This window comes from Phaeodactylibacter sp., from assembly GCF_040219495.1.
Classification (GTDB): Bacteria; Bacteroidota; Bacteroidia; order Chitinophagales; family Saprospiraceae; genus Phaeodactylibacter.
Map to the genome: position 1 here is coordinate 1 of NZ_JAVJSK010000131.1, position 57,671 is coordinate 57,671.

Consider the following 57,671-nt stretch of genomic DNA (forward strand, 5'->3'; position numbering starts at 1 on the left):
TATGGTTCTGGCGAAGTCACTAAATTTGAGTTTAGCGGGCTAAATGAAAATTTAGTGAGGAAGTCAGAGCTTGCCCCGCATTTCTGCGGGGTTCATAAAGCGTTGATTTGCAATAGGAACGAGCTCCAAACATGCTCTTAGAGCGTGTTGGGGCTTTAGTAATCGGTCTGTCCCGGTGCACTGGGACACTCTTTTACTTATACTTCGTCCCGAAAATCCTTCCCGCAAACTGCGGGACAGGCTATTTAGCTAAGGCAGGCTCCAAGCGTGAAAAAATCATCAGGTAATTTGAATTAGTCCGGCATGCGCCGGAAGAAGACAAACCCATTCTTTTCCTCAATAAGTTCCAGGTTGGGGTTATTTCGGTGTTCCGCTGCTTTATGCACCTTGGTTGCGAGGTAAACGGGTTTGCTGATGGGCCCGTTTAGCAGCTCATTCCGGCAAGCGTCATCTTTAAAGCAGGCTTCCCCTGCCTTTTGTGGGCGAGTGTAAAAAAGGTGAACGTACGATTTGTAGCCCGTGACCAGGTAATGAGCATCTTCTACCGCCCTTTCCTTGAAAAACTCCACCGCAGCGCGTTGAGAATATCCCTCAATCCGCTTAATGAAGAAAACAAGGGTTAGCATGATAAACAAACCCGTGCCGCCAAAAAGTACGGCAAAAGCCTGTTGCCGTTTTGACTTCATGAGCCGGCCGAACAGGATCAGCAACCCGAGCAAAAACAACCCCGGAATCACTTCCCATCCTGACCAGTACACATCGGCTTGCAGGTTGCCCCGCGCAAACGGGTCCTTGAACAGCGGAGCGAGCACCTCGGCCTGCATGCCAACAAAAGGCAGCGCCAGGGTGACCAGGATGTAAAGCCCCCCAATGCTGTACAGAAAGCCTTTCAGCCAGGGCTTAAACTCGATCTCTCCCCGTATCATGCCATCAATTGTCAATGCCGCCAGATAGGTCAGCGGGAAGTAGCCCATAGAGGAGTAATGGACGATCTTCGATTTAACAATCGTGAACAGGATGAGCACCGTCCAGAACAAGAACTTCATCCAGCGGCGGAAGTCAGCCTGAAACGCCTGTTCTTCCTGTGGTAGCTTAAAGAAAGCCCGCAGCGCAAAGACCGAAGCCGGAAAACAGCCGATCAGCAGTACCACAAAGTGATAGCCCGGGAAGCCCCGGTGCCCGGCATCAGGCGTACTGAAAAGCCGGTATTGGTACTCGGTGAACTCGATCATGAATTCAGGGCCGTTTTTCAGGGTTTCCAGCCCAAACCAGATCAGGCTGACGAGGGATGCCGCAAAGGTGAAATAGAGGAACTGAGGCACATTTACATAAAAGCGGAACCGCTGATAGGCCCAATAGACGCTCATCGTCAGCACGGCAATGAGATAGGCCACCGGACCTTTGGTCAGCATACCCATCCCAATCCAGAAGCCTGCCAGGAAAAGGTACCACCAGGGGCTTTTCCCCAGCGTGATGCCGGTATAGCCATCGCGTTTCCAGTAAGCCAGGATGAAATAGTAGACACCCAGGAAGATGAATAAATTGAACCAGGGGTCGATGATGCCTGATTTGAAGTACAAAAAAGGCAAAACGGAACCGAAGTAGGCTCCTGCCCATATCAGCCCGAAGCGGGTACCCTTCAGCCGCTGTCCGATCTTAAACAGGAGCGGCAGTGTGATGATGCCGCAAACGGCATTAGGGAACCGGGCGGCAAATTCTCCCACTCCAAAAACAGCCATCGACAAGGCCTGCAGCCAAAGATAGAAAGGCGGCTTTTGGAAAAACGGCTCAAAATTCACATAGACGCGGGTGTATTCCCGGGTGATGAGCATTTCCCGGCTGATCTCGGCAAAATTGACCTCGTCCCAGTCGAACAGGTGCACCCCGCCCAGAAAGGGAAGGAAAAACAGCGCCCCCAGCAGGGCGTACCCTAAAGTATAATTCCGGTCAGATGATTGCTCCACGAATTATTTTTTTCGGTTGAAAAGTTGAGCCTTCGTTGAGGCCCGGCGATAGCATACAGGCGAATCAGTGCGTTGTCCGGAAAACCGGTCCGGCAAATATAAACCATAGACCGGGCTTGACAGGCTGTAGTTGTCGTAAAATAGATAAATGTCAGCCCGCTTCAGCAGAATAGGAGGCTAAAGCCGCTACTTTTGGGGCACGGCAACCACAGAAATGATCCCATTTTGGGCGATTTAAAATATGCCTGACAAAAAAACATTACAAAAGACCAGATCACAGATGATTTGAAGTTCTTAACTTGCGGTACTGAACTCAGCTAAAAAAAACTGTTAGAAGTGCGTCAACTGCTGCTCTATTTTATGCTTTCGGGCTGTACCCTTTTGATGGGGCAGGAGCAGCCGCCCGTGAATGCCTACGAGCCCGACGTGTATGATGCCGGCAACCAAAACTGGATGCTCGGTCAGAGCGAACAACAATTTATCTATGCGGCCAACAACAAAGGGCTGCTGGAATACAATGGCATGCAGTGGACGTTGTTCCCTTCTCCAAATGAGACCATCATGCGCGCAGTGAAGGTGGTGGACGGAAAAATCTATACCGGCTGCTATCAGGAGTTCGGGGTTTGGTCGCCCAATGCCTACGGTGGTCTGGAGTACAGGTCTTTATCTGACCCTGTGGCAGATCAAATGGTGGCCGACGAGCATTTCTGGAATATCCTGCTCCACGATGAAAAGTTGATTTTCCAGTCTCTGGATCAGCTTTTTATTTACCACCCGGATTTGGAGGAGATCAAAGTGTTCTCCCCTGGCAACGGTGTAGACAAGCTGTTTGAAATCCGTCAGGACCTGATCTTTTCCGACCCTACCGGCATGCTCTACCGTTTGGAAGGAGGTGAAGCGATGCCCTTGCTTCAATCGGCTATGCCCTCGCGCATCATCTACCTCTGGGATGCAGAAGAAGGTATAGGTGTGGTGACGGACCGCCACGGCAGGTGGGTGATCTTACCGGACGGGGGCGCCCGGAAGCTGGAGGATGACCCCAAATTGCGCAATACCCGTATTTACAGTGCACTGCACCTCGAGAACGGAGGATTAGCGCTGGGGACCATCTCCAACGGCATCTTTATAGTGGACGCCTACGGCCAGCTGGAATACCAGATTATTCAAACAGATGGCCTGACCAACAACACGGTACTTTCCCTATACGAAGACACGTCCAATAACCTTTGGGCAGGAACAGACAACGGGATCAGCTGCGTGAATTTAGGCTCGCCTTTTCGGAAGTACACGGATCAGAAAGGAGTGCTGGGCACAGTATATGCTGCCGTGGAGCATAATGGGCAGCGCTACTTCGGTACCAATCAGGGGCTCTTTGCTCAGTTCCCGGGAGAAACTGACTTTACGCTGGTTGAAGGCACCACCGGGCAAGTGTGGTCCTTGTTTCAGTATCAGGGCGCGCTTTTCTGCGGGCATGATCAGGGTACTTTTATCGTAGAAGGCCTTCAGGCAAAACGGGTCTTCAGCGAAAGCGGTACCTGGAAGTTTGTGCAGGTGCCGGGGCATGCAGACTTGCTCCTGCAGGGCAATTACTATGGCTTGTCTGTACTGCAAAAAGAAGCCGGGCAGTGGTCTTTTCGGAATAAAGTGGAAGGGTTCAACTTATCTAGCCGGTTTGTTGAGCTAAGGCCCGGTCCTGAAGCCTACATCAGTCATGAGTATAAAGGCGTTTTCGGGCTTAAGCTGGATGGGGCTTGCCGGCAGGTACTGGACCGCCGGGACTATCTGGAGCCGGTTAAGGGCAAAAACGCCGGGCTCGCTGCATTAGAAGGCAAAGTCTTCTATTACGCCCGGGAGGGGCTCCATGAATTGCAGGATTTTAAAACAGGATTTAAACGGAATGAATCTTTGAGTAAGGTCCTTTCCGGCGCTTCCTTTGAATCCGGGAAGATGTCTGTCGATCCGGAAGGCCTGCTATGGTTCTTCACGAGCGACGCGCTCATCTATTACGCCAAAGGCACCCTGTCGGAGGATTGGGAATTGCGTTCTGTGCCTGTGCAGTCAGAGGTGATCAATGCGATGTCAGGGTACGAGAACACTACAAGGCTTAAACAGGGGCATTATCTCATCGGTACGGCCGATGGCTACCTGGTTTTTAACTTTGAAGACTTGCCGGTGCTGGACCACAAGATATACCTTACCCACGTCCGGAGCTTGCAGCTCAATCACCTTGAGCAGCCCCTGGCAGTTGATGGAGTACCTGCTGTCCCGTTTTCTTTCAACAGTCTGTCCTTCGAATTTGCTGTGCCTGCCTACAGCCGCTATTTTGTGCCTGAGTTTCAATACCGCCTGCTTGGGCTGTATGACACCTGGAGTGACTGGTCACACGACGCCCGGCTATCCTTCCGTAACCTCCCGTTCGGCACCTACACCCTGGAAATCAAATCGCGTATCGGAGAGCAGCACAGCAGTAATGTCCTGGCGTACAAATTTGTCATTAAACGCCCCTGGTACTGGTCTTACTTAGCCATTGGCATTTATATTGTACTTGGGCTGCTAATGGGGTACTTCACCCACCGGGCCTACACCCGCTACTATCAGCGCCAAAAGGAAGAGCTGCGGGCTGAAAACCAGCTGCACCTGGAAGCCCAGCAAAGAGAGGCGGAGCTGGAACTCATTCGCGTCCGGAACGAGCAGCTGCAACAAGATATTGACAGCAAAAACCGGGAGCTGGCTATTTCTACCATGAGCCTGGTCAAAAAGAATGAGCTGTTGCATCAGATCAAAAACGCATTGGAGCATGAAGGCGCTCCGGCCGACAACATCCAAAGGGTCATCCGCACAATTGATAAAAATACAGATGAAGCTGAGACCTGGAATTTCTTCAAGGAAGCCTTCGAGAATGCCGATCAGGAATTCTTTAAGAAGGTACAGGAAAAACACCCCAAGTTGACGCACAACGATCTCAAGCTGTGTGCTTACCTCCGCCTCAATTTGTCCTCCAAAGAAATAGCCCCCCTCCTCAATATCTCCATCCGTAGTGTGGAAGTGAAGCGCTATCGCCTGCGCAAGAAAATGGAGCTGGAGCACGATGAAGGCCTGGTGGAATACATTTTGAGTATCTGAAACCGACCACAACAAGTCCGGATTTTACCACAACATTACCTATACAAGAGCCTTTTTTTGCAAATAGCCGGTCATGAAAAGGGATATCCACTTCAAGGCTGAAGTGCAGTAAACCCCATGGTAATCCAACTTTTTAGAGCTTCAAACCCGTAATTGGGAAAAATAATTTGGTGTTGTATGCTTTTTGTTGTGGTCTCTTTTTTCTGCATCACCTATACATCCGCTAGTTTTGATGAGTAATAATAGAGTCCTGCGCAAATTTTGTGCGGCATGAAAAAACTAGTGATATGAAACAAAAATGCCTAACCTTATTCCTACTCCTATTTGGTGGATTCCTGTATGGGCAGGATGTAACCGTCAAGGGTACTGTGCAGGATGCTGAAACGGGGGAGCCCCTAATTGGTGTGAATGTATTGGTGGTTGGCGGGGACAATACCACCCGTGGTACAATAACCGATTTCAACGGAGATTTTGAACTGCAAAATGTGGCAATTGGTGCCAAATTACAGTTTTCCTACACCGGCTTCCAGTCGCTGACAAAAACGGTCGAGGACGACTCGCCCATCCTGATTAAGATGGGCACCGACGCCCAGGTCCTGGAAGAGGTGGTAGTCATCGGCTACGGTACACAGAAGAAAAGAGACGTTACCGGTGCAGTCGCTATTGTCGATTCTAAAACCATCGATGAACTGAAGCCTATCAAAATTGAGCAGGCGCTACAGGGCACTACACCTGGTGTCAACGTCACACAGCAGTCCGGTGCGCCGGGCGCCGGACTGGATATCCGCATCCGCGGGGTGGCAACCAACGGCCAAAACGCACCCCTGGTCATTATTGATGGCTATCAGGGGGATTTGAATACCCTTAACCCCAGTGATATTGAGTCCATCACCGTACTTAAAGATGCGCAGGCCGCCGTGTACGGTACCATTGGTGCCAACGGTGTTATTTTGATTACAACTAAAACGGGCCGCAAAAACCGCCCGCCTCAGCTGAGCTACAATACATACTTTGGGCAGCAGGAGACTTCCCGCACCTTACCTTTGCTCAATGCTACGGAATACGCACTCTTGCTCAATGAAGCCTACGCTGCAGGTGGCCAGGCACTGCCGTACCCTAATGCAAGCGGACTAGGCTCAGGTACCAACTGGCAAGAGGAAGTTTTTGACCGTGCACCGATGATGAGCCACGACATCACCGTGTCGGGCGGTTCAGACCGGGTCACGTATTCTTTAAGTGGTTCTCACCTGGAGCAACAGGGTGTTGTCGGGGGCAATAAATCCAGCTTCCGCCGGAGTACAGCACGGCTTTCACTGGGCATCGACCTGGCTGATAACCTCAAACTGACCACCAACGCTATCTACTCCAATGTAGACCGGGATGCCTTGAATGAGAATGGGCTGGGCGCGGTGCTCTTCAATGCCCTCAATGCGCCGCCTACGCAAGCCGTTCTTGACGATGCCGGCGAATTCACCCTGGTGCCTAATACACCGGGTCTGGGTATTGAGGTCATTAACCCGCTGGCGCAGATCGCCAATACCTTTAATGACTATGACCTTAGCAAACTCAATGGGCAGACTACCCTGGACTGGACGGTGCTGGAAGGCTTGAAGCTGACGGGCCGTGTTGGGTTCAACACGAGCAATAGCGAGTCGCGTAATTTCAACAAGCTCATTAACTACGGCGGGAAAGTCTTTGACATTACCCGCAGCAGTGTTAACCAAAATGCCATTAATGATAACAACTATTCCCTTGACCTCTTCGCAACTTACGAGCGGTCATTTGGCAGTGCGCACAATCTAACCCTGACGGGCGGTTCCACGGTATTCCGTGAAATTGGCAATGGCCTCTTTGCTACTGGTTTTGATGTGCCAAACAACGAGTGGAACTTCGCCGATATCGCACTGGCACTGGGCACAAGCCCGGACGGTGGCCGCGATGTGGGCTCTTACGCCTACGACGAGCGCCGCCTGTCTTACTTTGGCCGGGCACAGTATGATTTTGACGGGAAGTACCTGCTGAGCGCTATGCTCCGCCGGGATGCTTCCACTAAGTTTGGGCCCGATAACCGTGTGGGAGTCTTCCCTTCGTTCACCGCAGGCTGGATCCTGTCTGATGAAGAATTCTTCAATACAGACGGTAAAGTTGACCTGGCAAAGCTCCGGGTCAGCTATGGTATCCTGGGCAACGATCAGATTGTCAACAACGGCTATATCGGTACCCTGAGTGGAGAAGCGACCTACGTATTTGGCGGGGCATTGGTAAATGGTACCGCCATTGGAGCTCTTCCCAACCCGGCACTGCAGTGGGAGGAAGCCGAAAAGTTCAACCTAGGTGTCGACCTGGCGCTCTTAGACTATAAGATCAATATCACTGCCGATTATTTTATCAACACACGTGATAACCTGTTGATTTCCAATATCCCGGTTTCCGGTATTACCGGCACCTTTGCTCCCGGTGCAGCTTCGCCAACGGTTAATGCCGGTGCGGTCCGCAACCAGGGGCTGGAATTCTCTATCGGCTATCAGGAGCGGTATGATAATGGCCTGAAGGTGAACTTCAACTACAACTTTACCACCTTGCGCAACGAAGTGCTGGAGGTGAACAACGGTACCGGCTTCATTGAAGGTGGTGCATTTGGTGTAGGGCAGTTGGCGCCATCACGGATGGAAGTTGGACAGCCTATTGGCTATTTCTATGGTTACGAGACCGACGGAATCTTCCAAAATGCCGCTGAAGTAGAAGCCCACCCTTCTCAGATTGCGCTGGGTGCCGAAGCACAGCCGGGTGACTTGCGCTTCAAAGATTTGAACGGTGACGGTATTATTGATGCAGGAGACCGCACCTACCTTGGAGACCCGATTCCAAATATCACGATGGGCCTGAACCTGAGCTTCGATTACAAGAAGTTTGACTTCCGGGCCTACATCTTCTCTTCCATTGGTAATGATATGGTCCGTAACTACGAGCGTGCCCTGTCGGATGTCAACCGCCTGGATTACTATCTCGACCGGTGGACGGGCGAAGGGACTAGCACCGAAGTGCCACGCGTAACCACTGCCGCTACTTCCAATCTGGTCTTCTCGGACTTTTATGTGGAAGATGCGTCTTTTATACGCTTGCAGAACTTGCAGTTGGGCTACACTATGCCCCTGTCTTTTCTCCGCAACGACTTATCCACCCTGCGCCTTTACATCAGTGCCAACAACCTGCTAACCCTTACGGGATACCGCGGCTTTGACCCCGCAGCTTCCTCTGGTGCACCGATTGGTGGCGGCATTGATTACGGATTTTACCCCATTCCCCGCATCTTCATGGTTGGGGCAAACCTTAACCTGTAAAATCGATAAACATGAAATTATTCCTTCAAAAAATAGGGGTTGTCCTGATGGTGCTGATGCTCAGTACCGCCTGTGAAAAAGAATTCATAGACCGGGCGCCCGTTTACTCTATCGATTCGGAAAACTATTTTAATTCCGAAGATGATTATTATAATGGCCTGATTGCCGCTTATGACATGCTGCAATCCACCTACGTCAATGTGCTGTTGGGCGAAATCGCTTCTGACAATTCCCTTTGCGGGGGTGAAAGTGCCATCGATGTGGTCGGCTTTCAGCAGATTGACGACATGATCCACACGCCAGTGAACAGCAACCTGCGGGATGTTTGGAATTGGATGTTTGCCGGGGTCAGCCGGGCAAGCTATATCCTTGAATTCCAGGATAAGACGGATTTTCCGGGTAAGGAGCAGATCCTGGCGGAAGCCCGTTTTCTTCGGGCCTATTATCATTTCGAGCTCGTAAAATGGTTCGGTCCGATTCCACTGAAGGGGGACGAGCGCTTTGCTATCGGTGATGAAACCCGCATTCCACGGTCTCCGGTACCTGATGTTTATGCTTCTATTGAGGCGGACCTGCAGTACGCAGTGGAAAACCTCGCAGAGGTTGCTCCGCAAACGGGCCGTGTTTCCAAAGGAGCGGCTCAGGCTCTGTTGGGCAAAGCTTACCTGTACCAGGACAAGTTTGCTGAAGCAGCGACCGTGCTGCAGGAGGTGATCAACTCCGGGCTATATGAACTGGAATCTGACTACAGTTTGATTTTTGAGCCGGAAGGCCAGAATGGAGTAGGTGCGGTATTTGAAGTGCAGTATTCAGATGCAGAAGGTGCCGGCTTCGGTTGCCTGCAGTGCAGCGAGGGTAATGTTGCTGTTGGGTTCAATGGCATCCGCAACTACGCAGGCCCTGAGTTCGATAGCGGGTTCAGCTTCAATATTCCGGTTCGCGCTGCCTACGATGCCTTCGAGCCCGGCGACAGCCGCCGTGATAATGCGATTTTGAATATTGACGCATGGGCAGAAGAGACCGGGGCCACTTTTGGAACGGGCTTCGAACACACTGGTTTCTATAACCGGAAGTACCTGCCACGCAAGGGCGACTCTAATATTGGCGATCAGAACCTGACCAACCCCAACAATTATCGCGCCATTCGCTACGCTGATGTGCTGTTGATGGCGGCAGAGGCGCTCAACCGTGGCAGCATCGACGATGAGATGGCACGAGAGTACCTCAACCAAGTCCGCCGCCGTGCATTTGGTGATATGGACCACGAAATCAGTGCAAGCGGTGGTGCACTGACGGATTTTATCCTGGCAGAGCGCCGCCTGGAGCTGGTAGGAGAGGGGCACCGTTTCTTTGATCTTGTCCGCACCGGCCGTGCAGCCGCGGCAATCGACGGATTCCAGGAAGGCAAGCACGAGCTCTTCCCGGTACCCTTTGAGGAAATCCAATTTTCGAATGGAAACTGGGTGCAGAACCCAGGCTACTAAAAATGACCACTATGCGTATTTTAAAATATCAGTTATTCTTTTTCCTCCTCCTCGGCTTGTTTAGCTGCACGGAGGAAGACACCGTGCCAGAACTTGAAGGCATACCGGCACCTTCCAATCTTTCAGCACTCTTCACGATTGCTTCTGATAATTCAGGGGAGGTGACGATTTTGCCGGGTGGGCAGGGGGTGACCCAATATACTGTTTTCTTTGGAGATGGCAGTGAGGAGAGCGCAGAAACCCGCCCGGGCGAAAGCGTGACCCATACCTACACCGAAGGCGAATATACCGTCAATATCGAGGCTATGGGTATCAATGGCAAAGTGACGTCTTTTGCTCAGAGCCTGACTGTAGCCTTTGTGGCACCGCAGAACCTGGAGTTATCTATCCTGCCGGTCCCCGGCGACCCTTTCTCCATTGATGTGGCGGCAACAGCCGAACTGGAAACTTTCTTCGAAGTATACTTCGGAGAGACGACGGATGAAGAACCAGTTGCCTTTATGGAAGGGGAAACCGTTCGCCATACCTACGGTGCTACGGGCGATTACGAAGTAAGAGTGGTCGCACGTAGTGGAGGCACCTTAAGTGCGGAAGCTGTGGATACCGTGACGATTGCCAACCCCTTATTGATGCCTGTTGATTTTGAGGACCTGACACAGGAATACGTCTTCAACAACTTCGGTGGAGCGACTTCCGTGGTGATCGATAACCCGGATATGTCTGACGCCAACCCAAGCAACCGCGTCGCTCAGCTCAATAAAATGGAGGGTTCCGAAGGCTGGGCAGGCTCCTTCCTGGAGTTTGGCGAGCCGATTGATTTGGCTACTTTACAAAAAATTGCCATTAAAACCTGGGCACCCGAGGCCGGCATCGATATTTTGCTGAAGGTGGAGAATGCCGCCAACCCGGATTTGTTCCACGAGGTGACTTTGCAGAATACGGTTGCCAATGAATGGGAAAAACTAGTCTTTGACTTTAGCGAAGCCGACTTTTCTGTTGATTACAATCGGGTAGTTGTCTTTTTCAACTTCGGTACTGCCGGCGCTGGCGAGGATTACTACTTCGATGATATCGAAGTGACCGATGGCAGTGACCCGGTGACTTTCCCGGTTGACTTCGAAAACGCAAATATCAATTACACTTTTGAAGGGTTTGGAAATGCCGGCGCATCGGTCATTGCTAACCCGGATATGACCGCACCCAATGCAAGTGCTAATGTAGCCGAGTTCATCAAGGACGAAGGCTCGGAGACCTGGGGTGGCGTATTCTTTGACATGAGCAATACGATTGACTTTACCAATAACAAGAAGGTGCGCATGAAAGTATGGGCCCCTGCGGCTGATGTGACGGTAGTGGTCAAGTTGGAGAACCTGGACGATAGTGATGTTTTCATCGAGTTGATGGTGCAAAATACGGTCGCTAATCAATGGGAGGAAATGGAGTTTGACTTCACGGGCGCGGATTTCTCTAATGACTATCAGCGGGTAGTGCTCTTCTTTGACTTTGGCAATGCCGGTACCGGTGAGGCCTATTATTTCGATGACATTCAACTTGTTGAGTAAAAAATATAATGACCATGAAATTTATTCCCTTTTCTGTAATACTGCTCAGTGCACTGGTCTTCTGGGGGTGTGAGAAAGATGACCATGAGTTCGGCGAGATCATTGCACCCAGCGGCCTGGAAGTGGCAGTGAATATCGCCGGAGTTAACGATGACAACCCTTTCGGCGATGGTAGTGGCCTGGTGACGTTCACCACAACGGCCAACGAAGCGATCACCTACAAATATGTTTTCAGCGACGGTACCGAAAATATTGCGCCTTCGGGCAAGTTAGCGAAGCGTTTTACACAGGTGGGCGTTAATACCTACACGGTGACGGCTATCGCTTCTGGCAAGGCAGGGGTATCTACTTCATCCACCTTAGAAGTAACCGTGCTGAGCAGTTTCAACGATGACGAAGCCATGCAGCTGCTTACTGGTGGAGGTTCTAAAACCTGGTACTGGGCAGCCGACGAGCAAGGCCACCTTGGCGTAGGCCAGAATGATGACAATGCCGATCTGAATTACTTTGCCAATTACTATCAGGCGGTCCCATTCGAAAAAGACGGAGCTGCTGAGAGTACCTGTCTGTACCAGGATGAACTGATCTTCACGATGGATGGTAATCAGCTGTTGTACCAGCTGGATAATAAAGGCCAGACGTACTTCAATTTTAACTTTGAAGGGGTAGCCGGCGGTTCTAACGGTTATGACTACTGCTACGATTTCGAGGTGAATAATGAACCCCAGGTGGTGGCACTTGGCCCATCCGAGTCGGTGGTGGCTATGAACGATATTCCGGGCCTGACCCGGGGTACGGTTATGAATTTTTCCGATGGTGGCTTTATGAGTTACTACGCAGGTTCATCAACCTATGAGATTTTGAGCATCACAGAAAACCGGCTGGTGGTCAGGGTAGTGCAGGGCAACGATCCCGGCCTGGCCTGGTACCATATTTTTACGTCAAGTCAACCTGGTATAGATGAGCCGACCTTTGAGAACCTGGTTTGGTCGGACGAGTTTGACAACGACGGAGCGCCTGACAACGCGAACTGGAGTTATAATACCGGTACGGGTAACAACGGCTGGGGCAATAATGAAGAACAGTTCTACACGCAAAACCCTAATAACGTTATCGTTGAAGATGGCGTGCTGAAAATCACGGCAAGGCGCGAAGAATTTGGCGGAGCTCAGTACACTTCTGCCCGTATTCTTTCAGAAGATAAGTTTGAATTCACCTACGGCCGTGTGGATGCCCGTGCCAAGTTGCCAACCGGAGGCGGTACCTGGCCTGCGATCTGGCTTCTGGGGGAAGATTACCAAACCAATACCTGGCCGGCCTGCGGTGAAATTGACATCATGGAGCACGTTGGCAATGAGCAGGACCGGATCTTCTCGTCTCTGCATTTCCCCGGGAATTTTGCCGGAGAAGCGATTACGCAGAGTACCAACCTGCCGGGCGCTTCTGATGAATTTCATGTCTATTCCGTTACCTGGACCCAAGACTTCATTCGTTTCCTGATCGATGACGAAGTGTACCACACTTTTGCCAATAACCCGGATTTACCATTTAACAGTGACTTCTTCCTGATCCTGAATGTGGCTATGGGTGGCAATTTCGGGGGCACGATTGATCCGGCATTCATGGAATCGACTATGGAGATTGACTGGGTGCGGGTTTATCAATAGACTTAAAAATTTGATTTTTACTACTTTGTATTTTTTTGAGCTACAATGAAATGAAGCCCTGTCTCTCCGGAGGCGGGGTTTCTTTTTTGAGGGCATTGGCCTTAGCGAAGAGCTCTAAGCGACTTCTGTACCGGTAGAAGCTTCCCACAGCTCAAACCACTCCTCCTGACTCATCATGATGTGCACCGCGTCAGCCGCTGCTTTCAGGCGTTCGATGCGGGCGGTGCCGACTACCGGTAAAATACCGGACGGATGCCGCATCAACCAGGCTAGCAGCAATTGGTCTATACCTATATTTTGCTCCCGCCTTGCGATAATCGTTTCGGCAGTAGCCAGAATCCGTTGTGCCCGGGCATCAGGCTGCTCGCTGAAAATCGTCCCGCCACCCAGTGGGGACCAGGCCATCGGCTTGATGCGGTACTCTTGGCATTGGTCAAGGGTGCCATCGGTAAAAGGCGGCAGGTGCAGCAAGGAGGCTTCCACCTGATTGGTGACGAGTGGGAAACGGCTGTTGAGTAAATCAAACTGCCTGGGGGTGAAGTTGGACACCCCAAAGTGACGGACCTTGCCTGCCTTTTGAAGGTGTTCAAACGCTCCGGCAATCAGGTCGGCATCCATCAGCGGGCTCGGCCGGTGGAGGAGCAAGAGGTCGATGTAGTCGGTCTGCAGATTACGCAGGGACCGGTCAACCGAAGCCCGAATATGCTCCGGGCTGGTATCGTAGGATTTGATGCGGTGGTGTGGGCGCTGCGCTACCTTCATCTTGATCCCACACTTGGTGACCAGCTGAATGTTGTCCCGAAGGCCCGGCTTCAGCTTGAGGGCTTCCCCAAATTCAGCCTCAGTGGTGTAATTGCCGTAGATGTCGGCATGGTCAAAGGTCGTTATCCCATAGTCTGCACTCTCTTCAATCAGGCGGAGCATACCCTGTGGGCCGAGCTGATGCCCCCAAACGCCCCATTTCATTACTCCAAATACAATACGGGAGAACTCAGGGCCATGCTCAGAAATAGAAGTGGTCATAAATTGTGGTTTTATAGGAGCTTGTCGGAGATGTACTGACAGGCTCAAAGGTAGTAAGTTCAACCTGATTCGGATATTTTCAATAGCTCAACTGAAGAATGCTTTTACTCATCCAGAAATTTCCTCGCTTTTAAATTGTGCAAATAATAAAAATTAGTGGCTTGCCTCAGGGAGTGCAGGTTGCCGCCCCAGCAATAAATCGACAAAATAATCGGGCAGCATTACATGCACCGGGTGGTCTTGTCCGGGCAGCGGGATCAACTCGGTTTCCACCGGGATCAATTCCTGCAGGTACGTGGAGTTCCCATAGGGGACGAGCGCGTCTGAGGTCCCGTGGAACAGCGTGATGGGCCTTTTTACCGATTGGAATAAGGGCACTGCTTCACGAAGTGCCTGTGGATGCCCGAGTTTTTCCTTATTTGATACCCAGAGCGGACAGGGGAGGATGTAGCGGAATAACGGAAAGTCAATCCAGTACGAAATACCGAAAGTGACTTCTTCATCGGGGGCGTAAGCACCAGAGAGCCCGTAGATTTTTTTGATATGTCCCGGTGCCAGTGCACCCAGCGTCACCGCAATGGGTGCCCCATAACTATGCCCCATGACGACTACGGAGCGGTCTTGCCCTTGTAGCAAAGGCAGCAAAGCCTGGGCTTGACTGGCCACAGAAGGCTCAGCGGTTTTGGGCTTTGTGCCACCGTAGCCCGGCCGCTCGGGGATCAGCAGGTAGTATTCATCGTAGAGGCGGTCTCTTTTGGCCATAGCGAGCCAGTCGAACAGCCCGCCCGGAGCGCCGTGAATGAGGAGTAGAGGGGTTTGGGCCGTATCCCCGATTTGCAGGTAGCGCACCTGGTTGTCAGTGAAGCGGATATGCACGGGTTGTTGCACCTCACTGTACAGCCAGCGCGCGCCCCTTTCTGTACTCAGGTAGCGGTCAGCACCGGCTACCAGTAATGACAGGAGTACCATCAGCCCGACAGCGCCAGAAAGTACCCATTTCAAAACGCGTTTTACTCTGCTCATCTCATGATGAGTAACCGCTCCTGCCATTGGAAGGTTGGGGCTTCAAGCCTCAGGAGGTAGGTCCCGACCGGATATTGGTGCAGTGGGATCAGCAGTTGTTGATCCAATAGCTCCCAACGGCCGATGGGCTGCCCTTGCATATTGTACAGGGTGACTTGCCCCTGAATGCCTGCGGTAGCAGATAGCCAGGCTATATTTCCGGCAGGGTTGGGAAAAAGCTGTATGGCATCACCGGTAGGCTCTTTTACGTCTACGACTACAATATCCAGAGTGTCACAGTAGGTGTTGGTCCCGCAAAGGTCCATAGCGGTCAGACAGACCGGATAAACCCCGGACTGTTCGTACACATGGATAGGGTTAGGCTCTTCAGAGGTGTTGCCGTCCCCGAAGTCCCAGTTCCATTCCGTGACGGTATTGTCAGCCAGCTGGAACAAACTGACGGTACCGCCTTCAGCTATCCAGTTGAAGTTGACCCAGGGTGGCGTGCAGCTTACAGTTAGGGAGTCACAATACTGTGTGCTTCCGCAAATACTGTTTGCGGTGAGGCAAACCTCGTAGGTGCCAGGCGTTGCATAGGTATGGACCGGAGATTGAAGGGTACTGCTTTGACCATTCCCGAAGGTCCAGAGCCAGGCAACAGCGTCCGCAGTGGAGCTATCCTGAAAGGCCACTTGCAATTCCGTTGCGCTGAAACCAAAATCTGCCTGAGGGGCTGCGCAGGTTACCGTGATCAGCTCGCAGCGCTGAGTGGAGCCGCAAACGCTGGAGGCTTGCAGGCAGACCAGATAGTTGCCCGGGCTGCTGTAGGTATGGGCAGGGTTCTGTGCCACGCTGCTATTGCCGTCTCCAAAGGTCCAGAACCAGGCGTCCGGGTTGTTGGTGGAAATATCCGTGAACCCCATCTCCAGCTCAGTATCCATAAAGGAGAAGTTGGCCTGGGGCGCATTACAAGTGACCCCGAGGGTTTTGCAAATCTCGGTAGTACCGCAAATGCTGCTTGTGGTCAGGCAAATCGTGTACACACCGGGTTCAGCGAAGGTGTGGGTGGGGTTTTCCAGATCGCTGGTGTTGCCGTCCCCGAAGTCCCAGGACCAGGAGGTAGGGGTGTTGGTACTGGCATCGGCAAAAATTAGGGTGAGCTGACTGGGCGTGAATTCGAACTCGGCCTGAGGGGCAGCGCAGTCCACAACAACCGACTGGCAAAACTCTGTACTGCCGCATACGCTGCTTACTGTGAGGCAAACGGTGTAGGTGCCGGGGGTGCTGTAACTGTGCACCGGACTGGGGAGAGTAGAGGAGCTGCCGTCCCCAAAGTCCCATGACCAGGATGCCGGGCCAGACGTTGAGGCATCAAAAAAGGCAACACTAAGTTCATCTTGCTGCAGGGCAAATTGCGCTTGCGGAGCAGTACAGGCTATTTGTACCGTTTCGCAATGGGTTTCGCTTCCGCAAATGCTGCTGGCTTGCAGGCAAACGGTATAAGTACCCGGCTGATTGTAGATGTGAACGGGGTTGGGGATATTGGCAGAACCGCCGTCCCCAAAGGTCCAGAACCAACTGCTGGGGTTGTTGGTGCTGGCATCCGTAAAGGATACGGTGAGCTCGTCTTCCTGGGTCTCAAATACCGGGTCTGGGGCATTGCAGGCCACAGTCACCTGGGAGCAAGCGGTATTGGCACCACAGAGGCTTTCTGCTGTCAGGCAAACTTCGTAAGTGCCAGGCGTGGCGTAAGTATGTAATGGGTTTTGCTGCGTGGAAGTGTTGCCGTCCCCAAAGGTCCACGACCAGTTGGTGGGTGCGTTTGTGGATTGGTCTGCGAAAGCCACCGCCAGTTCGTCAGCGGTATTGGAAAAACCAGGGTCCGGTGCGGCACAACTAACGGCAATTTGCTGGCAGGCCTGATTGCTGCCACAGGTGTTGCTGCTGATCAGGCAAATGGTATAGTTGCCTGGTGCACCGAAGGTGTAGCTGGGGTTTTGGAGGCTGCTCCCGCTGCCGTCCCCGAAATCCCAGTCCCACTCATTGGGAGCATTAGGGCTCAGATCGGTAAGGTTGATGGTGAGCTCATCGGTCTGCACTTCGAAGCCCGCCAGGGGCTCGGGGCATTCAATGATTACCGGCGCACAAAACTCATCCGAACCGCAAATACTGCTGGTTTTCAGGCAAACCTCAAAGGTGCCGGCAGTACTGTAGGTGTGGGAGGGGTTCTGTTGGGTGGAAGTATTGCCATCGCCAAAGGTCCATTCCCACTGTGCGGGGTTGTTGGAGGAGGCATCAAAAAAGGAGGCATTCAGCAGATTGGTAACCTGCTCAAAAGCCGCATTGGGCGCCGGGCAGCCAACAGACTCCGTTTGGCAGAAGGTATCACTAACACCGCAGGCACTAGTGGCCGTAAGGCAGATATCATAGGTGCCGGGAGCGGAGTAGGTGTGCATGGCATTCGGCATATTCGCACTGTTGCCATCCCCAAATTCCCACAACCAGCTGATCGCGCTGCCAGGAGCGTTAGCGGTGAAGGTGTAAGCGAGGCCATTCGCAGTTTGGGCAAAAGCCGCATCCGGTGGCAGGCAGTCAATATCAACGGTGGTACAGGTACTCAGCATGCCACAGGGGCCACTGGTCTGTAGGCAAACTTCAAAAATACCATTGGAAGGGAAGGTGAAGGCAAAACTGCTTCCACCGCCTACACCTTGCCCATTGACTTGCCAGAACCAACTGTCCGCCTGTACAAAGGAGGTGTCTGTAAAGGTGGCCTGGACCCCATCAATGTCAACAGAAAAGCCGAGGGGCGCATTGCTGCAGTCCAGTTCTATTGTCTCGCAAACGGTGCTGCTGCCACAAACGCTGGCCGCCGTAAGACATACTTCGTAAGTGTTCGAGCCGGGGAAAAGGTACTCGGGGCTCGGCCCGGTAATGGTATCCTGCCCGTCAATAACCCACGTCCAGGAATTGACGCCCCCTCCGGAGTCATCCTGGAAGCTGACCAGAAGATTATCTGCCTGATAGCTAAAGCTGGCCTGTGGGGGCGGGCAACTGACAGACACCGTATCACAAACCGCTGAATTGCCGCAGATATTCTCGATGCTCAGACAGATTTCGTAAGTCCCGGGGGCATCGTAATTGTGAAATAGCGTAGCCCCATTGGCTGTAGCGCCATCCCCAAAGTCCCAGGACCAGGTGTCCGGAAAGTTGGCGCTCTCGTCTTCCACGAAAACCGTCAGGTCAGTGATTTCGGTGGTAAAGGCGGCGGCGGGCGGTGGACAGGTAACCCCTACATTTCTGCAAAGGGTAGCGCTGCCACAGGCACCATCGGTGGTAAGGCAGACTTCGTAAAGCCCAGGGGCAGCATAGGTATGCAGTGGGTTTTGACTGCTGGACTGGTTCCCGTCCCCGAAGTCCCAGGACCAGACATTCGTGCCCGCACTGGAGGAGTCGGTGAATGATACGTTCAGGTCATTGTCTGCAAAGGCGAAGTCGGCTTCCGCTTCGCCACAGGTGACCTGCACGAGCTCACAGGTAGAGGCATTGCCACAACCATTGAGGACTACCAGGCAAACAAAGTAATTACCGGGCTGATCATAAGCGTGCGTTGGGTTTTGTTCTCCGGAGGAACTGCCGTCCCCGAAGTCCCAGATCCACTCATTAGGCTGCCCGAAGGAGAAGTCCTGGAAGGTGACTTCGAGGCCGTTGTTGTTCTGGGCAAAAAAGACTTCGGGAGGGGTACAGGAGGTTTGTACCTGCTGGCAAACGGTAGCGGAGCCACAGTCGCCCACGGTAGTCAGGCAGGCGGTAAAAGTGCCGCTAATGGGAAAGGTGTGCACCACAGCTGCGCCTGTATCCTGTGCCCCGTCGCTGAAGTCCCAAAAGTATTGATTGGTACCGGTATCGCCCATCCCTGTAAAACTAAGGGTTAGCCCGTTGCCCTGGGCAGAAAAACTGGCCTGTGCCTGGCAGAATTCCCCCTCAGTGATCTGGTAGAGGGTGTCCACATCCGGGTCGTTCAGATGGTCGATATTGCCATTGGGCCAACGTACGATGATGCTGTCCAGCGTAGTGCTCGGCCCCAGCCCGAAGTGCGCGCGCAACCCACAGTGGATGCCGTAGCTCTCCCCACTCCGGATTTCGCGGACTTGCTGCCCCCAGGGACCGTAGATTTCCACCCTTGCGCCTACGCCGTTGGGGTTGGCATCGGTGCCGCTGAGGGTGACATCAACGTAGCGGTTGTTGTTCCCGGTGTTCAGCAAAAGCTGGTCTGCCTGCGATCCTATCTGATTGAAGCCCAGCCCGAAGCCTGCATAAATATCTACGAAGCCGTCGTTGTTGAAGTCGCCAACCACCGCACTGTGTATCCTTCCACTTGAAGGGACCGCATCGTTTACGCGGACAAAAGTGCTGTTGCCTTGATTGCGCAGTATGGCATGGTCTGCTCCGAGAGAAGTATAAAGCAGGTCCAATCGGCCATCGTTGTCAAAATCTGTAAAAATAGCCTGTACGCCCAGCCCTGTACTGCTGAGTGCTGTTGGAATACCGCTGTTGTTGGTAATATTGGTGAAGGTGCCGTTGCCATTGTTGCGGTAAAGCGCGTTGGGGATATCGTGGTTGATGATAAATGCATCAAAATCGCCATCGTTGTCAATGTCTCCAAAGGCGGTGGCGATACTTTGGCCTAGGGGCAGCAGACCTGAAAAGGCAGCTACTTCCGTGAAGTCGTCATCATCATCATTACGGAACAGCAAGTTGAGGCGCCGGCCGTCGCTCGCATCCGTTACGCCCAGCCGGTATTTCGAAATATACAAGTCAGCCGCTCCGTCGTTGTTATAGTCGGTCCATACCGTACCATAGTTGCCGGAGTTGTCAGAAGGGGCGCTTGAAACCGGATTAATGAGGTTGTAGTCCAGGGAGAAGTTGTTATTGCCCAGGTTCCGGAAAGGCGCACTCAGCCCATCCTGATGCGCGGCAAATAAATCGAGGTCGCCATCATTGTCAATATCTACCATGTTGACGCCCTGCAGGAAATAGTTGCCGGGGTCAATCAGCAGGGCGGTGTAGTCCGTACCGTCATCATTAGCCAGAAACAACCGAAGTGCATTGTAGGTCCCGCCGGTGAGGATGTCGTTGTAACCATTGCCGTCCACGTCTCCTATGGCGATGCCGTTGGAAGGGTTGTTGAGGGATTGCACATAGAAACTGTTGTAAAACGGTGTATTGGCCTGTTGGTACTCAATGTACAGCTCCTGACGGTTGTCGAGGATGATGAGGTCTTCGAGCCCGTCGCCATTCATGTCTGCTGCTGCCATAGGCGAGCCGGACAGTAAGCCAACGTTGTCGAGGTACTGGGTAGAGTCAAGGAAGCTGATCTGCCCCCAGCTGGGCAGTGCCATTCCAAGGCAGGCGAGGAGTAAAATTTTTCTCATAGGATTACATTACATTGCAGCAAACCTGAACAGGTCTGCTATCGTTTGGGATTATCCGCCTTCAGTTAGAGTGTGCTGGGGTTTCGGTTTGCTGGTTTGCAGACCGATTCCCAAATTCTCAACACCCTCTTAATATCGTAATAAGAGCGTATAAAGTTACGTAAGTTTGGGGAAAGTTGGGAAAAAAGAGCCGGACTGTTTGAATAAGCCCGCAATAAGGTGTTTGCCCTAATATATTGAAAGGGCGAACGATTATGGTTTAATGAAAATTAAATATGAAGGTCGTTTGGTGACAAAGCTGAGACCTGACAACACTTGGTAGATGGTCCCGGAAGCATTGGGTTGCTCGTCGCTTAACGCCTTTCAGCGCTCAGCCCAGGGTCTGGACAATACTCACCTCACCTCTTTGCCCCGCTGGGAGCAACAGGTAGGTAACTCCAAAATCCAGAGACTCTCCCCGCGCCGTCAGGTGCGGAATGTGAAGCTGTCCTTCATGCAAGATAAAAGTCAGGCGCACGCTCCTTGACCCGGAACACGCGAAGCTTTTTACAAGAACAAAGACCGCATGAAGTCTAGTATTGCGCCGTATAACCGGAATATGAACAACGGGTAAGCCAGTAAGCCCAAGGAAGGTTGAGCGCCTGCGCGATGGCCAAGCTATTCTTCCCTCCGGCAGACCCAGCGTGGGCTCAACCTCTACCTCTTTGAACCTCAATACTTTAATGCCACCTGACCGGGCTAGATGTTGCCGTGCGCCCAGTCAAAGCGGGGTACAAAAGAGGGCGCAAGCTCGCGCAATCGGCTGATGCGGTCCTCGATCTCCGGGTGGGAGCTGAATATCGTGGGCACCTTCAGCCTGCGCGGAGCGTTGAAACGTGCGAACCATCCGCCCTGATTGAAATAATCCAGCTTTTCCAGTGCATCCGCGAGGGCGTTGGGGTCGCCCGTCAGGCGTGCCGCTTCCAGGTCAGCTTCGTATTCCCGGTTGCGCGAAAAGGCTTGTACCATCAGGGCTACCACTATAGGCGCGAAAAGCAGCAGGGCTATAGCGGTCCAGGAGACCGTAGCTTCCCCCATCAGGAATAGGGGCAAATTGATGAACAGCAGCAGCTGCCCAAAGAGCGAGAAAAAACGGGTATAGCGGCTGAAGAGGTTGACCATAGACTTCAACTGCAAGTCATTATTCCGGATATGGCTGATCTCATGGGCCAGAATACCGGAGAGCTCCCTAAGGTCCATACGGTACAACAGGCCTTGTGTCACTGCAATGGCGGGATCTTTTTTGCTGCCTGTCGCAAAGGCATTCAAACTGTTGCTCGGTACGTAGTAAAGCTTAGGCGCGGCGGGTAGTTTGGCACGGCGGGCTAGTTTCTTGACCAGTTGGTGCAAGGCAGGGGCCTGTTGCTCCGGCAGTGCCCGCCCGCCTTGAAACCGCATAATCATCTGGCTCGATACCCTTGTGCTCATCCTCAGGGTGATGAGGCCCAAAGCCCCTGCCCACAGCATGCCGGTAAACCCAAAAAGGATGTAACCCAGAGCTAGTACCAATGCCAGCATACCTGTAAAGAGTCCGGCAGCCCGGAGTACATTCCGGTATTTCTGATTTTTATATTGCGCTTCACTCATTGTTCATGGTCATGGTTCTCTTGCAGAACCGCAAAACCAGTACCATGTGAGAAAAGCTGCCAGAATGACTGCTTGCTCGGTGGCTCGCTGTCATTCTGGCGGTTATTGGCTCAGATGTATTGATTAATGATGTTCTCGAAGTATTCCTGCCGGCCACTGTGTGGTACGTGTTTGATGTTGTGCCGTGCAATGCGGTCCAGGTCTTCAAGGCTGAGCTCACCGGCTTCAAAAGCTTTGCCCTCACTGTGGTCAAAGGAGGAGTAGCGGTCCTTTCGCAACTGACGGTAGTGGGACTCCCGCAGGATTCGGTCCGCAGCAATGAGGGCACGGGCAAATACGTCCATTCCTCCGATATGGGCATGGAAAAGGTCAGCTAAATCCGTACTGTTGCGGCGCGTCTTGGCGTCGAAATTGATACCGCCGCCCTGTAAGCCCCCGGCTTCCAGAATGACGAGCAGGGCTTCGGTGACTTCGTAGATATTGACCGGGAACTGATCGGTATCCCAGCCATTCTGATAATCGCCCCGATTGGCATCAATACTGCCGAGCAGCCCGGCATCGGCGGCCACCTGCAGTTCGTGTTGGAAAGTGTGCAGGGCGAGGGTGGCGTGGTTGACCTCCACGTTGATTTTGAAGTCGTCTGCCAACCCGTTAGCCCGCAGGAAGCCGGTGACGGTGGCGGCATCGAAATCATATTGGTGTTTGGTGGGCTCCATCGGTTTGGGCTCTATGAAGAAGTTGCCTTCGAAGCCTTGCTTTCGGGCATAGTCTTTGGCCGTGTGCAGGAAGGCGGCCATGTGCTCCAGTTCCCGCTTCATATTGGTGTTCAGCAGGGAGAAGTAACCTTCCCGGCCACCCCAGAAGACGTAGTTCTCGCCCCCCAGTTTGATGGTGGCATCCAGGGCCATTTTGACTTGTGCGCCGGCGTGAGCTACTACGGCGAAGTCAGGGTTGGTCGCTGCACCGTTCATGTACCGGGGGTGAGAAAATAAATTGGCGCTACCCCAAAGCAAACCTACCCCGCAGGCGTCCATTTTTGCTTTCGCGTAATCGGTAATGGCATCCAGCCGCTTTTCGAATTCCACGAGGCTGTCCCCTTCGTCAATCAGGTCTACATCGTGGAAACAAAAGAAAGGGATGTTCATTTTGGTGATAAACTCGAAAGCAGCATCCATTTTATCTTTGGCGCGCAGCAGGGGGTCGGCCGCTTCATCCCAGGGGAACTGTTTAGTGCCCGGTCCGAACGGGTCGCTTCCAGTATTGCAGAAGCTGTGCCAGTAGGCTACCGCAAACCGGAAGTGCTCCCTCATGGTTTTTCCGGCAACTAGACGGTCTTCATCGTAGTATTTGAAAGCCAGAGGGTTATCTGATTCCGGCCCTTCGTAGGCAATCTGAGGAATGCCTTTGAAGTATTCTTTTTGTCCTTTGATCACTTTCATGGTGTAATGGTTTTTTGTAAAGCCTTTTCCCAGGTGCTGTAGGCCGCCTGATAGGCATCATTATCGGAAGATTGAGGCAGGTATTGCCCCACTTTTTTCAGGTTGTGATGGATATCGCTAAGGTTCTCCCAGTGCCCGGCACCTACGGCTGCTGCCTGTGCAGCGCCAATAGCTCCGGTGGTTTCCATCACCTCAATGGTGCAACCGCTGAGGCTGGCAACTGTATGGCTAAAGATGGCTGACTGAAAGAGGTTGTCATTCCCTACACGGATTACCTCCATTTGCAGCCCCATATCCCTCAGGATTTGCATGCCGTAAATGAAGGAAAAGGCGATCCCTTCCAGCCCGGCCCGCAGCAGGTGGGCTTGGCTATGCCTGTTAAAATCGAGCCCCAGCATCTGAGCGCCCACCTGCCGGTCATTGAGGATACGCTCTGCTCCATTACCAAAGGGGAGAGCGGTCAGCCCGTCTGCGCCAATCGGGGCTTTTGCTGCTTCTGCCTCCAGGGTTTCATAAGGTGTTCCGGGGGCCAGCATTTTGCGGAGCCAACTGTACTGTATGCCGGTGCCGTTGATGCACATGAGTACCCCGATATGCGGCGCTTCCGGCCGGTAGTTGACATGCGCGAAGCCGTTGACCCGGCTCTGTGGGTCGAATAGCGGTTGGTCCGTTACGGCATAGACCACCCCGGATGTGCCGCCAGTGGCAGCAACTTCTCCAGGCTTGAGCACCCCCAGGGAAAGGGCATTATTGGGTTGGTCACCTGCCCGGTAGGCGATGGGCGTGCCGGGGGCCAGCCCCAGCTCCTTTGCAGCCACTTCGCTCAGCTCGCTTTGCACCCCGATGGTGGGGACGAGTTCAGGCAGCAGGGCCGCATCAATTTCGTAAGCCTTCAGTACATCACGGGCTACCTGCCTTTCGGCAAAATCCCACAGAATACCTTCGGATAACCCAGTGATGGTGGTCTGAATGCCACCACTCATACGCATGGCAATGTAATCGCCGGGCAACATCATTTTCCGTACCCTGGAGTAGCATTCCGGCTCCTGCTGCTGCACCCATCTGAGCTTGGATGCGGTAAAATTACCAGGGCTGTTGAGCAGGTGCTTCAGGGCGCGTTCCTGCCCGATGGCTTCCAGGCCGGCCTGCCCGGTCGCTACCGCCCGGCTGTCACACCAAATGATGGATGGCCGGACCACCTGATGCTGTTCATCAACGAGCACCAGGCCGTGCATCTGATAGGCAATGCCAATACTGCCGATTTCCGGTCCGCTGACGCCGGTTTGTTCCAGCAGCCGCTGCGTAGCCTTTTGAATGCAAGCCCACCAAAACTCCGGGTCTTGTTCCGCCCAGCCGGGCTGCGGCGCCTGAATCGGCATCTCCTGCTCCGGGTAGGCACTCCGGCCTACGGCTGAGCCATTCGACAGGCGGATCAGAGCGGCCTTTACGGAGGAACTGCCCAGGTCATAGCCAATACTGTAGTGCGGTTGGTTCATGGGTTATTGCTTTTGTTGGTTGAGCCACTCGTTCTGCCGGTCATAGTGGATATTGTCTGCCGGGGCGCTCACCTTTAATACCGGTGGAAGGGTTCCCAGGGAAGTCTGGAAATTTTCCATCGCCTGAAGCAGCTCCGCTACTTTTTCCGGATGCTTCGGCAAGAGGTTGTTTTTTTCGCTTCTGTCCGTTTTGAGATTGAAAAGCAGCGTGTCGTGAGCAGGTACGCCAGCACGCCAGGGCTTAAATTCATTACCGGGATAGGGCATTTTTATTTTCCAGTCTCCCTTTCGGAAGGCCCGGAGTTCACCATTATAGTAATAAGCCAGGGTGCGTTCACCAAGCGGCTTTTTCTTCAAAAGGTGTGCAGATATATCCTGCCCGTCTATCGGGCGGTCGTCAGGAAGCGTACCGCCCGCCAGTGTGACCAGGGTAGGGAAGAGGTCAATCGTACTAACCAGCTCCTCGCTTTCCATTGGGGCAACCTGCCCTTTCCACTGTATGATGCCCGGTACGCGCATGCCGCCTTCGAAGGTGAATTGTTTGCCCTCCCGAAGCGGTCCGGCGGAGCCTCCGTTGGGGCCAAAGGCAAGCCACGGACCATTGTCGCTGGTGAAAATGACGATGGTTTCTTCATCCAGCCCTTCCTCCTTTAGTTTGTTCAGGATTTGCCCCACGCTCCAGTCGATTTCCTCAACCACATCACCGTACAAGCCCCGGGGGCTCTTCCCTTCGAAGTCTTCAGAGGCATACAGAGGTACATGCGGCATAGAGTGGGCCACGTACAGGAAAAAGGGCGATCCTGCCTTCCGGTCAATGAAGTCCAGTGCCTTTTCAGTGTAGGTACGTGTCGTATAACGCTGATCCACTTCGTCTTCCACTACTTCATTGCTATCGAGGTAGACTACAGCCTCCATATCATTGCTGTACGGAATGCCAAAGTATTCGTCAAATCCTTGCTGTAACGGTAGGTAGCGGTGGTGATGCCCGAGGTGCCATTTGCCTACGCAGCTTGTAGCGTAGCCCTGCTCTTTTAGGGCCTCTGCCAAGGTGATTTCCTCCGGTGCCATGCCGGTCCAGCTTTCCGGGAAGAACACCGACTGTATACCCATGCGGATGGGGTGTCGTCCGGTGAGCAGGCCCGCCCGGGAAGGGCTGCAGACTGGAGAGATAGAGTAAAACTCCGTAAAGCGGGCCCCTTTCGCGGCCATTTGGTCCAGGTTCGGTGTCCGGATGACTGTATTACCGTAGCAGCCCAGGTCGCCGTAGCCCAGGTCATCGGTGAAAATTAAAACCACATTGGGCTTTTCCGGTGGGGTTTCGCCGGTAAAAGCGGAGAAGGACAGTAATGCCCCAACCGTCACCAGGAAGCAAAGAACTGTCGAGCGTGAATTTGGCATAGGCGTAAATTTGAAAAGCCTTAATTTAAAGAAATGCGGGCAGTGGCCGGGTATGTCCGCTTAGTTTTTTTCGGCTATTAGCAAAACGGCATCAGCAGGTATCCAGCCGGGCTTGCCATGGGTTTGTACCCTGACTTTTACGGTGTCGCCTGCGCTAAAGTCGCGGTAGGGCAGTTCCAGCCATTCCCGGTCGCGCTCGCTCAGGCTGAAGGTTTCCCTTGCTTTTTTCTCCCCATAAGTGGTTTGGATGTGGATGCTGTCCGCCCAGGGGGCAGGCTTCATCGGTTGCGGGATGTAGTAGGCGACTTTGTAGCGCCCGCTCCGTTCCACCGGCAGTATAAATTCAGCGGAGGCCCCTGTTACCTCATTATTCGTAATCAGGGCATATTTTTTGTAACGGCCGCCCAGGTTATGCTGCTCCCAATCCCCGGTAATTGCGGCCCGCCCTTCATCTTCATTATCGGAAAGGATATCGGGCAGGGTGCCGTCCAGGAAAGGGTCTTCTTCAAGCTTTTTTTGCAGTTTTGGAATGTCGATTTCCTGTACGCTGCTTCGCTGATCGATAGCCATTGATGCGGCCACAGCTGCTGTTTGACCCAGTACCATAAAGACCGGCTCCATACGGATAGAACCGTAGGCAATATGGGAAGCAGACAGGCAAACCGGGACCAACAGATTGGTGCACTCTTCCTGTTTGGGGGTTAGAGCATGGTAGGCAATGGGGTAGGGCGGGAAGCCTCCCACCTGCACATCTCCTTCATTGCGTACCATGGCTTTGCCATTCTCATAAACCACTACGCGCTGACAATTGTGGGAATCCATATTGTAGGCGGCCATGCCAATCGCACCCGGTGCAATGCTGTCTCCCCGGCAGTGGTGCTCGGTCATCACATATTCGCTAATCATACGGCGGGCTTCCCGGATATAAAGCTTGTAGGGGAAGTAGTTGTTGTCAGTGAATTCATCTTTGGCCCAGCCCCAGGCACTCATTTCCGACCGAATTTCAGGAGTTATGCCTGGATCGTTGCTGAGGAAGTACAACAGCCCCCGGATGTAAGCCTCATGTTCCGATTCGATGACCGTCCGTTGCTCGTAGCTGCCCTCCGGATAATCGTAATTCGCGCCGATCATATCTGTGGAAAAGGGGCCTTTATTATTGACATCCGTTTTTCCATTCGGCATGTGCACAATGCGCAGGTAGAACCAGCCTAGCTTTTGTTGCCAGCCGATGCCATCCCTGGCCTGTATGAGGCGCCTTAATAATTCATACTTTGTAGAGTCGTAATCAGCAGGGCGCTCGAAGGGCACCTGATTGGTCGTGTCCTGTGTCAGGCATAGCCGGTAGTTGTACGCTTGTATTTTTTTATCGCCCGAGCCTTGTTCTGCTACCGCTTCGGGGCTGATGCCCCAACATAGCCCGCTTGTAGAATCGCCTTCGATGCGGTAAGGATCCACAAAGATGGTTTCCTTGCTGTTGGGCGGGAATTGGTTGTCATCCAGTAGTTGGACGCCGTTAAGGGTCTCACCATAAAGGCTGTTGGGCTCCCGGCCGGTGGTGTGGGAAACGCCGGCCATAGCCAGTAGGTCCCCTACGTAGGTGGCATCGATAAACTGACGCGCTTTCACGGTCCGCGTTGGAAAATCTGTTTTACCGGCGTCTTCCACGGTAATTTCCTGGATTTCGGTACCTTTTTTACTCAGTTTAGTCAAGCGGTGTTCATACCAGACTTCCACATTTACCTCCCGGATATAATCCTGGAAAACTTTTTCTGCTTTGTGTGGCTCAAACGTCCAGGCTTCCATCCGGTCATATTCGTCCCCTAAACGGCGGTAGAAATCCCGGCTCAGCCCGGTTACGGCATACTTGTTGCCAATGTCTGTGGCGCCCAGCCCGCCGGAACTTAGCCCGCCTAAATGGCGGTCCGGAGCAATTAACAGAACACTTTTGCCCATTTTGGCCGCTGCATAGGCTGCTATGACACCCGCCGAAGAACCACCGTATACGCAGATGTCATAATCATAGGCATTGGTATTTGCGGGCTCTTCGCAGCCAACAAAAAGAGCAAGGGAAAGTAAAAGGAGAAAAGCGTATCTTTTTGGCATATCATCTATCGTTTTTGGCGAACGGAAGGCATCTGAGCATCCACTTCTGTCCGCCAGTTTTTAAGTTGGGTATAAAGCTGATCTTTGATTTCCGGGAGTGAGTCTGCCAAATTGTGGGATTCGCCCGGATCGTGCCCCAGATCATACAATTCAAGCGCTCCTGCCTGTTCGAGTAGTGCCTTTTGGTGCCACTCGACCAGCTTGTAGCGGCCACTTCGGACCGCACTTGCCGGGCGCATGCCGGAGCCCCGATGATAGTGGGGGTAGTGCCAGAAAAGTGGCCGGGATTCCAGGCTATCAGTCGCCCCTCTTAGCAAAGGAAGCAGGTTTTGTCCGTCCAGTTCCAGGTGGTCAACCGGGGCTTGGGCTATCGCCGCCAGAGTAGGATACAGATCCATTGAAGTCATCAGCTCATCAGTAGTATGGCCTTCAGCAATCTTGCCAGGCCAGCGCAAAATGAGCGGCACGCGGATGCCCCCTTCGTACAGCCAGCCTTTGCCCGCCCGGAAAGGGGCCTGATCGGCATACGTGGACTTGCCACCGTTGTCAGAGTAGAAAATCACCAGCGTCTCTTCCTCCAGCCTCAGGTCATCAAGGGTGCGGAGGACTTTCCCTACGCCATCATCCAGGCGCTCGGTCATTGCTGCGATTACGGGATCTACGCCATGCCTTTCCTGCGTACTATCTCTGGCAAAGCGCTGCACCCGCTCTGCACTTTCCATGATTGGGTCATGAATGGCGTTATGGCTGAGGTAGAGGAAAAAGGTGCTGTCGCGGTTGCGCTGCAGAAATTCCATTGCCCGGGTGGTAATGGTGTCTACATTATGCGGATCGGCTTCGGCATCGGTCTCTGCCCCCGGCTTGTAGGTGATCAGTTGCTCGTCGAAGCCCTGTTGCAAGGGATTGTGGCTTGTACTCACCGGAGGACGCTTGTCTTTGCTTAAGTGCCATTTACCAAAGTGAGCGGTGCGGTAGCCCGATTGGCGGAGGGTTTCGGCAAGGGTCTGCACCTCCAGCGGGAGGAACTTCTGCCAGTCCGGCTGCTCCAGCAGGCTGTCCGGGAAAGCCTCTCCCTTCAGGAAGTCCGTCAGGTGCAGCCGTGCCGGGTATTGCCCGCTCATAATGGCTGCCCGGGTAGGGGAACAGACCGCCGCTGCCGCATACGCTTGTGTGAAACGCATACCCTCGGCAGCCAGCTGATTGATATTTGGGGTACGGTAAGCGGCTCCACCGTAACAGCCTAATTGGCTCCAGCCCAGGTCATCAGCCAGGATGAAGACGATGTTGGGTGGCTTCGATTGGTCGGCAGGGGACTGACACCCCGTAATTGTAAAAAGGGCAAGACACCCTATCCAAATCCAATGTATTTGCATCAGTAACCCATTTTTTCCAGTTCACGGCGGTGCACCACGTCCACCTGATTGGCCCATTTACGATAATCGGCTTGGAGTTCCTCCACCTTTTCCGGATATCGGCTGCTCAAATCATTTTGCTCAGTCCGGTCCTCGGGGATGTGGTACAACGCCCACTGATCGTCCGGGTAAGCAGAGACTAGTTTCCAGGGGCCTTTTCTTACGGCACGGTTGCCGCGGTGTTCCCAGAAGAGCGTTTCGTGTCCTTCCCGGTTTTCTCCCCGCAGCAGGTTCACAAAGCTTTTGCCTTGTAATGGGGTCAGGGCATTGCCCCTCAGGCTGTCCGGATAAGGCACCTGCGCCAGCTCCAGGCAGGTGGGCACGATGTCCATTATATGAACCACCTGCGTGTCGATGCCGGGCTCCGGAATGAGCTTTGGGTAATGGGCAATGAGTGGCGAGGAGATCCCGCCTTCGTGCACCCAGTGCTTGTACATCCGGAAGGGCGTATTGCTGACGTTGGCCCATGCGCGGCCCAGCGATTCATAGGAACCAGGGCCGCCGACCGGGCCTTTGAGCTTGCTATAGCTGCCCCAGAGCCCGGTTTCCTCGTGGCTGCCGCCGTTATCTGACAGGAAGAGGATGAGCGTATTGTCCAGTGCACCCTTTTCTTCCAGTTTGGCGATGATTTGCCCTACGCCCTCATCCAGGATTTCGAGCTGAGCGGCATAAATGGCCATTTTGAGGTCGAGGCTGTCCTTTTGGGCATCCGATAGGGCAGACCAGTCAGGCACTTGTTCATCCGGTGGGCTTAGTTCGAGGTGTTGAGGCAAAATGCCCTTTTCCTGCATTACCTTCAACCGGTTTTGCCGGTGGGCTCCCAGGCCAAGCTTGAACTGGCCAATGTATTTTTCATAAGCAGAGCGGGGCGCCTGAAGCGGGAAGTGCGGGGCAATATGTGCCAGGTAAAGGAAAAACGGAGCCTCCTTAGCTAAGGCCTGATCCACAAAGCGCACAGCGTATTCGTTGAAGGCATGGGTGGTATAGTAGGAGCTGTCCGGCTCAAGGATGCTGTCATTGAGCACGACGTGCCGCTTTTTGTGGAAAGGGTAGAAATACACGCCTCCACCCTCCGGGATGCCGTAGAACTGGTCGAAACCCCGCTTGTTAGGCCAATTTTCCGGTGCGCTGCCCAGGTGCCACTTGCCAGACATAAACGTTTGGTAACCGGCGGGTTGCAGTAGTTCAGCTAAGGTAGCACATTGGTCATTCAACCGGCCCCTGTACGCCGGCAGCTGAAAATCGCTGGTCATTTCGCCCACGCCTGCCTGATGCTGATACAGTCCGGTCAGCAGTGCCGCCCGGCTGGGGCAGCAACGGGAAGTATTGTAAAACTGTGAAAACATAATCCCGTCTTCCGCCAGCCGGTCCAGGTTGGGTGTACGGATGCGGGATCCAAACCATCCCAGATCGGAATACCCCATGTCATCGGCCATGATGAGCAGGATGTTCGGGCGGTCGTTTACCTCCGTTTCCTTTGAATTTTGTGCGCAACCCATCAGCAACCAAAGGCTTAATAGGATGAGGGTGAACCGGTACAACTGCATGAACTTACTTTTTCAGGTTTAGGGTCAGGCTGACCGGGGCAGGTATGCCAAGCGCTTTTGAACGCGCTGTAGGTACTGCACCACTAGCATAGAGCTGTACCGGGCCCTCAGGCAAATAGGCTTTACCCGATTCATCGTAAAGCTGCAGGTCACTGGCTTTCACCTCAAATTGTACGGTCTTGGTTTGTCCGGGCGCGAGGTAGACTCTTTTCACACCTTTGAGGTCAAACAGCGGGGCGGCGTCACCGGCTTCCGGCCAGCTGGCATAGAGCTGCACGACTTCTTCGGCACCGGTTTGCCCGGTGTTACTTACGGTAGCAGAAATGGTGGTGCGTTCTCCACTGCTCAGATTTGTGGAGCCAGCAGAGATGGACTCGTATTCAAAGGTCGTATAGCTCAGCCCATAGCCGAATGGGTACAGGGGTTCTGCTTTCATATAGCGGTAGGTACGCCCGGCCATACCGTAGTCTTCGTAGGGTGGGAGTTGGTCCAGCGATTTGGGGAAAGTGATAGGCAATCGCCCTGAGGGAGAGGCCTCTCCAAAGATCAAATCTGCCACAGCTGAGCCGCCTTCCTCACCCGGGTACCACACCCAAAGTATGGCATCCACGAGGTCTTCGACTTCCGCCAGAGAGACAGGGCTGCCACCAGTTACTACCAGGATGATTGGGGTATCTCCCCGGCTGCGGAGGGTTTTCAAGAACTCAATTTGATTAGCAGGGAGCCCCAGCTCAGTCCGGTCGCCTTTGTGGGCGGAGGCAATGGATTCCCCTTCTTCCCCTTCGATCAAGCCGGAAATGCCCATGACGGCTACCACGGCATCAAGGCTCATGGCGCTGCCGGTGACCCAGTCTACGGGGTTGGCGTTATCCTGATAGGGGCGGACCCCGTATTTATAAAATACCTTGGTGCCTATACCGATTTTATTGGTGATGCCTTCCAGTACGGTTACGGCATTACTGGTCACGCCGTAGTAATTCGCCAGCAGTATGTCTGTGCTTGCTGCGTGTGGGCCAACTACAGCGATGCTCTCCAGGTTGCGGGAAAGCGGCAGAATTCCGTCGTTTTTTAGCAGGACCATGGACTGACGCGCGGCCTCACGGGAAAGCGCACGGTGCTCGGGGCTGTTGACGACTTCCGGGGAAATCTCATCAAAAGGGTTGCTGCCCGCCGGATCGAAAAGGCCGAGCCTGAACCGGGTGCGCCAGAGGGTTTTGAGGGTTTGGTCCACCAGGTCTTCGGTAACGAGCCCCCGCTCGACGGCTTGTTGCAGCCCTTTGGCATAGGTGCCGCCGCAGTTGACATCAACACCAGCTTCCAGGGCGAGCGCAGCCGATTCCACGACGTCTTTGGTAATGTTATGCCCACTGTGGAAGTCGGTCAGGGCACCGCAGTCAGATACCATGTGCCCTTTGAACCCCCACTCCTCCCGCAGAATTTCCTGAATCAGTTCGGGGCTGCCACAGCAGGGCTCGCCGTACACGCGGTTGTAGGCACACATGACGGCTTCCACTTTGGCTTCTTCCACCAGGCTTTGAAAGGCTGGCAGGTAGGTCTCCCGGAAATCTCTGCGGGAAGGTATGGCATCAAAAGAGTGGCGCAGTGCCTCCGGTCCGGAATGAACAGCGTAGTGCTTGGCACAGGCGGCCGTTTTGAGGTACTGCGGGTTGTTGCCCTGCAAGCCTCGTACGAAAGCACTACCGAGCAGGCCCGACAGATAAGGGTCCTCGCCGTAGGTTTCCTGCCCCCGGCCCCAGCGGGGGTCCCTGAAAATATTGATGTTGGGCGACCAAAAGGTGAGGCCGGCGTATTGGGCCCGAATGCCGCGCTGTAGAGCGGCGTTGTATTTGGCCCGTGCTTCATCAGAAATCGCATCCGCTACCTGATAAATCAGGTCTTCGTTGAAAGTCGCCGCCATGCCAATAGCTTGGGGGAAGACTGTGGCTTTCCCGTTGCGGGCAACACCATGCAGGGCTTCATTCCACCAATTGTAGGCGGGGATGCTCAGACGCGGGATCGCCGGTGCATCGTGCTGAAGCTGCAACACCTTTTCTTCCAGGGTGAGCCTGCCGACCGCATCGTCCAGGCGTTCTTTTATATCAAGGTCGGGATTGAGAAAGGGGTAGTTCTGCGCCAGTATGGGCATTTGGAGCAGTATCGTCAGTGTAGCCGTAAGGAGCAGGTATTTTTTCATGGTGCTAAAGTGGATTGGGTAGGGTAATCGTATTCGCTGAACCAGCAGCGCCTTTAAGGTAAAGAATGATTTGATCATCTTTAACTTCGATGCCATCAATATCGGTAGAATTTGGAGCCGGCAGCATAAAGCCAGCGAAGGATTTCTCCAACGTTTCCCCGGCATCGATGTATTCAAAAGAGAGTTGGCCCCGGAATCGGGTGTCTTGCATAATCAGCTGTTCGTAGGGTGCCCCGATGCCGGTGGTGCCGAATTCCAGGCCTTTGGCGGCAGGTTTCCCATCAGCGTAGTGGTTCCAGATGTTGATCCAGGGGTACTCAGACAGGCGCCAGATGTAGCCCAGGATCAGCCCCTGTTCGGGCTGCAGGGCAGCGACCCAGCCGTAGGTGGCGGTGTCTGGAAAAAGATGGGTGGTGACGTAATTTTCTTCCTCATCCGTCCGGCGCATATCAATAACCCTGCCGGTGGTGTCGGCAACGCCCTGCGGCCACTCATAGACCAGGCGGTGGGGGTCAGGCAGGGTAAATTTTTGGTTGAACCCGTGGGTGGCATTGGTGTGCACGGTCATGGCCGGAGACAGGAAAGGCGGGCCCAGGGTGATATGTTGAACTACATTGGTCGGACGGCTTAACGAAAAGGTATTGGTGAAACTTTCGCTCACCCTGAATACAGGCGCATTGGGCAGAAGGGAGACGGAACGTGCGACGACCATACCATCCAGAGGGGCTCCGGCGCTCATTTCAACCGCTGTTTCGGTTTGCTGACTGATGGACCAAAGGCTATTAGCAGGCTCTCCGTTATGCGGTATACCAGCAGCCATTTCACCTTCGGAAGGCTGCCCCCAACGGCCCAGACAAAGAAAGTGCCCCTGAAATGGAGCCCCGGATTTATTGTTTTCAGGCATTTGTTCGGCGGTGACGCCCCAGGTCAGTGGGTTGACCGGTTGTTCACTATGGACAATTTGGGTGAACGCCCCACCGTAGGCATCAATGGTAACCTGAAGCTGATCGTTGCTCAGTGTGATTGGCGTGCCCCCTGCTACCGGCTCTTCCTTTGCCTCTTCAGTACCTGGATTGCCGCAGCCCAGGGTAAGCATTGCCAGGCTGATGCCCAAAAGCCATTTTTTCATTTTTTTTGGTATTGTTGGTCTCTGTTTTGATGTGTGCAGCCAAACCTTTTTGTAACCCCGAAAAGCGCCTTCCGCTACGGGGATTTATATTGAGCCCCGGAAGATAGGTTACAACCTTATTATACTATACTCCCCCAACTAAGATTACCATATACTGCGCCTATGAATCTGCTTAGACTACTATTGTTTTTCGCTATTTTTTCCTGCCTACAACCGGTTGGGCTTTTCGGTCAGCTTATCCTGCCTGCTTTCTTCTCGGACGGAATGGTGTTGCAACGGGACACCGATATCAGAATATGGGGCAAGGCTGCACCCGGTAGTACCATTATTGTAAAGTGGCAGGGGAAGGCCTCAGAGATAAAAGCCGGCCGGTCCGGGCAGTGGACATTCGAGGACGCACCCCTGAGTGCCGGCGGGCCGCATACTTTACAGGTAAGCAATAGGAAAGAAACCATCACTGTTGAGGATATTTTGATTGGAGATGTGTGGATTTGTTCGGGGCAGTCCAATATGGAATGGCCGGTCAGCCGTTCGAACAACGCTGAGGCAGAAATAGAAGGATCTAATTATCCCGAGGTTCGCCTTTTCGACCTTCCCCGGCAACGGTCCTTTACCCCGCTGGAGTTTTTCAAGGAAAAAGCCACCTGGAAAAAAGCAGTAGGGGAGCATGTCGCTACTTTTTCTGCAGTCGCTTTCTTTTTCGGGCGTGAGATTCATTACGAGGAAGGGGTGCCAATCGGGTTGATAAGCACAAACTGGGGCGGAACAAATGTAGAAACCTGGACCAGCGGCCCAGGCCTTAAAGCGTTTCCTGATATATACTCCAGGGTGCAGTATATGAAAAACCAGCCGCGGACGATTGAAGAACTGGAGGAAGAACAAAAAACAGCGCTCAGGCAGTGGGAGGAGGCGTACTTCGAAAAATACAATCAGGGAGAAGACAATCGCTGGCCATCCGCTGGGTTGGATGATGCGGAATGGGATGAAATTGATCTTCCAAGGGACCTGCAAACCGTTGGATTAGGGGATTTTGACGGCGTGATTTGGTTCCGAAAGACCTTCACCATGCCGGAAGCATTAAGAGGAAAAGACTTGTTTTTGCGGCTGGGCTACATTGATGACTTTGATGAGGTTTGGATCAACGAGCGATCAATAGGCCGGACCAGCGATGTTAAATCATGGAGGTCTTACCCCGTATCTGCCAGTTTGTTTAATGAATTAGGGACGAATACGATTGCTGTAAAAATACTGCATAAAAGTGGGCATGGAGGATTGGTAGAAGAACGCAAAGATAAGTTTGGCCTGTCCCAAAGTCGTTATGAGGTTCTGGAAAGTGATTTGAGCCTGACTGTTGACTGGAAATACAAGGCTGCGGAAGAATTAGACACAGTCATTCCTGACCCTCCGGCTGGAGTAGCTCCCATAAAGCCGAATGACTACCCTTCTATGCTTTACAATGCCATGATCCATCCCTTTATCAGGCTACCCATTAAAGGCGCAATTTGGTATCAGGGCGAATCCAATGCCAGCCGGGCTTATGAATACCGGAAATTGTTCCCGAACATGATCACCGACTGGCGCAAACAATGGGGTCAGGAATTCCCTTTCTTCTGGGTACAACTGGCGAATTTCCGGGCACCAAAAGACAAGCCCGGAGACAGTGAATGGGCGGAACTAAGGGAAGCTCAAAGTTTAGCCTTAAAGCTTCCAAACTCAGGAATGGCCACGGCAATCGATATAGGCGAAGCGGATGATATCCATCCACGAAATAAACAAGAGGTTGGGCACCGGCTGGCCCTGGCGGCTTTAAAAGTGGCTTATGGCAGAGCTGTAACACATACCGGGCCCGTTTTTGAGTCTGCTGTATTCGGCGGGAAGGAAGTTACGCTCTCCTTCTCCGGCATCGGTTCCGGATTAACAGTAATGGATAAGGAGGGTATTCTTAAAGGGTTCTCCATTGCAGGAGCTGACAAGGTGTTTCATTGGGCACAGGCCAGGATTGCCGGCGATAAGGTCATTGTGCACTGCCCGGATGTTGAAGAACCCGTGGCCGTAAGATACGCATGGGCCGATAATCCGCACAATGCAAATTTGTATAATCAGGAAGGCCTGCCTGCCCTACCATTTCGGACCGACGATTGGCCGGGTATTACCATAGACAAAACTTTTAAACCACAATAAGACCATGAGTACTCATTTTAGATCCTACTATGCGACCAACCCCAGAGATTTTAAGGCATACGATACCCAACGGCTCAGGGAGGACTTTTTGCTTACCCCAATCATGGAGGATGGTACCGTGCAGCTCAATTATCTGCACTACGACCGGTTTATTGCCGGCGGCGCGGTCCCAACAGGCAAGCCGCTAAAGCTTGAAACCATTGATCCGCTGAAGGCCGACTATTTCCTGGAGCGCCGGGAGCTGGGCATCATCAATATTGGCGGTACAGGCACCGTCTCGGTGGATGGCACGGATTATGAACTGGGATACCGGGAAGCCCTCTACGTGGGGCGTGGTAATAAAGAAGTGGTTTTCAAAAGCAGTGATGCTGCAAAACCTGCGCATTTTTACCTGAATTCTACCCCGGCACACCATGCTTACCCCACTAAGAAAATCACGGAAGCGGATGCCGAAGTAGTGGAGCTGGGCTCTCTGGAAACCGCCAACCACCGGGTCATCCGCAAGCTGATCGTCAATAGCGTGGTGGAAGTATGCCAATTGCAGATGGGCATGACGCAGCTGAAAACCGGTAGTGTCTGGAATACCATGCCGGCCCATACTCATGATCGCCGCATGGAAGTGTATCTGTACTTTGAGCTGCCCGAAGATCAGGCTGCCTGCCACTTCCTCGGTGAACCCACAGAAACCCGCCATCTTTGGCTGCAGAACGAAGAAGCGGCCATCTCCCCGCCCTGGTCTATCCATGCCGGTTCAGGCACTACCAACTACACTTTTATCTGGGGTATGGCCGGTGAAAACCTAGACTACGGCGACATGGACAAATGCGCAATTACAGATTTGAAATAAAGATACATGAACCAATTATTTGATTTGACAGGAAAGGTTGCTCTGATTACCGGTGGCACCCACGGGCTCGGCATGGCGATGGCTATGGGGCTCGGTCAGGCCGGCGCTACATTGGTGATCAACGGGCATTCTTCTCAGGAAAAGATTGACAAAGCCCTGGAAGCCTACCGGGCAGAGGGCATCACAGCGCACGGCTACCTGTTTGATGTGACGCAGGAGGCGGCGGTAATGGATAGCGTTGCCAAAATCGAATCGGAAGTAGGCCCTATCGATATTCTCGTCAATAACGCCGGGATCATCAAACGCATCCCGCTCGTTGAGATGAGCGTAGAGGAATGGGATCAGGTCATTCGTACCGATCTGACAGGCGTGTTTATCATGTCGAAGCACGTCGTGAAAGGCATGATGGAGCGCGGTTCGGGCAAGATCATCAACATCTGCTCCATGATGAGCGAGCTCGGGCGTAGCACCGTGGGAGCCTACGCGGCAGCCAAGGGCGGCTTGAAAATGCTTACGCAAAATATGGCAACCGAATGGGCAAAGCACAATATTCAGGTGAATGGCATCGGGCCGGGCTACTTTGCGACGAGCCAAACGGCGCCCATCCGGGTAGACGGGCATCCATTCAATGATTTTATCATTCAGCGTACGCCTGCCGGGCGATGGGGCGATCCGGAAGACCTGGCCGGCACTGCCGTTTTCCTCGCAGCCCCGGCCAGCGATTTTATCAACGGTCAGGTGATTTACGTAGATGGCGGCATTTTGGCGACCATCGGCCGGCCCGCTAACGAGGCTTAGACTAAGCTTTTAAAGAACTGTTTTAAAAACCAATCGGGTATCCGGCGCAGCTTCGTCCACTGCAAATGGGTGCCCGATTTTCGTTTGGGCGGGTTGGGATTCCAGCTGAGCGAGGTAACGGCCGCAGAAGCCACGGAAAGTGACCTGCCCCTGCTCATTGGTGGTAGCTGTAGTCCGGGTTGTCCAGTCTTCGTGTATGCGCTGGCGTACCTTTTCGTACAGGGGCTTTAAGGTATGAGCCGAACCTGCTTTAGGGTAGAAAGTTATAGACATGCCCATAAACCCCCAAAAGTAAAAGGACTCCACTGCGGGGTGCCCGAATGCTACCGTCAGGTAGTCCATAACGTACTGATCGCGTAGGGACTCCGCTTCCTCTTCCGTTACATCTTCCTGTATTTTTGTTTCGCCCAGCGAGCGCCACTCTTCAGAGGACAGGATTTTTTCTTCCTGTCCACCGGGCATCAGGCTTTTGGTATGGGCCCAAAACTCTGTTATGCTAAGGGGCAGCCCGGCAGCGGCCATCTGATCATACAACTCGGTTTGCTCCGATGGGTTCAGCCAGCCGGTATGGCTTTGAAGGCCCAAGGTATTGGGCGAATGACCAGCATCCTGAAGTCGTTTAACCAACTCAAGGTAGCGTTGGCGTTGGCGCTGAGTGGTGACAGCTTCTCCGTGCTGATCCAGCAGCCCCGGTTTGTTGACCACTCCAATGCCATAGTCGTTGATGACGAATTTTGCTCCGGGCGATTCTTCCCGGCCCCAGCGGATTACTTTGGAAATGTAGTCCACAAGGTTGTCCATGCTTTCGGTATAGGGCCAGGTCCGGTTGGGCAGGTTCTTTGGGGCAGGCTCCCAGAGGGCTTCATTAACCACATCCCATAGTTTCACCTTCCCATCGTAGCGGGCCGTCAGGTTACGCACCCGGACCTCCACAAACTTCATAAAAGTCTCCGGGTCATATTTCTTTGCCCATTCCGGCACGGCTTTCGGGATAGACCAAAACAGGGGGTGCCCTTTGGCCGTTAGCCCATTGGCATTCGCCCAGTTGACGGATTCCTCAAAGCTTTCCAGTTTCAGGTCGCCCTGAAAGTCCATCGTTTTGGTGCCATAAGTCCGGGGGCGCTCCGTCCAGTAGACGGTGGTGTTCAGGCTGTTGAAGACGTCTTTAAAGCGTTTCCGGTAGTATTCCAGTCGGGTTTCCTGGCTTTGTCCTGCCCGGAACATATTGCTCATCGCCCAGTTGTTGTCGCCAAACAAGAACTGATGCTGTAATTGCGTAATGTCCACCTTTCGGTTGGTCAGGGGCTGCCCCCAGCGGTCTAGGAAGGTCAGCGTGACCGGCCGTTTACGTATTTGATCGATATTGGCCCGTGCCCGTTCCAGCGCGCTTTTGGAAGGGTGTTGGAAAAAGGCTGGCCCGTATTCCTGACGATGGTTGGATGCCATAGCGGGCAGAGGGGCTCCCAGTGTGGCAGCCCCCAGCCCGATACGGGATAATTGTCTGACAAATGATCGGCGGTTCAGTGGCATGGGTGTTATTTTCTTTTCAAGACTCTGACCTCATAGGGCGCCAGTTCCTGTTCTTCGCTGTAGGGTTTGCCGGTCAGGATATCGGTATATTTGCCTTTGGGCAGTTCTATAGTTTTGGGCTCAGCAGTGATATTATCGAGGATAAAACCTTCCTGTTTGCTGCCTTTTCTGTGCACAACGAGTGGTCCGGCATCTCCTTCGGCCAGTGGCTCAATGCCTTGTTCCTTAGCGTAGTGATGCAGCAATTGCCCCAGATGCTCCCGGCCGGGATCGGTCCCCATCAGAACGACCTTGCCCTTGCCCACCGTATTCTCGATGATGGCGGCTTCTTTGGCATGCATACCGTTAAGGTAGGTGGCAATGACCTGGCCATCCTCGGAGGATAAGGCTTCGGACCAAAGCCCGGCTTGCCCTTCCGGTAAGTCCAGAGGGCTGTTGTAAGCCATCTTCAGTGGAATTTCGGCTGGGCGCAGTTTGGTTCCGATTGGAATGCGGCTGTCGACTTCGATACCCGACCAATCGGCAAGATCACCCATGGCATGATCGGTGAAAGCCGTCCAGTATTCCGTTCGGTAGCCAGTCATGGGCCCGAGGATAAGCGTACCGCCATTTTCCACCCAGGTTTTGAGGCGGGCGCGGAGGTCATCGGAAATCATAGGCAGCAGCGGAAGGTAGAGCAATTTATAGCCCTCAAGGTCGGCGCCGGGCATGAGTACGTCCCGGTGCAGGTGCTGATCCTGCAACGCAAGGTAAAAGCGATACGTCCAATCGGTATAATACCTCAGGTCGTTAGCGTATTGCTCAATGCGGAGGCCCATATCTGCTTCGTGATCGTAGAAAATGCCTATTTCAGCCGGTGCAACGGGCGTGTTCAGGAGAAAGTCGCTGCTTTTTTGCAGGTCAGCCCCCAGTTGCTTCAAATCGTCGTAATTGGCAACCGGTTTGCCCCAGGCATTGAGGATGGAGCCGTGTGGCATCTCCTGCCCGGCCCGGTGCTGCCGCCATAGCCAGAAGATAGCGCCCTGTCCGCCGAGGGCATAGTTCATCCACAGGGCAGCATGCATACTGCCGTCGGGTTGGTGGAGGAACCAGGTGTTACCTTTGGCGCCACCACCAGAGTTGTTGGGGGCGGTTTCGAAGAGCCAGTGCATGCCTTTTTTATAGCCCCGCATGCGGTCGTAGTTGCTCAGTACCCGGTCGTAGGCCTCGAAACTGTGGTAGTTGTTGACGGCCATGTAGTCGAGGTCTTCAAATAAGTTTTCGTAATTGGTCGTTTGCCCGGGCATAGAGTCATGGGTGACCGGACGGTCAGAATACTTACGGATGGCCGCTAGCTGAAGGGCCTGGAAGTGAACTACGGATTCGGACTGGAAGCGCTTCCATTCCAGTTGCAGGCTGGGATGGTGCCAGGTCCAGTCACGAGGTAAGGGGATCTGATCAAACCGCTGATAGGTTTGGCTCCACAGGTCGGTGGCCCAGATTTGGTTGAGGTTTTCAATGGTACCGTACTTTTCGCGCAGCCAGTTTTGGAAGAGCACCTTTGTAGACTGACTGTAGTCAGGCTTCATACTTAGCTCATTGTCGGTTTGCCACCCGATGAGCGCCGGGTGGCTGCCGAGCGCTTTGGCCATTTCGGTAACGATACGGACTACGTAGTGCTGGTACACCTGATTGTTGTAGTCGTAGCTTTTGCGGGCACCATGGTACTTCCGGCGGCCGTCTTCGTCGAGCTGCCCGATCTCCGGGTGCTTTTCCCACAGCCAGGCGGGTGGGGTAGCGGTAGGGGTGCCGAGGATGACGGAGATACCATTCTCATGCAGTTCGTCCATGATGCTGCGCAGCCATTCGAAGTCATATTCCCCTTCCCGGGGCTCCATTTTTGACCAGGAGAATTCAGCCATACGGACCACGTTCATGGAAAGTTCCTTCATGTGGCGGATGTCCTCTGATACGCTTTCCCGGGGCCAGGTTTCCGGGTAGTAGGAGGCACCGTAGTAAATTTTATCTGCAGGAATGGCCTGGTCATCAGTTTCCTGGGCGCAGAGTAATAAGGGGAGCCCGGTAAAGAGCAGGCTCAGTAGGAGTGAATTGAATTTGAGCATTGGCAAATATTCCTTTTCGCAAAGGAGGCTTTTAGCTGTGCTCCGTAACCAGTAGACTTAACCGGACTTTCGGAGCCGGGTAGAGTCCCGGCAGATTAATTCTGTATCAAGCACCACTTTTTGGTGGATGTAGCTGCCGTTCTGATCAGAATTGATTTCTTCGATTAGCTTTTGCACCGCCAGTTGCCCCATTGCTTTACTGGGCTGCCGGATAGAGGTGACGGAAGGCTTCATGAATGCTGAGAAAGGCTCCTCTGAGAATCCAATCACACCTAGCTGTTCAGGCACTTTGATGCCCAGTTCTTCAGCGTGCGCAATGGTACTGATAGCCGTTAGGTTGTTGGCGGTAAAGATAGCATTGGGGCGTTCTTTAAGCTTCAGAAGCTCATCTGCAATTCGGGTACCATCCGCAAAGGAAAGATTGGAGCCGTATTTAATCCATTCCTGCTTTACCGGCAGCCCGGCCTCTTTCATGGCTTGTTGGAACCCTCTTAATCGGTCAGCGTACAACAATTGTTTAGTTGGGCCTGAGACATAGGCGATCTGAGTATACCCCTGATCAATAAGGTGCCGCGTCCCTTCAAATGCAGTCCGATAGTCATCGATGACAATTTTGGTCGTCCCTTTTAGAGAAGTTGTCACCCGGTCTACCAGAACCACTTTAATGCCTTGTTCTCTTGCTTTCTCAAAATGCTCAAAGGATTCCGTTTCTAGGGAAAGGGTGGCCACAATGCCTGCCACCCGGCTCGCAATAAGGGTATCCATGTACGTTTTTTCCCGCTCGTAGGAGTTGTTGGTTTGGCAAACGATCACGGAGTAGCCCTTTTCGAAAGCGGCCTCTTCAATGTTGTGTACGAGAGACGAAAGGAATTCCCGGTTGAGCTGGGGCACAATTACGCCGATAACCTTAGTCTGATTTGTGGAGAGGCTGGTTGCCAGTGCATTTTTTTGAAAACCAAGCTTCATCGCTGCAGCCTTTACTTTGGCTTTGGTCTTGGGGCTGATTCTGGCATCATCATTAAGGGCGCGGGAAACAGTAGAAATCGATACGCCAACTTCCGCTGCTACATCATAAATATTGATCCTGGTTTTTTTCTTCATTTGGCCGTCTTTTAGAACGTATGCTCCATCGATGAATTTCTTTAATCCGGGCTGTATCTAATTGTACGATTCTTAAAATATGCTTTTGTAAGTATGGCTCAGTAAAAATAGCTGATTTTTTCTAATGTAGAAAACAAGCGCTTGCGCACCATTGGCTTTATTCGTGTAAATGTTACACTAACAATCAATTTTATTAGAAAATAAGCGACACAAGCCAAACAGATATTTGTTCATGGAGTTTCAAGCAAATAAAAAGTTGTACAAGCGCTTGCATAAACGAAAACAGATTGCTAGATTTACGTCATCGTTCGGTAAAACACCGATTAAAGAAACCAAATTCGATAATTCACCACTTAGACCGAATTATGGAAAACCAAAACACATCCAACGTCCACCAAAACAATTGGGAGGCCTACTTAGAAGGCAACAATCAGGCTTTTGAAGACCTTTACCTTGCTTTTGCTGACCGACTGTACATTTACGGATGCAACCTGACCATAGATAATGCTTTGGTCGAAGATGCCATCCAGGAGATTTTCTGCAAACTCTATCAAAGGGATAAAGGCCTTATTGAGGTCAAAAACATCCGGAGTTACCTGTTTGTCGCACTGCGCAACCACATCCGCAAAAGCCTGAGCACAGACCGCAATCACGAAAAGCATCAGAAGCGTTACCAGTCTATGCAGCCCGTGAGCGAAGAGGTACCTGTACCATCCGTTGGTGGTGAGGGCAAGCCGCTGCAAGCACACGTACGAAAAGCAATTGATCAACTTCCTCCCCGCCAAAAGGAAGTTTTGTGCCTGCGGTTTTTTGAAGGCTTCGACTACTATGAGATTTCTGATATCATGAAAATCTCCTATCAGGTGGCCCGCAATTATGCCTCCCGGGGCATGAAACGCCTGCGGTCGCAGCTCTTTGCCGACCCGAAAGTTCAACAGGCAAGCGTGGCTTTGGCCAGTCACTAAGGGTGCTTTTGGTCATTAATTTTCATTCAGGCCTTCAAAAAGCAACTTTATTTTGATTACAGATAGCTGACTGATAAGAACCTTTGGTCAAGTTGATTATATAAATCAAGTTCTATCAGAGCTACAGGTAACATGACCAAGAATACTAACACCCCGATAACGACCGAACAGTTGCTGCACGATGACCGGTTTGTGCAGGCTGTTTTAGCAGGAAATACCGCCATTGAAGCCTATCAACAGCAGTATTTAAGTCATTTGGCGAATGCCGGTGCCGTCATCAATGATGCCAGGCGTACCATCCTGAGTATGCGTCAATATTATCAGAGCCAGTCACTATCATCAAAAACTAAAGAAGATCTTTTAAGAAAGATTCGGTCAAGTGGCCGAGTATAATTCAGTGTTTGAAATTTAATTCATTAACCTAACCGTCTAGCTTATGAAAAGCTTTACACTCCCATTGCTCTGCCTGATGCTATGCTTCAGTGCAGGAGCAGTACAAGCCAGGGGGGATGCCTATCCCGCTCACAGCCCTGGAAATGAAATATTAGCTGACTTCGTCCCGGAGGACGATGTCAAAGTCCAAGGTGTCGTCGTCGATAGTGAGGGAGAGCCTCTTATCGGCGTTAACGTCATTGAGAAAGGGAATCCAACGAATGGTACGATCACAGATGTAGATGGTGCCTTCGAATTAACGGTTGCCGATGATAACGCGACCCTGTTATTCACTTACATTGGCTACCAGAAAACAGAAATGCCCCTGAACGGGCAAACCAACATTAGTGTAACCCTCAAGTCAAGCGCTTCTGTATTGGATGAAGTAGTCGTGGTCGGCTATGGTACGCAAGTCAAGCGAGACATGCTTGGTGCGGTATCCTCTATTGAAGGCAAGGAGCTTACCGCTTTCAACGCCACTTCCATGGACCAATCCTTACAAGGCCTTGCAGCCGGTGTCCAGGTAACCGGTAGCTCCGGTGTTCCAGGTGCGCCCACCCGGGTACTGATTCGTGGTACAAACTCCCTATTTTCCGGTACGGAACCACTGTGGATTATCGATGGAATGATCCTGAGTGGCCAGGGTGGTGGCGAAATCGACGGCTTCGGCCGGAATGCCGGCGGTGCAACACCACTTAACCCTCTTTCTACGATTAACCCTAATGATATTGAGTCGGTTGAAGTCCTTAAAGATGCAGCTGCAACAGCCGTTTATGGCTCTCGTGGTGCAAACGGGGTAATTATCGTAACCACAAAATCGGGTAAGGGTGGAAAAGGAACCCTTGACTTGAATGTGAACTACGGTATTTCTGACGTGGTTCGTGGACCCAATGAAATTGGTTTCGTGGATGGTCCGACATGGTTGGCTTTGGCGGATGAGTCCCGTTTAAATGCAGGTCTTGCCGAATTTGACCCCAACGATGTTCTGTCTTCAGGTCGTGATCCCAATGCCGTCCTAACGCGCGATCAGCTTGCTGATGTCAACTACTTTGATGAAGTACTTCGGCAAGGTGCTTCAACGGACATCAACCTTTCCTCCTCACGGGCTACTGAGAATCTGAATTACTATATTTCCGGTAACTACCGCCGGGACGAGAGTATTCTGGTAGGAGATTTAATGGAGCGGATGTCATTGCGTTCCAACTTTGACTTCAAACCTTTGGAAAACCTTAGTATCGGCACCCGTATCCAGCTCAGCTATGTAAATCGGGAACGTGCACCAAACGGCGGTTCCCCGGGTGGAAATGCCAACATCGGTAATGGAGGGTATAACTTTGCTAATACTGGCATTATTCCGGTACTTCCTTTATTCCATCCAACAGTAACCGATCGTAATGGTAATCCTATTTTGTTTGATCCGCTTTCCGGACGAAATGTACGAGCTAACCTGAACCGGGCCAATTACATCAACGATCAGGACACTTACCGTGCAATCGGTGGCGTAAACGTGCAATACAATATTCCATTTGTTGAGGGATTGTCTATCCGTTCAGAACTGGCAGCGGATTTCCTTCACGCAAGTAATATCGAATGGGCCAATACCGTCATCCGAGAGGATAGTAAATATGGATTTGATAATGCTCAGACTTTCCAGCGTATTAATTATAACGCTTATCTTAACTATGATCGTCAGTTCGGCAGCTTGCACGCTATTAACCTTACAGCCGGTGCGGAATCTACAACAGAAGGTCAGCGCCGCCGCAACATCGAAGCGCAGCAGCTTTTCGGTACACAGCAGGAATTGAATCAGCCAGGCGATGTACAGCGTGTTACTGCGGGCTTCGGTGGCGAGCAATACTTCCGCGGATACTTTGGACGTCTGAACTATAAGTTTATGGACCGTTATATGGTGGGTGCCAGTTATCGTTACGATGGTTCCTCTATCTTTACGGAGGATTTCCGTTGGGGTAACTTCCTGGCCCTTTCTGCGGGCTGGGTAGTCTCTGACGAGCCTTTCCTGGTCAACAACGAAGTGATCAACTTCCTGAAGTTTCGGGGTAGTTTTGGTCAGACGGGTAACTCTGCCATCAGCCAGCAGGCTACCGCTACAACCTATGCTGCCTGGGGCCGCTACGGTGATACCGGTGCAGGTGACCTCCTGAGCTCAATTGCCAATACAGCCGTAACCTGGGAAACCACTGATGCTTATGATGTAGGTGCTGACTTTGAACTTTTCGAAGGCCGGGTAAGCGGTACAGTAAGCTACTATGTGCAGGACGTACGTGATATGCTTTTCCAAGTGCCAATCCCTCAATCCTCTGGACTTTTCAGCAGTGGGCCTACCATTTGGGATAACGTTGGTGATATGCAGAACAGTGGCTGGGAAGTGGAATTGAACACGGTAAATATTGACCGTGGCGATTTCCAGTGGAGAATGGGCATCAACTTTGCGACCAACCAAAATGAAGTTACCCGCCTCACAGGAGAAGAAGGCGAAATCTACAATGTGAACAATAATGCTTTGGTTACCCGCGAAGGGGATCCGGTCGGTTTTTTCCGCCTGGCCCGCTATGCTGGCGTAGACCCTCAGGGCGGATACGAGCTGATTGAAGAGATGGATTTGGAGCAGTTCGAAGCAACCGGCGAGCGTATAGCAACGGGTAATCTGATTCCCGCTACACGTTCCAATCTAGAGAGACACTTATTTGATTTGACGGACAAGAGCAGCCTTCCTACCTTCTTCGGTGGTTTCAATAACAGTTTCACCTACAAGAATTTTAGCTTGAGCGCATTGATCAGCTTTTCCGGCGGTAACTACATCTATGATGTGGCCAGGGAAAGTGCTGTATACGTGAATGATGCCAAACCCTACCGTGAGGAGATCGTAGGCAACTATTGGCAGAATCCGGGTGATGATGCTGAGTTCCCGGCGCTAAGCTGGAATCAGCGCTACGATGTGATTAACGAGGACGGCACCATTGAAGAAAATGTACGATTTGACCCTCGCCGATCTGGTCAGGCTCATGATAAGTACCTACAGAAAGGGGATTTTATCCGTATGCGTGCGCTGTCCTTTTTCTATAACTTACCACGAGGTGTTGCAGAGTCTCTGCGCATGCAGAATATCCGTCTTGGCTTTACAGGCAATAACCTGTTCACCATTACGGGTTATGAAGGCTACGATCCTGAGGTGGTTAACCTGGGTGGAAGTGCAGACCGTAACCTCGGACAGGGTTGGGCAGGCGTACAGCTGCCTCAGATTAAGTCCTATAACTTTAGCCTGAATGTTACTTTCTAAGATCACTAGGATTTCGGGGGAGTCAATCCCCCGATCCTTTTATTTTTTCGATTAAAACAATAAGCCATGAAAAGCTTTAAGATAAAAAACTGGTTTGTAGCGCTGCTGGTCCTTGGACTGGTCAGCTGCGATAACGAAGACTTTTTTGAATTGACCAATCCGCCGGAGGCCCCCTGGCAGTCGCTGGAAGAGCTGGAGAAAGCGCCAATCGGTGCTTACTATACCCTTTCGGGCAACGGCGGTTTCCGTGTAATGTTCTCTGCGGGCAGAATTGCCGGTGAGGCTTATGCTGATGGAATGAATCTGGCAAATACAGAGGAGGGTTTTCCTGTTGATGTTGATACGGAGGACATGTACAACCGTAACACTCCGGGAACCAGTATTGGGCTGTTTGACAATGGTATCTTCCGTAATGCTTATTTTGCTATTGGTCATGCCAACGGTGCATTAGACTTTATCGCCGCTAACGATGGGGTACCCTTCCCGGAGGAAGGTCCTGATGCCACCCACCGGATAGAAGGTGAGCTGCGCTTTGTGAGGGCATTTGCCTATTACTACCTGGCCAGAATTTACGCGCCAGTGTATCCCGACGATACACCGCGCCTTCCATTCCGGACCAATCAGGCCACCAACTTCGATGAGGCCAAGTCTTCTGCTATTGGATCTGCCAACGACATCTATGACTTTGTTGTAGCGGATCTTATTGAGGCTAAAAGGCTGTTGCCGGAACGTTATGATGCCGCCATCCATCCAGAGGCCTATGCCGATGGCCGTGCCAATAAGTTTGCAGCAGCGGCACTGCTGGCCAAGGTGTACTTCCATATGGGGATGTACGACGAAGCATTGGCTGAAGCTAACTTTGTTATCGAAGAGAACGGGGGGGACTATGATCTTTCGGAAGAGCCCCTTGAGGCCTTCAATAAGACTGGGCCGGTTCGTGGTAAGGAAGTGATCTGGTACTATGCTCTCTGGGCTGGTGACGGCCTCGGTGGCTCCAGTAACTGGAAGCACCCACGTCGCTTTGCCTGGTATAATGCCAGTCGAGAACGTGCGGGTGGATTAGAAGACAATGGTAGCCGCTTTATGGTTTGTAGTGATGCATTCCTCGAATCAGCAGGCTGGCAGAATGAGGATGGTACGGAAAGTGCAGATGCCGCTAATGATCTGCGTTACCAGCAGCTGTTTATACGCGTGCCAGCCGGTGAAGATCCTCGTTTTGAGCCTACGCGTGCCTACGTATGGAACGATAAATATTATAAGGCAGGGGATCGTTTAACCAATCTTCCTATCCTCCGCCTTGCAGATATCGTACTGCTGCGCGCATTCCTGCGTGCCGATGCAGGCGATAACGGTGGAGCTCGTGCCGACCTGAATAGTGTCCGCAATCGCGCAGGCCTTGATGACTACGATGGCAGCGATGCCGACCTGATCAATGCGATCCACAACGAGCGCTTCAAGGAAATGGCCTTCGAAGGGGACCGCTTCTGGTACCTGCAAGGGGCTCGCGTAGACATACCTGCCGGCGACCGTGGTGGCAGCGCCATTCCATGGGATAGCCCGCTGTACTCAGAAATTCCTGACTTTGAGATAGAACTCAACGACGGATTCTAGATAAGCTCTAAGAGATAGTTTCTTCATTGTTTTGAGTTTAGTTGATAGATTTTTGATGGGCTGATGGCATTGCTGTCAGCCCATCTTCATGAAATAGGGTGCTGTTCGTTTGCCCTGTAGCCCAGCTGTTGTTATTTTGAGCTGTTAATTTCGTTTGAAACATAAATAACATAGCGTGCCTTTAGGTACGCTATGTGGGTAAAATTTGGAGTCCCAGTGAAACCCGTGCCGTAGGTACGGAATGTGTGCTGTGATTTCGCTTTTACGTGTTCCACCAAAAGCTATTCCGGGTAGCTTGTCAGTCTCCGGGTACGAGCCTTGTTCTCGAAGTATTTTCATAAGAGTTTCCTCCTTGTTATTTTGGGCTACCAAATAAAAAACCAATGCCTATGTTCTCCACCATCCACCTCCGCGCCTTCGAAGGCTTTCTCAGTAACACTAGACATTTTTCAATAGAGATTGATTTTTTCAGCCTCCGCACGCCCCCTGCCCCCCTAACGCCTTCGCATCAGCTTCGGCGCTCGGAGAAGGCGGGAACCTCAGCGCGCAAAAACCAATCCCTTTTACTCATGAAATCCTGTTTATCTATTGGTTTGGGCTTCCTTATTACCCTGCTCCTGCTTTCCGGATGCAATAGCTCCGAATCTTCAGATACCGGAGCCGAAGCCTCTAATGATGATATAACGGAATTCGCCTCCTTAAGCGCTGACCAAACCGGCATCGATTTCGCCAATAACCTGCCGGAAGATGCCTACCGCAATATCATGCGTTATCAGTACTTCTACAACGGGGGTGGCGTTGCCATCGGCGATGTAAACGGGGACGGGCGGCCGGATGTCTGCTTTTCCTCCAATACCGCTGCGCCCCGCCTGTACCTCAATCAGGGAGGGATGAAATTCCGCGAAGCCAAAAACGCCGGGCTCGACCTGCCTGCCAAAGCCACCTGGAATACGGGTATTAGCATGGTGGATGTCAATGGAGACGGTCACCTAGATATTTACCTCTGCCGCTCAGGTAATCTGCAGCTGGCCAATCGCATGAACCTCCTCTACATCAATAAAGGGGACGGCACCTTCAAGGAGCGTGCGGCCCTGTTTGGGCTAAACGACCCGGGCTACTCCGTGCAGGCCAACTTCTTTGATTACGACAAGGATGGTGATCTCGATATGTACCTCGCCAACCACGGCATCAACTTTTACGGGCGCGACCCACAGGGCAAGGTGTCCAATGCTCCTGATCAGTACTCGGGAGATAAGCTCTACCGTAACGATGGCGACCGCTTCACCAACGTCACCAAAGAAGCTGGTATTTTGGAGCGGGCATACAGTTACGGGCTGGGTGTCGGCATCGGCGACCTGAATCAGGATGGCTGGGACGATATCTACGTGTCCAATGACTTCTTTGAGCACGATTATCTGTACTGGAATCAGGGCGACGGCACTTTCCGGGAAAGCATTAAAACGGCGGCTCGTCAGACTTCCTACTTCGGCATGGGCAATACGATCACCGATTTGAATAACGACCAACTGCTAGATATCATGGTGGTGGACATGACCGCCGAAGACCACTACCGCCGCCACGCCAATCTCGCCGGGCTGAGCTACGAAAAGTTTTGGGACTTTGTGGATAAGGGCTACCACTACCAATACATGTTCAACAGCCTCAATATCAACAACGGCAATGCCACCTTCAGCAATCAGGCGCAGCTGGCGGGTATCGCTCAGACCGACTGGAGCTGGGCACCGCTGGCAGCCGATTTCAATAACGATGGCCTGACCGACCTGTACATCACCAACGGGCTGCGCAAGGATGTCCTCAATCTCGACTTCATCAACAACATCGACAAGCGCTTCGCCAAATACATCGGTGCCAATGGGCAACTCCCGGAAGACCGCTTCGTGGAAATGCTGCAGACTATGCCTTCCGAAAAAGTGGGCAACTTCTTCTACCGCAACGAGGGTGATTTGCAATTTACAGATGTCCGGGAGCAATGGGGCGCAAACATCCCTTCCTTCTCTACCGGGTCCGCTTATGCTGATCTTGACCAAGACGGCGATCTGGACTTGGTGGTCAACAACATCGACGCCCCTGCCTTTGTCTTCGAAAATGAAAAGACTGAAGGCCCTTTCCTGCGCATTGAACTGCAGGGGCAGGGTAAAAATAAATTTGGCTGGGGCGCCAAAGTCCGGGTCACTTCCGGTGAGGCCACGCAATTGCAGCAGCAGTATCCCATCCGTGGGTATCAGTCTTCCGTGGAGCCGGTATTGCACTTTGGGTTGCCCGCTGATGCCCCGGTAAGGGTACAGGTGGAATGGGCCGATGGGAAAGTCACCACTTTGGAAAATGTACCACCCAATCAAACCCTGAAGGTCGACCAGAAATCAGCAGGAGCCGCAGCTTCATCTCCCGCACCATTGGCTACAGTCTTTGAAGCTGGCCCCGACCTCAACCAAAAACACACCGAAAACGATTTCAACGACTTCAAACGGGAATTTCTCCTGCCCCACAAAATGTCCGCCCTGGGGCCCATCCTCGCCGTGGCCGATGTGAATGGCGACGGGCTGGACGACTACTTCCTGGGCGGGGCCAAGGGGCTGCCCGCGTCCCTCCATCTGCAAAAACCAAATGGCACTTTCCAGCAGGTACGCGACCCCTGGCTCGATGAGCGCCTGCACGAAGACGGTGGCGCGGCTTTTTTTGATGCAGATGGGGACGGGGATGCGGACCTCTACGTTGCCTCCGGTGGCAATGAATACGAAATCGGCTCCAAATACTATCAGGACCGGCTGTATTTGAATGACGGGCAGGGCGCATTCACGTGCGCTTCAGATGCACTACCGGATCTGCGTAGCAGCAATGGCCCGGTCGCCGCTGCGGACTACGATGGAGATGGAGATGTCGATTTATTTGTAGGCGGACGGCAAACGCCAGGCGCTTATCCTAGGGGTGCGCAGAGCTACCTCCTGCAAAACGATGGGCAGGGGCGCTTCACGGATGCCACTCCACAACTCGCCCCGGAAGGGCTTTATGGCATGGTGACCGATGCGCTGTGGTCGGACTTTAATGGCGACGGGCAGCTGGACCTTCTCGTGGTTGGGGCATGGATGGCACCGCGCTTTTTCCAGCAGGCAGGCGACAACTTCAAAGAAGTGACTGCCTCCACCGGGCTTGAGGCGATCAGTGGCTGGTACTTCAGCCTCGATGGGGCCGATTTTGACGGGGACGGCGACACTGATTACCTCCTCGGCAACCTCGGGCTTAATCACCGGTTTAAAGCCAGCCAGGAAGCCCCTTTCTCAATCTACGCTGCCGACTTCGATGACAACGGCACAGTTGATATGGTTCCAGCTTATCACTACGACGGCAAAGCGTATCCACTCTACGGGCGCAACGTCATGCAGGAGCAGCTCATCAGTATTAAGAAAGCTTACCCTTCCTATAGCGATTATGCGAGGGCGACTATGCAGGAAATATTTCCATCGGATGCATTGGCGAAAGCCCAAAAGGTCGAGGCGCAAACCTTTGCCAGCCTTTACCTCGAAAATAAGGGCAACGGGCAGTTTTCAGCCCGGTCTTTGCCCCGCCCGGCACAGGTCAGCCCGATAATGGATATGGCCATAGACGATTACAATGGGGATGGTTCGATGGACATAATCATAGCAGGCAACCTCTACGGCTTTGAGTACCGGACCGCCCGCGCAGATGCCGGCAACGGATTGTTAATGCTGGGGGACGGTAAGGGACATTTTACAACACAGTCCATCTCCGAAAGCGGCATTTTCCTGCCCGGCGATGTCAAAGCGCTGGCTCCTTTGCAGTATCAGGGCAAAACGGCGGTCTTGGTTGGCCAGAACGATGGGCCTGTGAAATTGCTGCTGCTCAGGGAAGCCTTGCAGTAGCCGCCAAACCTTTCAAAATAAAGCAATGGAAAGAAGATCATTCCTGGAAAAAATAGCGGCCTCCGGACTGGGGGCGATGGCGCTCCCGGCCTGGGTGAATGGGCAAACGAACCATACATTCCCCCTTTCAACCACTGATCCGGAGGTACAGCCCACCGCCGCGCAGCAAGCCTGGATGGACATGGGCTTCGGGCTCTTCATTCACTTTGGCATCAATACCTACTACGACACGGAGTGGAGCGACGGCACCCTGGACCCGGTCAAATTCAATCCCACCAAACTGGATACTGATCAGTGGTGCGCAACGGCTAAGGCAGCAGGTATGAAGTATGTTGTGCTCATCACCAAGCACCACGATGGCTTCTGTCTTTGGCCCACGAAGCAAACAAAATATTCCGTCAGCGCAACGCCCTGGAAAGGCGACCTGGTGGCAGAAGTCGTCAATTCAGCTGAAAAACACGGGCTGAAGGTTGGCTTTTACTACTCCCTCTGGGACCGGCATGAGAAAAGCCATGACACGGACGAGTGGGCCTACATCGATTTTATGAAGCGGCAGTTGGAAGAACTGCTGACCGGCTACGGCCCCATCGTGGAAATGTGGTTTGACGGGTTTTGGAAAAAACAGCAGACCGGCTGGTCAAAGAAAAATAAGGAACTGGAAGGCGAGGCCGAAAAGCAAGCCTTCAACGCCGCCCGCAATCAGAAATTCATTGAGGCCTGGCGCATGGAGGGGGCCTACCGCTGGCAGATGGATCACGTTTATCAGTTCATCAAAAGCCTGCAACCGGATTGCCTGGTCATGAACAACTCCACCACCGCTTACCCTGGCGTGCCCCTGCACCCGGTAGATATCCGAAGCGGTGAGAAGTACACCGAAGTGGCGGAAGACCAAAAAGTCTGGAACTGGCTGGGCAAAGACCGCTATCTGCCGCTTCAGATCGAAACTACGATGTCCACCAAAGGCAACAAAAAATTCCCTTCCGGCAACTGGTTCTGGCACGAGTGGGATAAATCGGTACTCGAAAAAAAGAAAATCTTGCACTACCTGAGTGTGGCCCAAAAAATGGAAGCCAACCTGCTGCTCAACGTAGGCCCAAGTGATCAGGGGCTGCTGCGGGAGGTGGATGAGCAGACACTGAAAGGATTACGAATCTAAAAACCGAGCGATGAAAAACGTTTGTCAATATTGGATATTTACGTTGTTGTTCTGCAGCAGCGTGTTTCAGAGCACCGCACAGGAAGGTATTTTGCTGGAAGCCGAAGGCTTTTTGTTTCCCGGTGGCTGGGTGGTCGACCCGCAGTTCGTGCAGCAAATGGGCTCGCCCTATCTGATGGCGCATGGCATGGGGCAGCCGGTGGACCCTGCCCGCACCGAAGTTGAAATTAATGAATCAGGAACCTATCACTTTTGGGCACGCACCAAGAACTGGGCACCCGGCAATTGGTCACCACCCGGGCAATTCCTTCTAACAGTAAATGACGCAGCGCTGTCTGATACACTGGGGCGTAATCCCGGCTGGGGCTGGGCGTACGCCGGCAAAGCCAAACTTTCAACTGGGACAGCCACTCTGGAATTAATCGATCTGACCGGCTTCAATGGCCGCTGCGATGCCATATTCCTGAGTCAGGGTGAGGTGCCACCGCCCGGTTACGGCAAAAAACTAGCCGAATGGCGCCGCCAAATGCATCAGGAACCTTTGGCTCCGGAAAGTGAGAAATCCTATGACCTGGTGGTAACCGGCGGCGGTATTGCAGGCTGTGCTGCTGCTATCGGCGCAGCCGAGCAAGGCTTAAAAGTCGCGCTGATTCACGACCGGCCGGTGCTGGGCGGGAATGCCAGCAGTGAAATCCGGGTGCACACCCTGGGCATTTACGGCAAATTTGAACGCATTCTTCGCCTGCTGGACACCGAGCATTACCCTAATGGCTCTGCGGAAGCCAAAAAGGATCAGGAGAAGCGGGATAAAAACGTCAAGGCCTATAAAAACATTGATCTCTTTCTCAACTGGCGGGCCTACGATGCGGCATCCGAAGACAGCACCATTCAATACGTGGACGCCCGGCATACGGCGACCAATGAGCGCATGCGCTTCCGTGCCCCCTTATTTGTCGATGCCACCGGCGATGGCTGGATTGGCTACTGGGCGGGGGCAGCGTATTCCTATGGAAGAGAAAGTGTCCATAAATACGATGAAGAATGGGACGAGTGGGGCGAACTGTGGAGCCCTGAAGAAGCCGACAACTTCGTTATGGGGTCTTCCATTCTCTGGCAAACCCACGAAGGAGAGGAGGCGACCGATTTTCCTCAACAACCCTGGGCAAAGGTTGTAGCCCGGACACATGAAGCTACGGCCGGAGAATGGTACTGGGAGTTTTCCCGTAATGATCTCCACCAAATAGAAGATGGGGAGGAAATCCGGGACCATCTGCTGAAAGCCATCTACGGCTCCTTTGCCAATGCCAAGGCACTCCCGGAAAACAGCCACTATCAGCTGACCTGGGTGTCCTATCTGCTGGGCAAACGGGAATCCCGCCGGTTGCTGGGCGATCATATTTTCACTTTTCAGGATGTGGTCAATAATACCCCCTTTCCTGATTCCGTGGTGATGGAAGACCGGGCCGTGGATGTGCATTATCAGCGGAACCTGCGGCATGAAGAGAAGCCGGATTTTCTATCAGAAGCCCTTTTTTACCGCACCGGTCGGTACTACATTCCCTACCGCAGTCTGTACTCCAGAAATATCGACAACCTGTTTATGGCTGGGCGTTGCTTCAGCTGTTCCCATATTGGATTGGGCGGACCAAGAGTCATGCGCACCACTGGTCAGATGGGCGCAGCAGTAGGCCACGCAGCTGCACTCTGCATCAAACACGAAGTGAAACCCAGAGCGATCTACACCGATCATCTGGAGGAATTATGGGGCTTAATCGAATCGCAGCAATGGACAAGGCCCTGATTTTCTTTCTGGTTTATTGCCTGTTGTGGCCGGGTGTATTTTTGGCCCCGGACCCACTGCCCGTTGCCATGCATACCAGTATGCCGGAAGCCTTCGAAGGCATCCGGTCAACGGAAGAGGCATTCAGTGTATTCGACCCACAGCATGAACTGGAACACCCTGTTCAACTATGCCGGGATGCCGATGGCGCCCCTCGCCTGTACTACGCAGACGTGCAAACCCCGGTCTGTATTGATGGCATCTGCAAGCCCGTTCGAATTGCGATTTACTGGAATCTGCTGGGCGCTTATATCGGCTACGGACTGTACGAGGGCGACCCCCTCACTAAGTACGACCACGATCTGTTTGAAGAAGCTGATTATCAAAAGCTGCACCAATTGCTGCTCAATAAAAATGCGGTTTTCCGCAGGAAAAAACTGTCAGACCTTTTCGATCCGAATGCCGAACCGGAGAAGCAGGTCACTTATAAAGGTGAGGAAGTGGATGCGGTCAGTGGGGCAACTAAAAAAGCTATTAGGGATGCCGTAGTGGAGGGAGCGCTGTATTCCTGTTATACCATTTGGCAGTTGGTGCACGGTACCGCTGATGATAGTATCAAAGTAGCGTTGCCGAATCTGTGGGACGAAGCAATGCAGCAACGTTTTCTATATTCAGACCGGGCTGATTATCAGTTTTATGCCCTGAAGCAGCTAAGGGATTCAGATTACGCCACGTACTCCACTCGTCTTTTGCAATTGTTTACCGGCAGCAGCCCGCTGTTCCGGACAAAAATGCTCAAGCAGTTGCCGGACCGATACTGGGCGGAAGAACTCTGGCAGGAAAAGCTGTACGGCTCCTTTGGGCAACTGGATGTCAACAGCAGGACCCTGCTTATTACCGGTTTGGAAAAAGCCGGGGAAGGCAGTGCACTGCGCTTGTTGCCCCATTATCATTTGATGACCCAAAATCAGCTAAAGGCTTATCTGTCTTTCTGGGAAGACCGGAAACTACCAGCGGATGTCGCGA

Annotated in this window: 32 protein-coding genes (1 of these 32 running past the window's edge); 16 read left to right on the forward strand and 16 right to left on the reverse strand. The window is 52.7% G+C overall.

Features of this window, described 5'->3' with window-relative positions:
• Positions 1-293: 293 nt before the first annotated feature.
• Positions 294-1,964 (reverse strand): ArnT family glycosyltransferase, encoded by a 1,671-nt coding sequence (locus RIC19_RS20845; protein WP_350180302.1) that lies wholly within the window; start codon positions 1,962-1,964, stop codon positions 294-296.
• A gap of 336 nt (positions 1,965-2,300) precedes the next feature.
• Here RIC19_RS20845 and RIC19_RS20850 point away from each other — a divergent pair, with 336 nt between their 5' ends.
• From RIC19_RS20850 to RIC19_RS20870, 5 genes are all read left to right on the forward strand, one after another.
• Positions 2,301-5,087, forward strand: coding sequence for a helix-turn-helix and ligand-binding sensor domain-containing protein (locus RIC19_RS20850; RefSeq protein ID WP_350180303.1), 2,787 nt, complete (start codon positions 2,301-2,303; stop codon positions 5,085-5,087).
• Between the two features lie 287 nt (positions 5,088-5,374).
• On the forward strand, positions 5,375-8,428 hold the full coding sequence (locus RIC19_RS20855) for a SusC/RagA family TonB-linked outer membrane protein (protein WP_350180304.1): 3,054 nt from the start codon (positions 5,375-5,377) through the stop codon (positions 8,426-8,428).
• 11 nt (positions 8,429-8,439) lie between these two features.
• A complete protein-coding gene (locus tag RIC19_RS20860) occupies positions 8,440-9,912 on the forward strand; it encodes a RagB/SusD family nutrient uptake outer membrane protein (RefSeq protein WP_350180305.1) in 1,473 nt (490 codons plus the stop codon).
• Between the two features lie 11 nt (positions 9,913-9,923).
• Positions 9,924-11,474 carry a PKD domain-containing protein gene (locus RIC19_RS20865; RefSeq protein WP_350180306.1) on the forward strand — a complete coding sequence of 517 codons (1,551 nt, stop codon included), beginning with the start codon at positions 9,924-9,926 and terminating at the stop codon, positions 11,472-11,474.
• 14 nt (positions 11,475-11,488) lie between these two features.
• A complete protein-coding gene (locus RIC19_RS20870; RefSeq protein ID WP_350180307.1) occupies positions 11,489-13,141 on the forward strand; it encodes a family 16 glycosylhydrolase in 1,653 nt (550 codons plus the stop codon).
• Positions 13,142-13,255: 114 nt separating this feature from the next.
• Here RIC19_RS20870 and RIC19_RS20875 read toward each other — a convergent pair whose 3' ends face one another.
• From RIC19_RS20875 to RIC19_RS20930, 12 genes are all read right to left on the reverse strand, one after another.
• Positions 13,256-14,164, reverse strand: a complete 909-nt coding sequence (locus tag RIC19_RS20875; RefSeq protein WP_350180308.1) for an aldo/keto reductase — start codon at positions 14,162-14,164, stop codon at positions 13,256-13,258.
• A 153-nt stretch (positions 14,165-14,317) separates the two neighbouring features.
• Positions 14,318-15,166 (reverse strand): alpha/beta fold hydrolase, encoded by an 849-nt coding sequence (locus RIC19_RS20880; RefSeq protein ID WP_350180309.1) that lies wholly within the window; start codon positions 15,164-15,166, stop codon positions 14,318-14,320.
• Between the two features lie 17 nt (positions 15,167-15,183).
• Positions 15,184-20,601 (reverse strand): PKD domain-containing protein, encoded by a 5,418-nt coding sequence (locus RIC19_RS20885; protein WP_350180310.1) that lies wholly within the window; start codon positions 20,599-20,601, stop codon positions 15,184-15,186.
• Between the two features lie 738 nt (positions 20,602-21,339).
• The gene (locus RIC19_RS20890; protein WP_350180311.1) at positions 21,340-22,227 is read right to left on the reverse strand and encodes a zinc metalloprotease HtpX; all 888 of its coding nucleotides are present in this window, start codon (positions 22,225-22,227) and stop codon (positions 21,340-21,342) included.
• Positions 22,228-22,337: 110 nt separating this feature from the next.
• Positions 22,338-23,666: a xylose isomerase gene (xylA, locus tag RIC19_RS20895; RefSeq protein ID WP_350180312.1), complete on the reverse strand. Its 1,329-nt coding sequence runs from the start codon at positions 23,664-23,666 to the stop codon at positions 22,338-22,340.
• Entirely contained in the window at positions 23,663-25,162 is a 1,500-nt protein-coding gene (locus RIC19_RS20900; RefSeq protein ID WP_350180313.1) for a xylulokinase, read from the reverse strand. Before RIC19_RS20900 ends, xylA begins: the two co-directional genes overlap by 4 nt.
• Before the next feature lie 3 nt (positions 25,163-25,165).
• Positions 25,166-26,560, reverse strand: a complete 1,395-nt coding sequence (locus tag RIC19_RS20905; protein ID WP_350180314.1) for a sulfatase family protein — start codon at positions 26,558-26,560, stop codon at positions 25,166-25,168.
• Positions 26,561-26,620: 60 nt separating this feature from the next.
• A complete protein-coding gene (locus RIC19_RS20910; RefSeq protein ID WP_350180315.1) occupies positions 26,621-28,663 on the reverse strand; it encodes an FAD-dependent oxidoreductase in 2,043 nt (680 codons plus the stop codon).
• 5 nt (positions 28,664-28,668) lie between these two features.
• Positions 28,669-30,036: a sulfatase gene (locus tag RIC19_RS20915; RefSeq protein ID WP_350180316.1), complete on the reverse strand. Its 1,368-nt coding sequence runs from the start codon at positions 30,034-30,036 to the stop codon at positions 28,669-28,671.
• Positions 30,036-31,622 (reverse strand): arylsulfatase, encoded by a 1,587-nt coding sequence (locus RIC19_RS20920; protein ID WP_350180317.1) that lies wholly within the window; start codon positions 31,620-31,622, stop codon positions 30,036-30,038. Before RIC19_RS20920 ends, RIC19_RS20915 begins: the two co-directional genes overlap by 1 nt.
• Before the next feature lie 4 nt (positions 31,623-31,626).
• Positions 31,627-33,816 carry a glycoside hydrolase family 3 C-terminal domain-containing protein gene (locus RIC19_RS20925; RefSeq protein ID WP_350180318.1) on the reverse strand — a complete coding sequence of 730 codons (2,190 nt, stop codon included), beginning with the start codon at positions 33,814-33,816 and terminating at the stop codon, positions 31,627-31,629.
• A 4-nt stretch (positions 33,817-33,820) separates the two neighbouring features.
• Positions 33,821-34,945, reverse strand: coding sequence for a hypothetical protein (locus tag RIC19_RS20930; RefSeq protein ID WP_350180319.1), 1,125 nt, complete (start codon positions 34,943-34,945; stop codon positions 33,821-33,823).
• Between the two features lie 162 nt (positions 34,946-35,107).
• On the opposite strand from RIC19_RS20930, the gene RIC19_RS20935 reads away from it, so the two are divergent.
• From RIC19_RS20935 to RIC19_RS20945, 3 genes are read left to right on the forward strand one after another with little or no spacing between them, the layout of a single operon-like run.
• Positions 35,108-37,126: a sialate O-acetylesterase gene (locus RIC19_RS20935; protein WP_350180320.1), complete on the forward strand. Its 2,019-nt coding sequence runs from the start codon at positions 35,108-35,110 to the stop codon at positions 37,124-37,126.
• A gap of 4 nt (positions 37,127-37,130) precedes the next feature.
• The gene (gene kduI, locus RIC19_RS20940) at positions 37,131-37,973 is read left to right on the forward strand and encodes a 5-dehydro-4-deoxy-D-glucuronate isomerase (RefSeq protein WP_350180321.1); all 843 of its coding nucleotides are present in this window, start codon (positions 37,131-37,133) and stop codon (positions 37,971-37,973) included.
• A 6-nt stretch (positions 37,974-37,979) separates the two neighbouring features.
• Positions 37,980-38,771: a gluconate 5-dehydrogenase gene (locus RIC19_RS20945; protein ID WP_350180322.1), complete on the forward strand. Its 792-nt coding sequence runs from the start codon at positions 37,980-37,982 to the stop codon at positions 38,769-38,771.
• A 9-nt stretch (positions 38,772-38,780) separates the two neighbouring features.
• On the opposite strand, the gene RIC19_RS20950 is transcribed toward RIC19_RS20945, so the two are convergent.
• From RIC19_RS20950 to RIC19_RS20960, 3 genes are read right to left on the reverse strand one after another with little or no spacing between them, the layout of a single operon-like run.
• A complete protein-coding gene (locus tag RIC19_RS20950; RefSeq protein WP_350180323.1) occupies positions 38,781-40,301 on the reverse strand; it encodes an endo-1,4-beta-xylanase in 1,521 nt (506 codons plus the stop codon).
• Between the two features lie 5 nt (positions 40,302-40,306).
• Positions 40,307-42,403 (reverse strand): beta-galactosidase, encoded by a 2,097-nt coding sequence (locus tag RIC19_RS20955; RefSeq protein ID WP_350180324.1) that lies wholly within the window; start codon positions 42,401-42,403, stop codon positions 40,307-40,309.
• Positions 42,404-42,460: 57 nt separating this feature from the next.
• The gene (locus RIC19_RS20960; RefSeq protein ID WP_350180325.1) at positions 42,461-43,504 is read right to left on the reverse strand and encodes a LacI family DNA-binding transcriptional regulator; all 1,044 of its coding nucleotides are present in this window, start codon (positions 43,502-43,504) and stop codon (positions 42,461-42,463) included.
• A gap of 365 nt (positions 43,505-43,869) precedes the next feature.
• Between RIC19_RS20960 and RIC19_RS20965 the strand changes: the two genes are divergently transcribed.
• The 8 genes from RIC19_RS20965 to RIC19_RS21000 all read left to right on the forward strand — a co-directional run.
• Positions 43,870-44,469, forward strand: a complete 600-nt coding sequence (locus tag RIC19_RS20965; protein WP_350180326.1) for an RNA polymerase sigma factor — start codon at positions 43,870-43,872, stop codon at positions 44,467-44,469.
• Between the two features lie 132 nt (positions 44,470-44,601).
• Entirely contained in the window at positions 44,602-44,862 is a 261-nt protein-coding gene (locus RIC19_RS20970) for a hypothetical protein (protein WP_350180327.1), read from the forward strand.
• Positions 44,863-44,905: 43 nt separating this feature from the next.
• Positions 44,906-48,199: a SusC/RagA family TonB-linked outer membrane protein gene (locus RIC19_RS20975; protein WP_350180328.1), complete on the forward strand. Its 3,294-nt coding sequence runs from the start codon at positions 44,906-44,908 to the stop codon at positions 48,197-48,199.
• 66 nt (positions 48,200-48,265) lie between these two features.
• Positions 48,266-49,810, forward strand: coding sequence for a RagB/SusD family nutrient uptake outer membrane protein (locus RIC19_RS20980; RefSeq protein WP_350180329.1), 1,545 nt, complete (start codon positions 48,266-48,268; stop codon positions 49,808-49,810).
• Positions 49,811-50,379: 569 nt separating this feature from the next.
• A complete protein-coding gene (locus RIC19_RS20985; protein WP_350180330.1) occupies positions 50,380-53,709 on the forward strand; it encodes a VCBS repeat-containing protein in 3,330 nt (1,109 codons plus the stop codon).
• 25 nt (positions 53,710-53,734) lie between these two features.
• Positions 53,735-54,865, forward strand: a complete 1,131-nt coding sequence (locus RIC19_RS20990) for an alpha-L-fucosidase (RefSeq protein ID WP_350180331.1) — start codon at positions 53,735-53,737, stop codon at positions 54,863-54,865.
• A gap of 10 nt (positions 54,866-54,875) precedes the next feature.
• On the forward strand, positions 54,876-56,666 hold the full coding sequence (locus RIC19_RS20995; protein ID WP_350180332.1) for an FAD-dependent oxidoreductase: 1,791 nt from the start codon (positions 54,876-54,878) through the stop codon (positions 56,664-56,666).
• A protein-coding gene (locus RIC19_RS21000) for an FMN-binding protein (protein WP_350180333.1) crosses the window boundary here: on the forward strand, positions 56,651-57,671 show its 5' portion. It continues 86 nt past the right edge of the window; the window shows 1,021 of its 1,107 coding nt (coding positions 1-1,021); the start codon lies at positions 56,651-56,653; its stop codon lies beyond the right edge, outside the window. Before RIC19_RS20995 ends, RIC19_RS21000 begins: the two co-directional genes overlap by 16 nt.

Coding starts and splice junctions, on each gene's coding strand:
- RIC19_RS20855 (WP_350180304.1), top strand. CDS start 5,375: ATGAAACAAAAATGCCTAACCTTATTCCTACTCCTATTTGGTGGATTC.
- RIC19_RS20860 (WP_350180305.1), top strand. CDS start 8,440: ATGAAATTATTCCTTCAAAAAATAGGGGTTGTCCTGATGGTGCTGATG.
- RIC19_RS20865 (WP_350180306.1), top strand. CDS start 9,924: ATGCGTATTTTAAAATATCAGTTATTCTTTTTCCTCCTCCTCGGCTTG.
- RIC19_RS20870 (WP_350180307.1), top strand. CDS start 11,489: ATGAAATTTATTCCCTTTTCTGTAATACTGCTCAGTGCACTGGTCTTC.
- RIC19_RS20875 (WP_350180308.1), bottom strand. CDS start 14,164: ATGACCACTTCTATTTCTGAGCATGGCCCTGAGTTCTCCCGTATTGTA.
- RIC19_RS20885 (WP_350180310.1), bottom strand. CDS start 20,601: ATGAGAAAAATTTTACTCCTCGCCTGCCTTGGAATGGCACTGCCCAGC.
- RIC19_RS20890 (WP_350180311.1), bottom strand. CDS start 22,227: ATGAGTGAAGCGCAATATAAAAATCAGAAATACCGGAATGTACTCCGG.
- xylA (WP_350180312.1), bottom strand. CDS start 23,666: ATGAAAGTGATCAAAGGACAAAAAGAATACTTCAAAGGCATTCCTCAG.
- RIC19_RS20900 (WP_350180313.1), bottom strand. CDS start 25,162: ATGAACCAACCGCACTACAGTATTGGCTATGACCTGGGCAGTTCCTCC.
- RIC19_RS20905 (WP_350180314.1), bottom strand. CDS start 26,560: ATGCCAAATTCACGCTCGACAGTTCTTTGCTTCCTGGTGACGGTTGGG.
- RIC19_RS20910 (WP_350180315.1), bottom strand. CDS start 28,663: ATGCCAAAAAGATACGCTTTTCTCCTTTTACTTTCCCTTGCTCTTTTT.
- RIC19_RS20915 (WP_350180316.1), bottom strand. CDS start 30,036: ATGCAAATACATTGGATTTGGATAGGGTGTCTTGCCCTTTTTACAATT.
- RIC19_RS20920 (WP_350180317.1), bottom strand. CDS start 31,622: ATGCAGTTGTACCGGTTCACCCTCATCCTATTAAGCCTTTGGTTGCTG.
- RIC19_RS20925 (WP_350180318.1), bottom strand. CDS start 33,816: ATGAAAAAATACCTGCTCCTTACGGCTACACTGACGATACTGCTCCAA.
- RIC19_RS20930 (WP_350180319.1), bottom strand. CDS start 34,945: ATGAAAAAATGGCTTTTGGGCATCAGCCTGGCAATGCTTACCCTGGGC.
- RIC19_RS20935 (WP_350180320.1), top strand. CDS start 35,108: ATGAATCTGCTTAGACTACTATTGTTTTTCGCTATTTTTTCCTGCCTA.
- kduI (WP_350180321.1), top strand. CDS start 37,131: ATGAGTACTCATTTTAGATCCTACTATGCGACCAACCCCAGAGATTTT.
- RIC19_RS20945 (WP_350180322.1), top strand. CDS start 37,980: ATGAACCAATTATTTGATTTGACAGGAAAGGTTGCTCTGATTACCGGT.
- RIC19_RS20950 (WP_350180323.1), bottom strand. CDS start 40,301: ATGCCACTGAACCGCCGATCATTTGTCAGACAATTATCCCGTATCGGG.
- RIC19_RS20955 (WP_350180324.1), bottom strand. CDS start 42,403: ATGCTCAAATTCAATTCACTCCTACTGAGCCTGCTCTTTACCGGGCTC.
- RIC19_RS20960 (WP_350180325.1), bottom strand. CDS start 43,504: ATGAAGAAAAAAACCAGGATCAATATTTATGATGTAGCAGCGGAAGTT.
- RIC19_RS20965 (WP_350180326.1), top strand. CDS start 43,870: ATGGAAAACCAAAACACATCCAACGTCCACCAAAACAATTGGGAGGCC.
- RIC19_RS20970 (WP_350180327.1), top strand. CDS start 44,602: ATGACCAAGAATACTAACACCCCGATAACGACCGAACAGTTGCTGCAC.
- RIC19_RS20975 (WP_350180328.1), top strand. CDS start 44,906: ATGAAAAGCTTTACACTCCCATTGCTCTGCCTGATGCTATGCTTCAGT.
- RIC19_RS20980 (WP_350180329.1), top strand. CDS start 48,266: ATGAAAAGCTTTAAGATAAAAAACTGGTTTGTAGCGCTGCTGGTCCTT.
- RIC19_RS20985 (WP_350180330.1), top strand. CDS start 50,380: ATGAAATCCTGTTTATCTATTGGTTTGGGCTTCCTTATTACCCTGCTC.
- RIC19_RS20990 (WP_350180331.1), top strand. CDS start 53,735: ATGGAAAGAAGATCATTCCTGGAAAAAATAGCGGCCTCCGGACTGGGG.
- RIC19_RS20995 (WP_350180332.1), top strand. CDS start 54,876: ATGAAAAACGTTTGTCAATATTGGATATTTACGTTGTTGTTCTGCAGC.